The sequence below is a fragment of the Sphingobacterium spiritivorum genome (assembly GCF_016724845.1).
Classification (GTDB): Bacteria; Bacteroidota; Bacteroidia; order Sphingobacteriales; family Sphingobacteriaceae; genus Sphingobacterium; species Sphingobacterium spiritivorum_A.
In genome coordinates this window covers 403,700-461,370 of the sequence record NZ_CP068082.1, presented here as the reverse complement: position 1 = coordinate 461,370, position 57,671 = coordinate 403,700, and the positions used below count along the sequence as shown (strand labels likewise).

28 protein-coding genes (2 of these 28 running past the window's edge) are annotated in these 57,671 nt (G+C 42.8%); 17 read left to right on the top strand and 11 right to left on the bottom strand.

Annotated features, from left to right (window positions below; all coding sequences use genetic code 11):
* The 4 genes in view from I6J03_RS01900 to I6J03_RS01885 are tightly spaced (at most 14 nt apart) and all read left to right on the top strand, a layout consistent with a single transcriptional unit that may run on beyond the window.
* Positions 1–2,464, top strand: partial view of a TonB-dependent receptor gene (locus tag I6J03_RS01900; protein WP_003010898.1) — the 3' portion only. It extends 806 nt beyond the left edge of the window; 2,464 of the gene's 3,270 nt are visible here — the last part of the coding sequence; the start codon falls outside the window, past its left edge; its stop codon occupies positions 2,462–2,464.
* A gap of 14 nt (positions 2,465–2,478) precedes the next feature.
* Entirely contained in the window at positions 2,479–4,071 is a 1,593-nt protein-coding gene (locus I6J03_RS01895) for a RagB/SusD family nutrient uptake outer membrane protein (RefSeq protein WP_003010899.1), read from the top strand.
* A 1-nt stretch (position 4,072) separates the two neighbouring features.
* The gene (locus I6J03_RS01890) at positions 4,073–4,942 is read left to right on the top strand and encodes an endonuclease/exonuclease/phosphatase family protein (protein ID WP_003010900.1); all 870 of its coding nucleotides are present in this window, start codon (positions 4,073–4,075) and stop codon (positions 4,940–4,942) included.
* A gap of 2 nt (positions 4,943–4,944) precedes the next feature.
* The gene (locus tag I6J03_RS01885; protein WP_003010901.1) at positions 4,945–5,754 is read left to right on the top strand and encodes an endonuclease/exonuclease/phosphatase family protein; all 810 of its coding nucleotides are present in this window, start codon (positions 4,945–4,947) and stop codon (positions 5,752–5,754) included.
* 94 nt (positions 5,755–5,848) lie between these two features.
* Here I6J03_RS01885 and I6J03_RS01880 read toward each other — a convergent pair whose 3' ends face one another.
* The 4 genes from I6J03_RS01880 to I6J03_RS01865 all read right to left on the bottom strand — a co-directional run bounded on the left by I6J03_RS01880 (position 5,849) and on the right by I6J03_RS01865 (position 11,097).
* The gene (locus I6J03_RS01880; RefSeq protein WP_003010902.1) at positions 5,849–6,394 is read right to left on the bottom strand and encodes a DinB family protein; all 546 of its coding nucleotides are present in this window, start codon (positions 6,392–6,394) and stop codon (positions 5,849–5,851) included.
* Positions 6,395–6,442: 48 nt separating this feature from the next.
* Positions 6,443–6,976, bottom strand: coding sequence for a Crp/Fnr family transcriptional regulator (locus I6J03_RS01875; RefSeq protein WP_003010903.1), 534 nt, complete (start codon positions 6,974–6,976; stop codon positions 6,443–6,445).
* Between the two features lie 645 nt (positions 6,977–7,621).
* The gene (locus tag I6J03_RS01870) at positions 7,622–8,803 is read right to left on the bottom strand and encodes a PepSY-associated TM helix domain-containing protein (RefSeq protein WP_003010904.1); all 1,182 of its coding nucleotides are present in this window, start codon (positions 8,801–8,803) and stop codon (positions 7,622–7,624) included.
* Positions 8,804–8,805: 2 nt separating this feature from the next.
* Complete coding sequence (locus I6J03_RS01865; RefSeq protein WP_232279818.1) at positions 8,806–11,097, bottom strand: TonB-dependent receptor; 2,292 nt, start codon at positions 11,095–11,097, stop codon at positions 8,806–8,808.
* A 730-nt stretch (positions 11,098–11,827) separates the two neighbouring features.
* Between I6J03_RS01865 and I6J03_RS01860 the strand changes: the two genes are divergently transcribed.
* The 7 genes from I6J03_RS01860 to I6J03_RS01830 are packed head-to-tail and all read left to right on the top strand — an operon-like array spanning position 11,828 to position 22,440.
* Positions 11,828–14,893 carry a SusC/RagA family TonB-linked outer membrane protein gene (locus I6J03_RS01860; RefSeq protein WP_232279819.1) on the top strand — a complete coding sequence of 1,022 codons (3,066 nt, stop codon included), beginning with the start codon at positions 11,828–11,830 and terminating at the stop codon, positions 14,891–14,893.
* 41 nt (positions 14,894–14,934) lie between these two features.
* Entirely contained in the window at positions 14,935–16,299 is a 1,365-nt protein-coding gene (locus I6J03_RS01855; protein ID WP_003010907.1) for a RagB/SusD family nutrient uptake outer membrane protein, read from the top strand.
* An 11-nt stretch (positions 16,300–16,310) separates the two neighbouring features.
* Positions 16,311–17,642, top strand: coding sequence for a hypothetical protein (locus I6J03_RS01850; protein ID WP_003010908.1), 1,332 nt, complete (start codon positions 16,311–16,313; stop codon positions 17,640–17,642).
* A 5-nt stretch (positions 17,643–17,647) separates the two neighbouring features.
* A complete protein-coding gene (locus I6J03_RS01845; RefSeq protein ID WP_003010909.1) occupies positions 17,648–19,126 on the top strand; it encodes a hypothetical protein in 1,479 nt (492 codons plus the stop codon).
* Complete coding sequence (locus tag I6J03_RS01840) at positions 19,107–19,550, top strand: rhodanese-like domain-containing protein (protein ID WP_003010910.1); 444 nt, start codon at positions 19,107–19,109, stop codon at positions 19,548–19,550. Before I6J03_RS01845 ends, I6J03_RS01840 begins: the two co-directional genes overlap by 20 nt.
* Positions 19,481–20,989, top strand: a complete 1,509-nt coding sequence (locus I6J03_RS01835) for an MBL fold metallo-hydrolase (RefSeq protein WP_232279820.1) — start codon at positions 19,481–19,483, stop codon at positions 20,987–20,989. Before I6J03_RS01840 ends, I6J03_RS01835 begins: the two co-directional genes overlap by 70 nt.
* 8 nt (positions 20,990–20,997) lie before the next feature.
* Positions 20,998–22,440 (top strand): phytoene desaturase family protein, encoded by a 1,443-nt coding sequence (locus tag I6J03_RS01830; protein WP_003010914.1) that lies wholly within the window; start codon positions 20,998–21,000, stop codon positions 22,438–22,440.
* Positions 22,441–22,521: 81 nt separating this feature from the next.
* Here the strand turns inward: I6J03_RS01830 and I6J03_RS01825 are convergent, their stop codons facing one another.
* From I6J03_RS01825 to I6J03_RS01795, 7 genes are all read right to left on the bottom strand, one after another.
* Positions 22,522–23,475 carry a metallophosphoesterase family protein gene (locus tag I6J03_RS01825; RefSeq protein ID WP_003010916.1) on the bottom strand — a complete coding sequence of 318 codons (954 nt, stop codon included), beginning with the start codon at positions 23,473–23,475 and terminating at the stop codon, positions 22,522–22,524.
* 24 nt (positions 23,476–23,499) lie between these two features.
* Entirely contained in the window at positions 23,500–24,990 is a 1,491-nt protein-coding gene (locus I6J03_RS01820; protein WP_157600571.1) for a SusD/RagB family nutrient-binding outer membrane lipoprotein, read from the bottom strand.
* A 29-nt stretch (positions 24,991–25,019) separates the two neighbouring features.
* On the bottom strand, positions 25,020–28,187 hold the full coding sequence (locus tag I6J03_RS01815; protein WP_003010919.1) for a SusC/RagA family TonB-linked outer membrane protein: 3,168 nt from the start codon (positions 28,185–28,187) through the stop codon (positions 25,020–25,022).
* Between the two features lie 326 nt (positions 28,188–28,513).
* Positions 28,514–30,799, bottom strand: coding sequence for a family 20 glycosylhydrolase (locus I6J03_RS01810; RefSeq protein WP_003010921.1), 2,286 nt, complete (start codon positions 30,797–30,799; stop codon positions 28,514–28,516).
* A 222-nt stretch (positions 30,800–31,021) separates the two neighbouring features.
* A complete protein-coding gene (locus tag I6J03_RS01805; protein WP_003010923.1) occupies positions 31,022–32,494 on the bottom strand; it encodes an efflux transporter outer membrane subunit in 1,473 nt (490 codons plus the stop codon).
* A 1-nt stretch (position 32,495) separates the two neighbouring features.
* Positions 32,496–35,648, bottom strand: coding sequence for an efflux RND transporter permease subunit (locus tag I6J03_RS01800; RefSeq protein WP_003010924.1), 3,153 nt, complete (start codon positions 35,646–35,648; stop codon positions 32,496–32,498).
* Between the two features lie 81 nt (positions 35,649–35,729).
* Positions 35,730–36,905 carry an efflux RND transporter periplasmic adaptor subunit gene (locus I6J03_RS01795; RefSeq protein ID WP_003010926.1) on the bottom strand — a complete coding sequence of 392 codons (1,176 nt, stop codon included), beginning with the start codon at positions 36,903–36,905 and terminating at the stop codon, positions 35,730–35,732.
* A gap of 705 nt (positions 36,906–37,610) precedes the next feature.
* Here I6J03_RS01795 and I6J03_RS01790 point away from each other — a divergent pair.
* The 6 genes from I6J03_RS01790 to I6J03_RS01765 form a co-directional block, all read left to right on the top strand.
* On the top strand, positions 37,611–51,479 hold the full coding sequence (locus I6J03_RS01790; protein ID WP_201694107.1) for an Ig-like domain-containing protein: 13,869 nt from the start codon (positions 37,611–37,613) through the stop codon (positions 51,477–51,479).
* 47 nt (positions 51,480–51,526) lie between these two features.
* Entirely contained in the window at positions 51,527–52,540 is a 1,014-nt protein-coding gene (locus tag I6J03_RS01785; protein WP_003010932.1) for a PorP/SprF family type IX secretion system membrane protein, read from the top strand.
* Positions 52,541–52,553: 13 nt separating this feature from the next.
* On the top strand, positions 52,554–54,506 hold the full coding sequence (locus I6J03_RS01780; RefSeq protein ID WP_003010934.1) for an OmpA family protein: 1,953 nt from the start codon (positions 52,554–52,556) through the stop codon (positions 54,504–54,506).
* Positions 54,507–54,689: 183 nt separating this feature from the next.
* On the top strand, positions 54,690–55,283 hold the full coding sequence (kefF, locus tag I6J03_RS01775; protein ID WP_003010935.1) for a glutathione-regulated potassium-efflux system oxidoreductase KefF: 594 nt from the start codon (positions 54,690–54,692) through the stop codon (positions 55,281–55,283).
* Complete coding sequence (locus I6J03_RS01770) at positions 55,283–57,166, top strand: monovalent cation:proton antiporter-2 (CPA2) family protein (RefSeq protein WP_003010940.1); 1,884 nt, start codon at positions 55,283–55,285, stop codon at positions 57,164–57,166. Before kefF ends, I6J03_RS01770 begins: the two co-directional genes overlap by 1 nt.
* Positions 57,167–57,546: 380 nt before the next feature.
* On the top strand, positions 57,547–57,671 hold the start of the coding sequence (locus I6J03_RS01765; RefSeq protein ID WP_003010943.1) for a helix-turn-helix domain-containing protein. The gene runs 862 nt beyond the window's last position; only the first 125 of its 987 coding nucleotides appear in the window; its start codon is at positions 57,547–57,549; its stop codon lies beyond the right edge, outside the window.

The window sequence follows — 57,671 nt, the reverse complement described above, 5'->3', positions numbered from 1 at the left end:
CGGTCTTCCGGGAGGAGATGCGGCCAGTATAAAGATCAGAGGGATCTCTACTTTAAATAACTCCGATCCGCTGGTGTTGGTCGATGGGGTACCTATGGATATGAACCATATCGATCCGGTGACTATTGAAAGTGTAACTATTCTGAAAGATGCAGCAGCTGCGGCTATATATGGAGCGAGAGCAGCGAATGGTGTGATTCTGGTGACCACCAAACGGGGTAAAGCCGGTCAGATCAATATTTTATATGACGGATATCTGGGCATGCAGACACCAACGATACTGCCTGAATTCGTAGATGCCCCGACTTATATGCGTATGTATAACTATGCACAGGTGGCTTCAGGCGGACAGGTATTTTATTCGGACGATCAGATTGCGAAGACAGAAGCCGGAGATGATCCGGTCAATTATCCGAATACCAACTGGACAAAGGAACTGATCGATGAGTACTCTCCTTTGACATCACATTCGCTATCGGTTAGCGGAGGGAATGATGTGGCGCGATTTGCAGTAACGGGTAATTATATGAATCAGCAGGGAATGATCCCGCAGAACAAGATGGACCGCTTTAATATACGTGCCAATACCTCGGTATCCTTGTCCAAAAGATTTTTAATTAATCTGGATGTATTGGGGATCCGCCGGAATACGATGTATCCTAACCGACCCATTTCGAACGGGGGCAGCCGTTTGCTGGATGATCTGTACAGGCTTCCGCCTACGGTATTGCCTAAATATCCTCAGGAAGAAGGCTGGCCGACTATTTACGGACGCTATGCAGATATTGTCAATCCGATAGCGTATTCTGAAGTAGGGGGAAGTATAGGATACCAGTATGATCAGGCTACGATCAATCTTCAGCCCAAATGGTCTATTACTAATGATTTGAATATCAGGGGACAATTCAGTTACCGGCTCAACAGTGATGTATATAAGCAAAACAGGGATAATTATTATTTCTTTGATTACTATACCAAGCAACTTGTACAGACCTGGGCTGTTCAGCGTGATGCGTATTCTGAAGTACGGGATACCTATTACTACCTCAGTGGTGCTGTAGATTACAGTAAGAATTTTGGTAAACACAATCTTTTTGCGATGGGTGGTTTTTCAATGGAAAAATTCAACAACGGATACTGGAATTCTTCAGCTCTGGTATCTTCTTATGCAAAGGTCAACTATGCTTATGCAGATCGCTATCTGCTGGAAGCCTCTTTCCGTGCAGACGGCTCATCCAAATTCGGCCCTAATAATAAATACGGATATTTTCCCTCTGTTGCATTTGGCTGGAATGTGCACAATGAATCTTTCTTTAATGTAGAGGCAATAAGCAATTTTAAGATCAGAGCTTCGTATGGTCAGCTTGGAAATGAGAATATAGGATTGTACCGCTATCAGAATCTGATCAATACCAGTAATGGCACAGAGAGTGTATGGGGTAATCCGGATATTTCGTGGGAAAAAGTGAATATTCTGGATATCGGTTTGGATATGGCTTTGTTTCAGAATAAACTAAGCCTGACTTTTGATTACTACGATAAGAAGACTTCAGATGTTATTCTGTATCCTTCCGTAGCTCCTTCAGGCGCCATAGGTTCTGCTCCGTTAAATGCCGGTGAGGTGACCAACAAAGGGGTGGAACTTTCATTGAATTATAATGGTAAACTGAGCCAGGATTTTGACTTTTCAGTCCGCCCCGGTATTACGTATAATAAAAATAAGATCACTGATCTGCTTGGCGGACCTTATATCAGCGGTATAGAGATCAACGAAAAAGGTTCCAGTATCAAAAGTTATTACGGGTATGCTTCCAACGGAATTCTGCAGTATTCGGATTTTGAAGCAGACAAGACGACAGCCAAAGTACCTGTTGTAGCCGGGCAGGGGCCCGGAGATATCAAGTATATCGATCTTAACGGAGACGGTATCATCGATGAGAATGATCAGCAGATCATAGGTGATCCGACACCGCGTATCAATTATTTTGCAAATTTTAATTTCCGGTATAAAAATGTGGATCTGGAATTTCTGCTTCAGGGTACCGGTGATCATGATTATTCGGGCAATCTCGGAGGTAAATCTGCAGGATACTTATGGCACCCACTTAACATGAGTGCTTCCGGAGGAGTGCCTACAACCTACAGAGCAGCCAATACCTGGCGTGAAAATAATCAGGATGCAATCTTTCCACGCTTACTGGCGAATCCGGCTACAAATGTGTTGCGGAGTGATTTCTGGTTGTTCAATGCACGGTATATGCGTGTCAAATTTATTCAATTAGGCTACAGGCTCAATCCTGCTTTTATGAATAAGTATGGTATCAAATCCAGCCGTATCTATATGAACGTGCAGAACCCGTTTATTTTTACGGGTGTGAAAATGGCGGATCCCGAATCTCAGGGCGGTTCTTATACCTATGCTATTATGAAAACATTTTCTCTGGGTCTAACTGTTAATTTTTAATCTGAAAACCTGAAATGAAAAATAATATTAAATATTTAGTTTACAGTATGTTGTCTCTGTCTTTGCTGCAGACTTCATGCGAAAGTTTTCTGACCATTGATAGCCCCACAGGTGTGACGGATGAGCAGTGGTGGAATACGGAAACGGATGCTTACAATGCGATAGCTTCTGTATATGTCGGTATCCCGGGAGGTTCGTCCGGGCGTAATATTATGTACTATGCCGGCCTGACAGATGAAGCGGTGCACCGTGGAGATTTTAAAGGAGACTACGATAGTTTTACCCGTGGACTGGCAACCAGCAGATGGGGAGTTGCCAATTCCATTTGGCAGGATGATTACATCTGTGTGAGAAGAGCAAACCGATTTCTTGAAAATGTAGACCGTGTATATATGGATGCCACACTCAAGGATAGAATGAAACTGGAAGCAAGAGCGCTGAGAGCTTATTATCATATGGAACTGATGCTGCTATTCGGGGATATTCCGTTACTGGAGCGTTCGCTCACTCCCGAAGAAAATACACAACCCCGTACAGCGGAACAAAAGGTCTATGAATTTGTTGTCAGTGAACTGAAATACTGTGCCGAAAACTTACCTTCCTCTTATGTCAATGCGGATCGCTGGCGTATGACGAGTGGTGTCTGCTGGTCGCTGTTATCCCGATTGGGACTGATCAAAAAAGATTTTGAACTCGCTAAGACAGCATCCAAAAAAGTAATAGAGTCTGGTGTCTACAAACTGTGGGTCAATAATACAAACCGATCTGCGAGCTATAGCGAATTGTTTAGCTATGTGGGCGAACTGAATGATGAGCGTATATTCTTTAAGGAGAACGGATGCAGCAATGCATGGACTACATTTGCGCCTTTTGGTATAGGCGGTGAGACCTATCTGTCACCTACCAATAAAGTGATAGATAACTACGAAACCAGACAAGGAAAGACTATTCAGGAATTAGGTCGTGATTCTATGCTAGTCTATCAGAAGAATCCGAATTTCAATAATAACAGAGATCCGAGGTTGCGTGCTTCGGTATTTGTACCGTATGAAAGTTTTCAGGGACAGTATACGTTAGATCCGTTTTATAATCCCAGTGATAAGATAGGGGAGACCAAGTCTACCGCTACAGGGTACTGGATTAAGAAATATGTAGATGCACGCGATAGACAGTCTAAGAGTGGCAGTCTGGATTTTATGATCATTCGCTATGCTGAAATTTTATTGAATTACTCCGAAGCGCTTATTGAATCCGGTGAATGGAATCATGCTGATGTTACCAGATACATCAATGAGGTGCGGTCCAGAGCAGCTATGCCTGCGATCAATACCGGGCTTTATAATTCGCAGGCTAAGATGAGAGAACTTATCCGAAGAGAAAGACAGGCAGAGCTTGCATTTGAAGGAGGTCGTTATTTTGATATCCGCAGATGGGGCATTGATACTGAAGTGTTGAACGGTGAGGTGTACGGAGCGACCAATCCTACAACCGGAGAACTGGTAAAAGTCCAGACTCGCAAGTATAGCCGATCCCGCGAAGGACTGTGGCCGATCCCGGAAAATGAAATTATTGCTAATCCTAATATAGTTCAAAATCCAAATTATTAATATGAAAAGCAACACGATATTATATGGCTTACTTAGCCTTTTTATATTAGTTTCTCTTTCTTCCTGCCGTAAGTCTTACAGTGCAGGAGACTGGGATATTCTGCCGGAAAAAGAAACCCCTAATCCTATAGATTCGGGAAGTAATGCTCCGACAAAAACGTTAAAAGTGATGTCTGTCAATATGCGTCTCAGTACGATTCCTGACTTTGCAACCATGATCACCTATATCAAAGAGTATAGTCCCGATCTGTTGTTTCTGAGACAGATAGATAGTGCAACGACACGGGTAGAGAAAGTCAACAGACCTCAGGTGATGGCAGATTCATTGGGTATGGAAGTATTTTTCAAAAAGAACTTTGATTACCAGACCGGAGGGTTCGGAAATGCAGTTCTTTCCAAATTTCCGATCAAAGAAAAAGTTGCACAAATCCTGAGACGTGAAGATGGAAATACGGCAGAACTGCGGAGTGCCGTGATGATTCGTGTGGAAGTAGAGAAAGATCATGATGTGTATTTTGCAGGAACAGAGCTGGATCCTTCTGTCGTGAACAACAGAAATCTGCAGGTGGTAGATCTCCTGAATATGACAGAAAAGATTACTGAACCTGTGATCCTGGTGGGTAATTTTAATGAGCAGGAGAGTGCGAACGGGCAAGTGCTCAGCTACTTAAAAGGCTCATTCACTTTTGCCTGTCTGGGTGCAGGATGTCCGATGAATTCACCGAAAGCCAGTCCTACAGGTATATATGATTATATCACTTTCAAAGGTGCGGGCGGGAAACTGGCTCTGTCCAATTATCTGGCCTTTCCGAAATCTGCAAATACTTTTCTGCCGATGACAGCTTCTTTTAAACTTAAAATCGAACAATAATTATGAATAAACTTAAAATTTTGATGCTTACCTGCTTTGTCAGTATTGCATCACTGGCCTGTTCCAGCGATAAGAAGGAAATCCCGGAGCCGAAAACAGAAAAAAGTAAACTGACGGTTATCACGTATAATATCCATCATGGAGCACCGGAAAACTCGGAGGTGGTCAATCTGGAAAATATTGCAAACACAATCAAACAGAAAAATCCGGATCTCGTTGCATTGCAGGAGGTGGATGTCAATGTGCCTCGTTCAGGTAAAGTAGACCAGGCAAAGAAATTAGCCGAGCTATTGAATATGAACTATTATTTTTCTAAATCATTAGATTATAACGGAGGAGAATATGGGGTCGCCATATTGAGTAAATTTCCGATCTCGAACACCAGGAGACTGGAACTTCCTATGCCTGTTGCCGGAGAGAAAAGAACTGTGGCATTGGCAACAATAGATCTGGGAAATGGAAAGATGCTGGAGTTTGCGTCTACTCATCTGGATCTGAATGTTCCTAATCGTACGGCACAGGCTACTTTTCTCAATGAACTGAGTGTGCAGCTCAATAAACCGATTATGATTGGCGGAGATTATAACGCTGAAAGTAATTCGGTAGAATTGACCGAATTGCGTAAACAATATACCTTGTCCTGTGTCAATGGTTGTCCCAATTCTTTTCCTGTACGTAATCCGACAAAGGCAATAGATTTTGTTGCGTCTAACAAACTGGCTGTTCAGCAGTATAGTTTGTTATCAGCAGTCGCACTTACAGGGAGTTATGCTTCAGATCACCTTCCTGTAGTGGCGATATACAATTACTAGTAAAAGGGTAAAGATTATTCCTTATTATACTAAAAACGGCAGAGTCTGTTGAAGAACAGACTCTGTTTTATTTTGCCTGATCATAGAGTTCTCTTCACAATATCCCTATTCTTTTTATCTGTTGCATATGTCTTTCATTATGGTAGATCAGTACGCAGAAAGTGTCTCCCAGTCTGATCTTAATCCATCGGGAAATGCTGATGCTTGTTTTTATTTTTTGAAGATCCGCTTCTCTGGCGGTGTTCAGAATGTGGATGAGATGCTGCTGTTGCAGGATAAAGGTACGGATCACATCTGCAGTGAGCTGACTACCGATAGGATCCATTTGTTTAAAAGTCTTCATCTTATTGAGTTTACTTTTGGGCAGCATCATATTGGCAAAGTAATTTCCAAGCAGACCACTTTGAAAAATTTTTCGGGAAGGGGCAGAGTTTGATTTTATGCGTTGTTCAATTTCCGGAAGGTAAAAGTCTGCATACCTGTTGAGGTGTTCTATGCATTCCAGTGTACTCCAGGATCCCTCATAGGGTCGTTTGTTGAGTTCGTCCGGAGAGTAATGTTGTAGCTGTTGCGCCAATGCTATATGGTGAGTGGTCAGCTCAATCAGTTCATTAATCAATGTAGAGGATTCTATTTTCATATCTTGTTCAAAGCTCCTCTTTTCGGATTAAATAAATCTTGACTGAAATCAAGATTTTTGAAGTCTGGATAATGTTTCCGGACTCATGCGCAGGTAGTTGGCGATGTACTTATTCGGAATCTCCTGAAATACACGCGGACTCCTTTTCAGTATGCGTTCGTATCGCTCTCGCGGCGAACTGATCAGAATATCCTTTTCCCGTTCCACCTGTTGTAATATCAGATCTTCCAGTATCTGATTCCACAGAGTGAGGTTATCCGGAGCGGATTGTATAAACTGTTGTAAAGAAGATTTGTTCGCTATTCTGACTGTGGTTTTTCGGATTGCCTGAATATAGAAATCAGTCGGTTTGCCCGATAAAAATGAATCTAAAGAAACAATTAAATTATCGGAATATCCAAATCTGATATTTCGTTGCTCTTCGCCATCCATCATAAAAATCCGCAGGCTGCCACTGTCGATCCAGTATATGTGCTGATCAATTGTGTTCTTCGTGCAGAGAAATTCGTGACGCCGGAGAATAACAGTCTTATCAAACAGATTAGCAATCTTAAATTTATTTGCTATGTTATCGACTTTCATGTGCCAAAGTGATGGAAATAGTAAGTATTTATAGTGTAAAAGTATTGAATTAGATTAAAAGATGAGATTTTGATTTATTTTTTGTGGTAAGTGGGTTTATGTTGCGTATTTTCTGTTTATTTTTTAATTTTTTTTATGTTTTTAAATCTGAATCAGTTGCTTTTGTGTAAAAATAAAAAGGTTTTCAAACGGGGGAGAATGAAAACCTTTTAATAACCAATTATAAATTGTAATATGAGGAGCTGTAAAGGTAGTAATTATATTTTTAAATGCAAATTTTGCATCAAAAAAATAATAATATTTGTATTTTTTTATTTTTATTAATGAATTTTTCAGATTTTTTTAGGATTAATTGGAGTTGTTTTGGTTTTTTATGTTTGATTTTTGTGATTTTAGTCTATTTTTATGGGTGTTTTTTAATTTTTGATCTTTTATTTTGATTCTATTCCTTTAATTTTTGAATTTTTTAGATTTATGACCAATAATTTTGGTTATAATCCTCCTTACTCAAAAATTCTGTTGCTGAAAGTATGATCTCTTACTGTCTGAATATCCTAAATTATTCCAAGGGGCTTCCAAGACCTTAATTGGTCAATATCTGGGCATATCACGAGAGCTACTGAGCCAGGAGTATCTGGTCTAACGTCAGGCAGGTTGTCTGTGCCTTGTTTTTCTGCGGTTGGATTTTTTATTGGATTTGGAAGATTTTTGCCACCACAGAATATATCCTGTAACAGGTAAAGAGGCGCAGAACAGAGAAATAAAGAAAGCCAGAATTTTAGTTGGCAAACCACCTATACTTCCTACATGAAGATCATAATTCATAGAGCGCAGTTTCTCTCCTCCCGAGAGATTGTCATCACTCTTTATATTGACGATCTGTGCTGTCACAGCATCAAAATAATACCATTTGAACCGGCTTGTTTTATCTTTTTGTAAGCGAATCTGTATGTCCACAGGTTTGTCAGCCTCATTACGAAGGCGCAAAGACATCATGTCCGCCGTTGGATAGTTTTTGATTGCAAAGTAAAGGGCTTTATCCATTGCTGAGGCTTCCGTTCCGGATACAAATGGATAATTGGGTTTGTCCTGTTTAATTTCACTTGCCCCCAGGTGGTTGAAAAAGTTTACATAGGATTTTTCAAACGCTGGAAATGCAAATACCAATCCTGTTATACCTATTAAGAGTCCGATAAAAAGACTGTAAAATCCAAGTACATTGTGCAGATCATAGTTGAGTCTTTTCCATTTGGCCTTCCGGTCTATCCATATGCTGCGTTTTAATGTTTTTCCTTTCCATCTTTTCGGCCACCACAGGATGAGTCCGCTGATCAGCAACAGCACAAATACTGCAGTAGCATAGCCAACTATCGGGTGTCCATACTTTTTTCCGAGTAAGAGATTCATGTGCATTTGGAGAACCAACTGAAAGAATTCATTCTTTGAATCTTCTACTGCTGTGACTGCTCCGGTATAGGGATTTACAAAGACACGGTCATAGTAACTGTAATAATTCCAGTGCCCGAATGCATTTTCATTTGTTTTGGATGCTCTGAATATCCATGTGCGGGACGGATCGGGATAGAGGTCTGCACGCGTGATACGGTGTGATGGCGGTATAGCCGCCTGAGCATGGGCAATAAGCGTACTCAGCGGCATAGGTGCATCATTGTGTTTCTTTTCTAAGAAATATTTTTGCGGATAGAAGAGCAGTTTCAATTCTTCCTGAAAAACATAAAGGCATCCCGTAATACCCAGCGAGAGTACAACTATACCACTGAGGATTCCCATCCACTTATGTATCCATAAAACTGCTGAACGCAACATATTTAAAACTTATAATGGATATTAATATTTGCCTGCATGCCATTACCTCTGGCATATTCGGCATCTATGGCGCGATACTGGCTGACTGTAGGATAGTACGTCTTGTTGAAAAGATTTTCTACACCCAGACCCAGGCTCCATTTGGTATTGATCGTGTATGCTGCGGACAGATTAAATAAGTCCACAGGTTTGATCGGACCCTCACTGTTGTTGTATTTTCCTTTGTCATTGAGTGGAAAACGATCCCTTGAGCCGGTATGTACCCAGAAGAGTTGAAGATTCCAATGGGAAGCCGGTCTGTAATACACATAGGCTGTGGCTTTGGGCGGAGTTATACGTGATCCGTTGAGATATACTTTGCGTCCGTCGTCAAATTTGGCTTTTCCTTCTACAAAAGCATAGTTTGCGCCCAGCGTCCATTGTGGCGAAAGTCTTGCTTCAGCAGCCAGTTCATATCCTTTTACATTTTCAGGTTCACGTTGTGCCATCAGGAAACCACCCACATCTACCAGATTGACTCCAAGCTTGGATGTGCTGATGTAGTAGGCCGCTGATAGATGAAGCCAGTTATACTGACTCGAAAATCCTACCTCATAGTTATTCGTGATAATAGGGTCTGTCTCCAGCTGATCTAATGTATTTGCTTTTGCACGACGGAGTATACGCCCGAGTTCATTGATAGCAAAACCCTGAGAGAAACTAACAAAAGGATTAAAGATGTCATATTTCGTATAGCGGAGGCCGGCATTAAACATAGTCGCTTTGTAGGGAATCTTTCCTCCTGATACAGCTATGCTTCCCTGACCATCAGGTCCGGTTGCAATGGTGTTAAAATCTTTTACCTTGACGGTCGCATTTTCATAGCGTACTCCTCCTTTAAAAATAAGGTTTTCCAGTACATCCATTTTCAATTGCGCGTATGGTGCAAAGTTAACCATATTCATATCCGGAATATAAATTCTGCCATCTGTCAGGTTTTGATTTGTGACATCATTCAGTAAATCCAATCCATATGTTACTTCTGTCGGGATATTTCCGATACGGAAAGGCGTGTTGAGGTTAATTCGGACTCCTTTTTTCTCGGAGTTGATCTTTGTTTGTCCCGGTCCGTACCATGCTGTTCCCGAAGGTACATATCTGTTCATGGAACTGAATGAATTGTAATATCCGCTGAGATCCAGTTGCGTCTGTCCGAAAAGATTACGCTTTGTCAGGTTCATCATAATATTATGGTTGTATGGAGTGCCGGCATTTTCACCGGGTTCTTCTCCACGTACACCGATGGCAGGAGATTCTCCGTATACACCAGCTTGATTGATATAGCGTGTATGTTGTGTACTGTTGTAAAGATTGTAGAATGCACTTATGGAAGTGTTACTGTCCAGGTCGTATCCCAGTTTGATAAAAGCATTGTACTGATAAGAATTGGACATACCATCCTGCTGTCCGATAGGAAGGCCTTTTCCATCCCTTTGCAGGCCTGTATAATCTGCAGATCCGCTTACCGTATAACTGAATTTGTTGCTCCTGCCTGAAAACATTTGTGCAAAGCGATAGCCCATCGTCTGACCCGGATGTACCGGATTGAAGGACGTTCCTGCAAATGTCTGTCCGGAGAGAGGTACATTGTCTGTGTTCTTTTTGGTGATGTAATTGATAATACCTCCACCGGATCCGTTGCCATATATAGAGGTTGCTCCCTTGATTACTTCAATGCGCTCGATTACACCTGGATCTATAGTGCGAAGATCGCGACTGCCATTCATCAATGGAGTAGACTGAGGGATTCCATCAATCAGCACCAATACCGCGCGTCCCCGCAGAGTCTGTCCCGAATTAGTGGATTTGTTGTTGGATGTTCCCAATCCCGGTATCGTATTGCCAAGTATAGAGGCTAAATTGGAGGTGATATTGATCTGTGCCTCTATTTCCTTACGTGTCAGAATAGATACAGAAGATGGTATTTCATCTATGCTTTCTGCTTTTCTACCCGCAGTGACAACTACCTCATCCAGAGATCTGCTGTCTTTTAGCGTGATAATAAAGGGATTTGAAAGTGTGTCTGTGCGTAATATGCCTGTATAAGTTTGATATCCGAGAGAAGAGACGGTCAGCTGAAATGTATTGGAAGATTGCTGAGGGATGTTGAATGAGCCGCCCCGGCTGGTAGACCCTGTAGCTTTTTTGTTGAGGTAAACTGTCGCGTGCGGAAGTGGACGATTACTTTCATCCCGGACAAGAAGTTGTATGGATTGTGCTTGTGCAATAGTATGATTTACTAAAAGAATCAGCATGCAAAGCAGACTGTATCTGAAAAATCTGACTTGTAGTTTGGGTAAGGGAAGAGACATTTAATATGTGTTCTTATTTGGACTTAATTTAAATAAAGCTGTAAAAGTATGATATAAAGGAGTATGTTGCAACATTAATTTTGAAATAATCAGGGTGGAGGTGAGGATTTAATCTAAAAAATGTTTAATCGGCGATTTTTATTCTTGAGAGATAGCTGTCAGATGCAGCGTATTCTTGTGAGATTTAAGGCTGCCTGAAGGCTTTTAAAAACCTGTTCAGAAAGGAAAATTAAAAATAATTAATAAAGTCTATTGATTTAGTAGATTTTATTGTATGTTTGTACTTGTATTATGACTATTTAATATTGATCAGTGTTTCTGAGCTCCTGAAGATCAACTCTTCAGCGTTCAGTAACATTTCAAAACACAGTAAAATGAATTAAAATTTACCTTTATCCAAGAACATGAAAACACAAACCTTTACCTCACTCTCTATGTTATCCCTTAACACTGTATTGCGAATGTGCAGCCCGATGTGCATGTGTTGATACAATAACTCTTTCAATCGTTTAGTGGCAATGATCTAAGGTGTCTTCAGGGGCATCATTGGATAGCTATATTCAAAAAAACAGGGAAGTATAAACTACCTCCCTGATGGGCTCATATCAACAACAAGTGTTCAATTGGCGTTGTGGCTTGTTATTGAAATTTTATATTAAAACCAATCAAAAATATGAAAAATAATACTAGAAACCGTGTTTTTAGTACACTTCTTTGCATGGTTTTCCTTTGTGGAATACATGTAACGGCATACGGTCAATCCACTCCGCTGATCAATGCCTCTATCGCCGGAAAGGTGATTGACTCGCTGACGCGTAATCCTATAGCAGGAGCGACTGTACAACTTGAGGCTGTAACGCATCAGGTACAGACGGACGAACTTGGAAATTTTAAACTGGTCACGGGCCAGAAACTTCCTGCAACAGTGATTGTAAGCGTGGTCGGGTATACCAAACGTAAAGTGGTGATACGCTCTTCTCCTGCAGTTATTGTCTTATCTCAAAATCAGGATCAACTGGATGAGGTCGTTGTTGTGGGATATGCGCAAAAGCGTCGTTCTTCCGAAACAGGCGCTATTACCGAGGTTAAAGGCAAGGCGCTGGAATTTCAGGGAGGCGTCAGTCTAAGTGAGAAGATTCAGGGCCTGGCTCCGGGTTTGCAGATTGCTTCGGCTTCCGGTGTCGAGGGCGGTTCCGCATTAGTAAGGCTGCGCGGAGCAACTTCCATCAATGCAAATAATGATCCGCTGTACATTATTGACGGTGTATTTATCAATAGCAGATCCCTGCAGAATGTAAATGCCGGAGGACAGAATATCAATCCGCTGGCCGATATCAATCCTGCGGATATTGAATCTATCGAAGTTTTCAAAGATGCAAATGCTACGGCTATGTATGGCTCCCGTGGTGCAAACGGAGTTATTATAGTCACTACTAAAAGAGGAAAACGCAATGCAGCTACCCGCATCAATCTTAACTCTGTAATCGGTAAGGCTACTACGCCCAAGGTATGGAGTCTTGTAACAGGGCCGGAGCATGCTTCCATTCTGAATCAGCAGTGGATCAATGATGGTAAGAGTTATGAAACACGACCTTACCGTCCGCTAAGTGAAGGTGGAGCCGGCAATCCGGAAGATCAGGGAACCTACGACAGATTGAGTCTTATTTTCCGGGATCCGGTACAGACCACACACAACCTTTCTGTTGCCGGAGGAGGAGAGAAGACTTCTTTCTTCCTGAGTGGAGAATATACCAAACAACCATCTATCCTCAAATTACAGGATTTTAACCGACTCTCCTTCCGTACCAATCTGGACCATCAGATTAGTTCGGCTCTTTCCATCGGGACAAGCATAGCTTACAGCAGTACCGAACGGGAGACCGTACCGACAGGGGATACCGGAGGTATTACCAATACCGGATTACACACGCCGACATTGACTCCTTTGTTTAATGCGGACGGAACCTACAACAGAGGCGAGCGCTTCAATAATCCGTATGTATTGCTGGAAAATAGCAATAGCCATGCGTATGGCAAACACCTGATCGGTAATGTATTTGCAAAATGGAATATATTGAAAAACCTGAGTTTTAAATCGTCTTTCAGTCTGGATGATAATTCTTACAATGAAGTGATCTATTACAATGCCAATCTTAATCAGGGTCTGGCTACAAACGGAAGCGGACGTGATGTACTTTCTACTGAAACAACATGGGTCGCTGAACAGTTGCTGAATTATATTCCGTTATCCGATAAGGAACACTTTCTTTCTGTTTTCCTTGGCAATACATTGCAACGCGGTTTTATAAGCCGTGCCTCGCTGACAGGTACCAATTATCCAAGTACGCAGTTTACAACGATCTCTTCAGCAGCGGTCACTACAGCCTCAGCTACCGGCAGGTTATATAATGGACTGATCTCCTATTTCGGTGGTGTCAACTATACGTTTAAAGATCGGTATAGCTTAGATGCGAATGTACGTACAGATGCATCTTCACGGTTCGGAGCGAACAATCGCTGGGCGACATTTCCTTCTGTAGGTGCAGCATGGAATATAGCGAAAGAGGATTTTTTGCGTCAGAATCTTTCATTTATCAATACTTTACAGCTGAAAGGTAGTATCGGATGGACCGGGAATCAGGGGATTCCGGACTTCTCCTCTCAACTGCTCTGGACCGGCGGTAACAACTATCTGGATAAACCGGGGGTAGCGCCTACACAGCTTGGTAATGAAAATCTGAAATGGGAAACCACCCGGCAGTGGAATGTAGGACTGGAAACCTCGTTGTTCGACAGACGTGTAAGTCTGAATGTGGATCTTTATAATAAGTATACCAAAGATCTGCTGTTGGAAGTGCCGACTCCGGCGAAGACCGGATTCAGTTCTTCTTATCAGAATTTTGGAGAAATCAGTAATAAGGGATTTGAAATCGAACTGAAGACATTGAATATTACCAATGATCATTTTCAGTGGAATACGACATTCAATATCTCTCATAACAAGAATAAGGTTGAAAAATTATCCAAATCCTTTACCCAATATAACAGAGACTGGGTACGGATAGAAGAGGGATATCCCTTGTATTCTTTCTGGCTGTATAAACAATTGTATGTAGATACACAGACCGGAAATGCGGTATACGATGATTCCCGTACCGGAGACGGAAAGATCACGGTAGATGACCGTCAGATCGTAGGCGATGCATGGCCAGCCATTTACGGAAGCCTGACCAATCAGTTGAGCTACAAGAATTTTTCATTTGCATTTAACTTCTACTTTTCTCAGGGAAATAAGGTGTTTAACATGAACCGTTATTTTCAGGAACACGCAGGGAGCAGAGGGACTTCCTGGTCCATGTTATCCAGCATGCTTCGCAGCTGGCAGGAACCGGGGGATGTGACGGATATTCCGCGTATCACAACTTTGCAAAATCCGGACGGAAGTTACAATCACAATTATGAAAGCAGCCGATTTCTGGAAGATGCTTCCTTTATCCGTCTGAAATATATCAATATAGGCTATACCTTTCCGACAGCATTGCTTGGAAAGCAAACTGTTATCAAAAAACTGGGAGTATATTTCAATGCGACGAATCTGCTGACTTTTACAGGTTACAGCGGGCCCGATCCGGAAGTCAATGTAGCGCAAAGTCAGGCCGGAGCGACTGTACAGGGGCTGGATTTCTCTATGCCTCCACATGCCCGTGTCTATCAGTTTGGTGTCAACCTTACTTTATAATCAACGGTTTTTCTTACGATTTGATCATCAATATATTTAAAATGAAAACACAATATCAATATATAATATACCTGCTTCTGGGAACGACTTTATTATCCGGACTTAGTAGTTGCTCGGATTATTTTCTGAATGTTGATCCCACACAATCTATTTCAGGCAATGCCATTGTGGTAGATCAAAATACGGCAGAAACGGCTGTTTTAGGAGTTTACAGTGCGCTGCAGTCACGTCTGTATTATGGAGGTGACGGTTACGCTGCGATGGCTTATCTGTCCGGTGGTGACCACATCTGGGTCGGTACACTCAATTATTACAATGCCTTTCCCGTACACGAATACCGTCCGGATAATACCTTGATCAATAATGTATGGTACGATATCTATAAGGTCGTGAATGGCGCCAATAATGTGATTGAGAAAGTAGCTGCGCTGAGTAGTGAATCTATTACCGCAGATGCAAGAAATAAATTCACAGGAGAGGCACATTTCCTGCGCGCGTTAGCCTTCTTTGATCTGGCAAAAGCATGGGGTAATATCCCGGTCGTATTGCAGGCGACCAAATCTCCGTCTGATTTCAGCGGTGTGAAGCAAAGCGATCAAAAAACGGTCTATGCACAGGTATTGAAAGATCTGGATCAGGCAGAAACTCTTTTGCCTGCCACTGTAGACCGGAATCGCGTCACTAAGAATACTGTATATGCGCTGAAAGCAAAGGTATATCTCTATCAGGAAAACTGGGATAAGGCAATTGAGTATGCAACAAAGGTAATTGGAAATACAAATTACGAACTGGTGCCCTGGTCAACTATTCTGGGCGGACTTAATACAAAGGAATCCGTCTTTGAACTGGCCTTTTCAGCTGCTGATCAAAGTGCACATTTTGGCTCCTGGTCGAGTCTCAGTTACCGCAACCAGTACGGTCCGGGACCTGAGGTGTATCAGTTTTTGCAACAGGCAAATGTAGGAGGGGACCGCAAAGCACTGATTACGGACAATTCTACAGCCACCATACGCAATTACTTCATTCAGAAGTTGTATTGGCGCTCTTCCGGAGACAATCCGACGTATATTCTTCGACTGGCGGAACAATATCTGATCCGCGCAGAAGCACGTGCAAAAAGCACTGCCCCTGATCTGCAAGGAGCCCTTTCGGACTTGAATGCGGTACGCCGGCGTGCAAATGTCAGTGTCAGGGTTCTTTCTAACAAGGAAACACTGCTGAGTGATATCGAGCAGGAGCGGAGAGCAGAGTTTGTACTCGAACCTCACCGCTGGTTTGATCTGGTGCGTACAGGTCGTGCATCAACGGTACTGGGTGTCACGGACCAGCGGAAGTGGATATTTCCTATTCCATACAACGATGTGGAAGTCGATGCAGATCTTGTACAGAATCCCGGATATGAATAGTCGTTATCAGGATGAATAAATCACTACACGATTCGTGGAGCAAAGGCCAGGTCTTTGCTCTGTTGGCGGCCTTCATATTTTTTGGTCTGTTGAGTATTCCTGTCAATCCGGTATTGTTTGAAGATATAAGCCGTAAGTTACTGAGCATTGAAAGTTTTTATCAACTCGCAACATATCATACTTCGTTCTTCTCGGAAGATCAGCATGTCGGACTTCAACTGGAAGGCTATCTTAACTGGATAATTGCACTTGTTGTTGCGCTGGCAGGTGCGGTATTATTGCAGATTCTGTATAAGCGGGAAGTGGCTGCCGACCGCTTGTATTATATATTAAGGGTCCTTTTACGATACCGGTTAGCGATAGCTTTATTGGCTACGGGTATTGTCAAGTTGTTTCCGGTCTTGTTGCCATTGCCAACGCTTAGCGACCTGCATACAGATTATGGTGACTTTTTACCCTGGAAAGTCTATTTTCTGAGTACGTCTGTCAGTTCTGCAGGATATGTACCTGCGCTCGGTCTGGTGGAAATTGCTGCGGCAGTTTTGCTGTTGTTTCGTAAAACAACTGCTATAGGTGCGGCCATAGCACTATGTCTGTTGCTCAATATCGTATTGGCCAATTATGCATATGGAATAGGGGAGCAGGTCTATAGCTCTTTTTTACTGTTGCTGTCCTTTGCTATTTTATGGTATGATCTTCCCAGACTTTACAGCCTGCTTTTTCTGGAAAAATATACTGTTGCAGATACTTTTGAACCTCTATACAGTACCCGCGGTCAGCAATACAGAAAGGGGCTGAAAATAGCTGTACTTGTGTTTACGCTGGTATTAACAGGAGGTATTTACCGGATATGGTCTTATGAGCGCTATCCTTACCCCGAGCAGGCCGGGCTGGAAGATGCTGCAGGCTATTATAATGTTAGCCATTTTGTTCTGAACGGAGATACAACAGCCTATTCTTTAGAGGATGATAAGCGATGGAGAAATGTGGTATTTGAAAACTGGAATACATTGAGCGTGCGGAATAATAATCCGGGAGTTATAGATAGTCTGCGTCCCAAGATTGTGTATCAGCCTGATAGTTTGCGCAATTTCGAGCAATTGGGTAACGGAGGTCGTCATTTCTACCGATACGAAATCAGAGATGGAGGACGCCGTATTGAATTACAGAATAAGATTGTGGAAGATGATCGCTATGTCTTTCAGGTGGAGCGACACGGTAAGGATCAGCTTATCCTCACCGGTGTGTCTGCCTCTCAGGATTCCCTGAAAATCACACTGCAGCGTACTCCAAAAGAATATTTACTCTATAAGGGTCGTCGTCATCCTATAAAAATCTATTAACAGCTATGACACAAAGCACTATTATCGAACCGGGATATGTGAAAACGTCCATAGACCGATGGGATTCGGGTAGAAATATTATCTTCCGATTCTTCTTTATATTTATTCTGCTCTTTATTATTCCTGTAAAATATGAATGGTATGCCCACTTGTTCAAAAGCAAATCTTTCTATGAAGTATTGTCATCTGTAGCCGGATTTCGTCCGGGTCTGATCGAGATATCAGGAGAGAGCGGCAAATGGGGGCTACTCTCTTTTACCTCGTGGGGACTTACGGCTTTGATCGCAATTGCGGGTGCCTATCTTTGGGCCTGGTTAACCCGCAAGTCTGCCCCTTTTCCTGTTTCGAAAGGATACTACTGGTTGCGTGTGCTGGCCCGTTACCGGATTGCGATCGGAATTATAGCTTTTGGATATCTGAAATTATATCCGATGCAGATGCCCTTTCCTTCGGAAGCAAATCTGCATACTGCATTTGGAGATTATGCTCCATTCAAACTATACTGGCAGGCAGTAGGACTTTCGCTGTGGTATCAGATTTTTCTGGGCTTTCTGGAGATCGGAGCCGGAGTATTAATGTTTTTCAGAAGAACGACGGCATTGGGGGCTGTTATCAATGCCGGTGTGCTGTATAATATAGCACATGCAAATCTGGCGTATGATGGAGCTGTGCATCTGTACAGCGGATATTTTGTTGTTCTTTCCCTGTTTGTATTGTTGCAATATATCCCGGGTATATGGCAGGTGTTTATCAAAAAGCAGGATTTTCAACCCAGTTACTATACACCTCAATGGGACACTGCCGGACGCAGGTTATTTTATAAGGGTAGTAAGTATCTGTTTATTCTGCTGTTTCTTTTTTACTACGGATATAAGCGTTATGAAATGCATTATAATGAAGGCAAACTAAAGGAACCTATAGTGCCGGGACTGGCAGGTGCTGCAGGATATTATCATATTTCCGCTTTCGATCTTAATGGTAAAACACTTCCTTATAATCCGTTGGATTCTGTCCGCTGGCATGATGCTGTTTTCGAACGGTATTCTACTTTGGTCTATACTGTCAATAAGGCATATCCTATTAATCTGGATAACGGCACACCTAAAGCTACAGATCTCTTTAAAGATTATGAATTTACCGGCAGGGCAGGTGGTAAGCGGTATCTCTATTATGAAATAGACAGCACTGCTAATTACTTGTATCTGGTAGACAAAAACCAAAAGTTTGCAAAAGAACTGGTGCGTGAGCGCAGTGATATATGTATGGATCTGAAACAAAAATATCAGACAGCCTGGCGGGACAGTCTGCATATTCTGCGCTGGCAGTACGACAGACTACCAAACGGAAGTATCAGATTAGCAGGTAAGATTAATGATAAAGATTCTATACAGGTGGTTCTGAACAAACAAGAAGAACAGCATCCTATCGGAAAAGGATGGTATACCCGTAATAATATTTACAGCTATGGACAAAATAATAATTAGACAAATATATACTAACGGGCTGGTCTTTCTCTGGCTGCTCCTCCCGTATGCAGTACATGCCCAACAAAATGGAAACCGGGATGCGGAGCATTTTAGGACTGCTCTGCTTACGGATAGTACGATACAACTCATTGATGTACGTACTCCTGGAGAATATGCAGAAGGTGCTATTGTGGGATCAATTTTGCTGAACTGGAAGGATAGCACCGCTTTTGAGCAGGGTATACAAAAGCTGGCGAAAAACCGGCCTGTATACCTGTACTGCAGAAGTGGCAACAGAAGCCGTCAGGCTGCTGATCGTTTGATCAGTCTGGGATTTAAGGAAGTCATCAATCTCAGCGGAGGAATAAAGGCATGGGAAGAGAAGGGATATCTCCTGAAGAAGGATACACAGGACAGTACGAAGGAGAAAGGAGATCACTGATGCATAGAAGACGTTTTGTGAAAGAAGGTATTCTTGGAATAGGACTGTTCTGCTTATCGGCAAAAAGCATAGCTTGGGGAATACGTAATGAAAATAAGAACTACCATGTTCATCAGTTTACGGATGAAGGACTGGCGCAATTTTCCTATGCAGTCTATGATGATACATCTATTTTGCTGATCGATCCGGCAAGAGATATACAACCATATCTGGATTTTGCAGAAGCAAATAAGCTGCATATCATTGCTGTTATAGAAACACATCCGCATGCAGATTTCGTGAGTGGACATGCAGAATTGCAGCGCCGCCTGCGGATTCCGGTCTATGTAGGAAACAGGTATCAGGCAAAGTTTGCGCATAAGCCTTTGCATGAAGGTGATCGTATCGTTTTAAACAGCCAGGTATATCTTCGTGTGCTGGATACTCCCGGACATTCTCCTGAGAGTATCTCTTTGATTCTGGTTGACCAAACAAGAGATACTGCGCTGTTCTCCGGTGATACGTTGCTTTTCGGAAATGTGGGGCGGCCGGATTTACGCGATACAGACGGAGATCCGCATAGTGCCCGGGAGCAACTTGCGCGGGACATGTATCATACCGTTCAAAACAAACTGATCCCTTTAGATGATCAGCTTGATCTGTATCCGGCACACGGTGCCGGATCGTTGTGCGCATCGGGCATCAGTGATGCGACGTCCGGTACAATCGGTCATGAACGTCTTCACAATCCTGCTTTTAAAATTCGTAACGAAGAAGAATTTGTCTCCTGGATATTGGCAGATCTTGGTTTTGTTCCGGCATACTTTACATTTGATGTACAGCTCAATCTGCAGGGAGCTGCGAATCTGGAGGAACGTTTGTCTGCTATAAAAGTACTGCCTGCTAATGCTGCTCTTCCGGAGGATACGCTGATTCTGGATACAAGGCCTCAGAAATATACGGCCTCATCTTATGTTAAAAATGCTGTGCTGATGCCAGGAGAAGGTAAGTTTGAAACCTGGTTGGGTACGGTTATCCTGCCTGGTGAAAAGTTCTATCTGCTGGCTGAAAGTGATGTTCACCTGCAGCAAAGACTCCGGCAGATCGCCAAGATCGGGTATGAGGGACAGGTGTCGGGGGCATTGCTATATAATCGTCATAAGGAAGGACCTCCGCAAATCGTGGTAAACGATGTGACCACACATCCTGAGAATTATTACATTATTGATGTGCGAAATGAAAATGAAGTCCGTAAAAACCGTATTTTTAAGAATGCGATCAATATCCCTTTGCCTGATTTGCGGAGACGTATCGCTGAAATAAAAACAGATAAACCTATCGTGGTTCATTGTGCTTCCGGATACCGGTCGGCTATAGGTACAAGTTTGCTGCGGAAGGCACAGCAAGATGCTGTTATTTATGATTTCGGGCCGGCTATTAAAAATACAAAACCTCAATAACTGTTGAAATGAAGAAAACCCAGTATGATGCTGTAATAGTAGGAGCAGGACCTAATGGTCTCGCTGCAGCCATTACGCTTCAGCAACAAGGCCTCTCTGTATTATTGATAGAAGGTAAACAAACGGTAGGGGGTGGAATGCGCACATTGGAGTTAACGTTGCCGGGATATGCGCATGATGTATGTTCGGCTATTCATCCGATGGCTTTGGGTTCTCCGTTTTTTGCAACTTTACCTTTGGCAGATTTCGGTCTTGAATTTATTCATGCACCTTTTGCTGCTGCGCATCCTTTTGATGATGGCAGTGCAGCCTTTTTATCCCGGTCACTTACTGATACAGCAGAAGCGCTAGGTAATGACGCTGAACGTTACCGTTCTCTGATCGGACCTTTTGCCGATCATTGGGAAGCACTGGCCAGTGATAGTATGGGACCCTTGCGTTTTCCGAAGAATCCCTTGCTGATGGCTAAGTTCGGACGCTATGCATTACAACCGGCAGATGTTCTCGTTAGCAGATTTCAGAATCCCAGGACCCGTGCTCTGTGGGCCGGAATGGCAGCTCATGCGATCCAGCCTTTACATAATTTGGCATCTTCTGCTGTAGGATTAATGTTGTTAGCTGTCGGACACCGTAAAGGCTGGCCTATACCAAAGGGAGGATCGCAGGCTATAGCTGATGCACTGGCTACGTATTTTGTTTCTCTTGGGGGTGAAATCCGGACAGGCGTATGGATAGAAGATCTGGATGATTTACCTCCTCATAAAGTGGCTTTATTTGATGTTACTCCACGTCAACTGGACAAGATAGCCGGGAACAGGTTTAAAAAATCGTATAGCAATCAATTGAAAAAATACCGGTACGGTATGGGAGTATTCAAAATTGACTGGGCTCTGGATGGTCCTGTTCCTTTTCGGTCTGCAGATGCCCGATCTGCCGGTACTGTACATCTGGGAAATACATTTGAGGAAATCGCTGAAGGAGAATGGAAAACATCCAAAGGACAACATGTCGAAACTCCTTTTGTACTGCTTGCTCAACAGAGCCTGTTCGATACAGGGCGTGTGCCGGAAGGAAAGCAGGCGGTATGGGCATACTGTCATGTACCTAATGGGTCGACACAGGATATGAGCAGACAAATCGAGAATCAGATCGAGCGCTTTGCTCCCGGATTTAAAGACCGGATATTAGCCAGAAATACGATGGATACTCAGGCTATGGAAACGTACAATCCAAATTATATAGGAGGGGACATCAACGGAGGTATCATTGATATCCGTCAGCTGTATACCCGTCCTGTCTTAAGCCTTTCTCCTTACAGAACTTCTCTAAAACAGGTGTATATCTGTTCTTCTTCCACACCTCCGGGCGGAGGAGTTCACGGAATGTGCGGCTACCATGCTGCCCGACTTGCGCTGCAGGATATTTTTGGTATCCGGATTCCCCGTTTGTAAGTTCAGGAAGATAAAGGATCATTTGAAAATAAATAGAACAGCTGAATAAATCCTCAGGAAATCCAGCTGTTCTGTTTTTGATTAATAATAAATGGTTTCGTAGTGGCTGCTTCCGTCTTCATACAGATCAAGTATGGAATATGCCGGAGCAAAATCGTCCAGTACACCGTTCCACCAGTTACCCGAAACAGCACCTCCGCAATAGTAATTTACGCCAAGATAGGCGACATGATCTACATAGTGTACGTGACCACTCAAGGCGACACGTACATTAGGATGTTGTTTCAGGATAGACTTTACGGCCATTACATCTACATGCTGATCTCCTCCAGGAAAACCCATTTTGAGAATAGGGGTACGCTGTGCTGCATACAGCAAAGGTGTGACCGAAATAATCGGAACATGAGAGAATAGTACTACCGGAGTCTTGCCGGAGGTCTGCGCTAACTCTTCTGTAAGCCAATCCAATTGTTCCTGACCAAATGTATATCCGCCCTTTTCCGAATTGTAATTTATGCTGTCCAGTGCAATAAATTTCCAGCCCTTCTGTTCAAAAGAATAATACGCTTGCGGCAATCCTAATTTAGTCATCGCCCATTTTTTACCATACAGAGGGTCTTTTGAAGATTGCTCATATGCCGCATGCTCCTTTGGTAAATACCAGACATCGTGATTACCCAGGCAGCTTTTTACAGCAAAAGAATGTGTAGCTGCTGCATGATCCCAGGCTTTCCATAATGTGTCTATCCGTTCTTTGGTCTGGTTATTCATGTCCATAAGGCTATCTCCTGTGTTGATAATAAAATCAGGTTTATCCTTCATGGATTGCAGCTGTGTGTAGATGCCGGCAACAGCTTTACTGACTTCCGGTTTATCCAGTATATGAATATCTGTGAGGTGGGCTATACGTAACGACCGTTTGATATTCAGCTTCTGCTTCTCATGAGCGTAAGCGGTCAGCTGTGAAAATGCGAGAACGGAGGATGCAGACAGAATGCCTGCTCCTTTTAAAAAATTTCTTCTTGGAATATCCATTTTTTTTCTTTGAAAAGCTAGTTATTATTTGATGATCCACATGATGTCATTCTGTGTATCCGATCCTTTGAACTGACGTTGTAACGATTCTTTGAGATTCGCTTCGTTTGTGCTGTATTCTGTGGTCGGATAGGCCCAGCGTTTTGGGATTTCATTATTGTTGGCATTCGCAGGTCCTACACTGAATACCGGAATTCCTGTACGACGCTGTTCGAAATAGGCTTGTTTGCCGGAATTCTCAAAAAATGCAACGTATTTCTGTGTCAGGATCTGATCAAGCCCTGCAGCTGTATTTCCGGCATAGGGATTTGCTTTTAAGAATGATTCTGTCTTATCTGAAGTAACCCCATAAAAGGACATAGATGTGCGGATGCCGGACTGAAAATGTGCTGCGGCATCGCCCGTTGCCCAACCTCTGTTGATACCTTCTGCTAAAGCAAAGTGAACCTCTGCTGCACCCAGCTGTACAGACGGGATGCCGGATGGCGAACTCAACCAGTAATCAAAATTTATCATGGAAAGTTTACCGTCACCTGCCTGTCTGAGAAGCGTACTCTGCAGATCACCGGTCGATCCGCCCTGATATACACTGAATGGATTTGCCGGATCTGCCGTGATACCGGATGCTGGTAATGCCTGAATCATTAATCTCGGATCTTTCGAATTCCGGAGAATATTGACGTAGGTTGCACCTAACGTATTCCGGATATCACGTTTTATAATAATACCATCTGCGGGCCATAGCGGATACGGATTGATACTGTTATACAGCAACTGAAAATTATCATCGTTGGTCAGAATAAGCGGGTATTTTGCAGGGTTGTTCAACAGTTCTGCAAAGCGCTCCTTTACCCGCAATGCCGGAGCATCATTGACGCGTTTGCTCAGACTTACCAGGACACGCAATTTGAAGGAGTTTACCGTTTTTTGCCATTTATTCAGATTGCCGTTAAAGAAGAAATCGCCTTCTAAACTGTTTCCGCCTGATGGGTTGCCTGCCAGCTCCGTATTGGCTTCATCCAGCCATGTCAGTATCTGAGCAAAGATTTCTTCCTGAGTATTATATTTCGGAGAGAAATTATTGTTGCTCTCTCCCTGCATCGCCTCACTCATGGGGATTTCTCCAAACATAGATGTCGCACGGTAATAAAAGTATGCCTTGAAGAATTTGGCCATAGTCAGATATATTCCTCCCCGGTCTCCGGTCTGTATAGCTTCCTTTTCCATACGATAGACGTCACGAAGAATATTATAGTGATTGTCATAAGAGCCCGTTGTCCATCCGTAGGTTTGTCCGCTGTAGTAGGCTTCGTTTTGGGTCATATACTGGTTGTGACGATGATCTTCACTCCAGGGTGCATCATGTGCACGCATCAGGATGGAGGTCATAATGAGTTTTGATGCAGGAGTGTATACTGCTGCAGGATCTTTCTGCAAATCCTCAAATTTCTGGCAGGAATTAAGTGACAGGCATCCCAGAACAAGAAAAAATGTATATATGGCGTATGTTTTCATAACAAAAAATATCTTAATCATTTATTCAGTTAAAATGTAGCATTGATGTTTAGACCAAAACTTTTGACAGAAGGTGTCTGATAATCCGAACTTGCACTGGTGAATTGATCCAGATCCATATTCTTCGTGCCTTTTCCTGTAAAATAAAGCAGGTTACGCCCCACAAGAGATACAGAAGCCGATCGGAAAAATTTACTTCTTTGGAGGAACGATGCCGGCAGATTGTAACTCAGCACGACTTCACGTAATTTGACAAAGGTTCTGTCCTTGGCTGCAACAGGTCCGGACTGGTAGTAGTTCGTTGCCCAGCTTTGCCACAATACCGGGATATCATTGGGTGCAAATGTACGGCTGTCCGAAATCACATTACCATCCTGATCGGTACTTAACTGTCCACTGACTATCTTTTGTCCGTTGGTCATGACGCTGCCTTTGTAGTTGTCTACATCTCTGTTTTGCCAGTCTTTATAGCGGTATTCGTTTGCAGACTCCGGATGGGTTCCGGATCCCCATTGTTTGGCATCCTGGACATTGTTTATCAATCCTCCAAAGCGCCCGTCTACCAGAAAACTAAGTCCAATGGTTTTGTATCGGAAGCTGTTGTTGAGACTGAGTGCAAAGTTATTGTCGCTGTAGCCGATTTTACTGAGGTATGGGTTGTAAGCCGGGAGGCCATTGGTGCCGACAATCAGATTTCCCTGATTATCTTTCTGAAAATCGCGAACATAATAGCTGTCCCAGCGTTCGCCTACACGTATGTTGCCATAGCGGGTTTGTACGCCATCTATATTGTTTAACCAGGCATGATTGGTCGATGCATTCAGGACAAGATCCCAGGAGAAATGTTCCTTTTTGACAGGAGTTCCGGTGATGCTTACTTCCAGACCTTTGCGAAGCAGGGTAAGACCATTGGTCTGACGGGCACGGACACCACTGCTGATGGAAGTAGAAAGTTCAATGATGCGCGGGCCTTCCAGATTGCGGAATACAGCAGCATCCAGGCCCAGGCGACCATTGAAAAAGCGGGCTTCCAGACCTAACTCAAATGTGCGTACACGCTCAGCAACCAAATCCGGATTGGGGAGAACATCCGTATAGGTTACACCCGTATACGAATTGGCCCAACGTCCGTAGTTACTGTAAAAAGGGAGAAGCTTATAGATGTTATATTGATCAGTTTCATTGACAAAATCACTTGCCACGTCAGCATATGCACCTCTTGCTTTTAATGAAGAAAACACTGCTGGCAAATCAACCATTTCTGATACTATAGCACTCAGGGATGCGGACGGATAAAAATAAGTATTGTTTTTAAGCGGCATAGTCGAAGACTTATCTACTCGCCCCGTAAGACTCAGGTAAAGCATATTTCTGTAATCAATATCCGCAAATCCATATACACTGGCTACCTGTCTGGAGGCTCTGTCATTCTTTGCGATGGTAGGCATAACCGAATTGCTTAGATCGTATACACCCGGTACTGTCAGACCTCTGTCTGTCCTTGAAAATAAGGATTTTACACCGACAGTACGCAGATTTCCCAATACAGAAGCATTGAATCCTATATCCTCATGAAGGCGATCCTGATATTTGAGGGACACTTCAGTATTATTCTCCCAGAAGGTGTCATATGTCTCATGATATCCGCCAACACGGCTACCTCCGATATCATAACCGTATAAGTTTGCTGAAATAGGAATTTTGATGGTTCGGTTCCTGTTCCAGGTACTCACGCTAGTGCGGGCACCGGCAGACAGCTTGTTGCTTAGTTTGTAGTTCATGGTCAGATGCCCATAGATGTCGTCTTTGTCGTAGGTACGCAGATTTTCATAAGCTGTCATCCATGGATTATCATAGATCGTATACTCTCTGTTGTACTGTTGCACCTGCTCTTTGCCGGGTTGCCAGTAGTTTTTGAGATCATTGATGTCGTAATCGGCACCTCCCCATAGGGTAAGGATATAAATGGGATTATGCGGGCCGTAGCTTAGATTGGGATAATTTGGAGAATACTGTTTGTTGTAGTTGATACTGGCATCAAAACGTAATTTTTCACCGGCATTTATCCCTCCCGTAATGCTGACATTAGTTCCCCCAAGTTTGGTGTTTGGCGTGGTTCCCTTCTGATACATCTGTGAAATAGAAATCCGGATATCTCCATTCTCGCCTTTGGTCGAAAGAGCAAGATTATTTGTACTTAAGATACCATTCTGAAGAAAATTTTTGAGATTGTTTTTTCCTCTGGCTGTCCATGGAAGTGGGATCAGTTCACCCGTCACCGGATCTACCGGACTGTTATACTGCGTGATCGGCTGCCCTTCAAAACGCGGACCCCAGATATTGTAATCATTATCATTCACACCGCCTCCGCGACCATCTTTAAAAGCGTATTCGTAATTACTTCCCGGTCCGTATTCTGTCTGTATTTTGGGAATAGCATTATACCCTGTCTGTACCTGTGTACTGGAATTAAATTCTACCTGAAAACCTTTATCATTTGACTTCGCTCTTTTGGTGGTAATGACAATGGCCCCGTTCTGACCTCTGCTACCGTAAAGTGCGGCTGCATTTGCGCCTTTTAGTACAGAGTAGGATTCAATATCGTCGGGACTCAGGTTCCAGGAGTCTGTATTTACAGGCATACCATCTACTACAATAAGCACATTGCTCCGGCCCCGAAGTGTGATTCCCGGATCTCCGAACAGATTGGTGCTGGCTGTGATGGTCAGTCCGGACACCCGGCCGGCAAGATTTGCAATGGCATTTGGTTCACGCGCTTTGACCATATCCTGGCCTTTGACTTCCTGTACAGAATAACCGATAGCCTGCTTTTCCTTTTTTATACCCAAGGCAGTCACGACTACTTCGCCAAGGGATTCCTGATTAGCAGATAGATTTACCAGAAGTTCTTCCTGAGATAAAGCTTCTACTTTTGTGCTGAGATATCCTATAAAAGCTATCTGAAGGGTGTCATTTCCGGTAGTCGGAATACTGAAACTCCCATTTGAACCGGATGATGTGATCCTGCCGCTGCTGAGGTTGCGGATGCTTGCTCCCACTATTGCTTCCTGTGTGCTGGAGTCTACAATTTTTCCTTTTGTTACTTTTGTCTGCCCGAAACTTTTTATAGAAATTACACACATGACGCAAAGGAGCCAGAGTGATTTCTTTAAAGCGGAATTAGGTCTTAATTTCATAATACTTCGTTTAGTATGATTAAATATATCGACAGCAATATTAAACTTTGTATATTAATACTAAACAAATTTCATATTAAGTTTTTGTGAGTTGATTGCTTTTAAGATGTTGTATTTGGTTAATTATAAGTGTCTAATAAATTTTATTAGTCCTGTGAATTGAGCAATTCTGTAGTGAAGCGAATATTTACAATGTATAGCAGAGGTATACCAGTAAGGGAGTACTTGGATATTTTTGTAAAACAGATACGGCTTAAATACCAAACAGCCTCTCCTGAATTACAGGAGAGGCTGTTTGGTACGCTATAATGTAAAAGTACTAGGCGTTAATGGTAGAACCATTCATCCGGTACGGGTTTTACTTCTCCGCCATCTTCACTGTAATCCAGCTTTAGTGTAAATCCGCCTCCGGCTTCAATAAAATCTATTGCAAAAGCATGAAAGCCTTCTTTTAAAGCCATCTGACCGCTTTTGACAACCGCAGAGTGCTGTCCATCGTTATCGATGACAAGTTGATTGTTGATTTTTAATATTCCACCATCATCGCAAGTCAGATAGAAGTTATAAATAGCCTGCTTTGGTACGCGGATATATCCGCGGATTTTTGTTCCGAAGGAAGCCATTTTTACGGTATCACTAATATGTACATTTGCCAATACTTCGCTACGTACGATGTTGCCTGTCATTTTCTGAGAATTAGGGAATGTACCTGCAAAGAAATCAGCCGTTAATCCTTGTTTCAGCGTCTCTGGTTTCACTTCAGCAGCTTGTTTCCAATCATCCTCTTTAAAATTGACAGTATAGATTTCACTTTTTGCTCCGTTAGCAGCTATTGTTGCAAACCTGACTTTCCCTGCCATATTTACCTTCAATTCTTTATTCAGTACAGGACTGTCTTTTGCAGGGACAGCTCCGTCCAAAGTATAATGTACCTGAGCTCCCGGCAATGGATTGTCTACACGTAAGACAGAGGTACCGTCAACGATTACCTGTTCTTCTGAAAATCCTGTCAGATCAGGTAATCTGTAATTCAACTGCATACCGTTCCATATACCATAGTGATTGATCAGTCTTTTTTCATAGCTCTCAAATAGGGTCGTGTCCGACCATACTCGTTCGGCCAGAGCGCTCAGTCGTGGCAGGATCATAAATTCCAAACGATCTGTTGACGGAATAATTTCTGTCCATATATTAGCCTGAGCCCCCTGGATAAAGGATCTTTTATCTGCGGGAATATCTGCCGGGACTACATTCAGCTTGTAAACACTTTCTAAAGAGCTTTTATTAGGCAGATAATCAAAGTAGAGCGGATTGGTCGGTGTCATGATAACAGGATGATTTCGTTCAATTGCCTTGTTGGGTGCATCCTTGACCCAGCCACGCCAGTACATCACGGTCATGCTCGGATCGGATTTACCTTCCAGTATCTCATCCCAGCCAATAGCTACTTTATTATTCTTTCGGATAAATGTATTGATCCGGCCTACAAAATAACTTTGTAAATCTTCGAGGTGCGCTATACCTTCTTCTTTCATAAGTTGCTGACACAGCGGAGACGCTTTCCAACTGGTTTTTTCTACTTCATCAGCTCCGATATGGATGTATTTGCTGGGAAATAAATCTATTACTTCCTTAAGTACATTTTGTGTAAACGTATATGCACTCTCTTTACAAGGGCATATCGGTACGGAGAACTGTGTCCCCCAACCGGAAGATGCTCCATCCAGTAAGAGTTCCGGATAAGCTTTGGTAGCGATCATCATGTGGCCCGGCATATCGATTTCAGGAATAATCTCTACACTACGTGTCGCTGCATATTTTATGATTTCGCGCAGATCCTCTTGTGTATAATACCCTCCGTATTCCTCTTTTCCGTTTCGTATACGTATATGTTCTTCAGGCAGATTAAAATCCGGGTTGTCTTTGGCTTTTACAAAACATACAGAATCCTGATTGTTATACGTGCGCCACGCACCTTCTTCGATCAGCTTGGGATAGCGCTTGATTTCTATCCGCCAGCCCTGATCATCGGTCAAATGAAGGTGTAGCTTATTGAATTTGTACAGTGCCAGAAGATCTATAAATTTAAAAAGATAGGCTTTAGAAAAAAAGTGACGTGCCACATCCAGTTCTACGCCCCTCCACTGATATGCAGGTGTATCTTTGATCTTTACATAAGGAAACATCTTGTTATTGTCGTTTCCGGATAGTGAAGACATTTGTTTTAAGGTTTGTAAAGCATAAAATGCTCCGGCCTGTGTAGATGCTTTTATCAGAATTCCCTTATCATCTATATTCAGATGATATCCTTCCGAAGCAATATTTTTATCCCGTATCAACTGTATGTTGGCATTCTTCTGACTGGATTTGCTCCATTGACTTCCTGTAAAAATATGTTGCTTTAAATATTGCTCAGCGTCTCCGAACAGCTTGCTGTCTGTAGTGTAATAGGACAGCTTCTGCACATTAAATGCTGTGGAACTTTGCCGGACATCTATTTGTGTAGGATAGGGGATAAGGTCTAGTTGACGGGATGAGGATTGCCCGATAGCGGTGTTGCCGCTATATAAGAAAAATAGTAAACCTAATAAGGACGGAATAGCCTTTTTCATAAATTTTAAAATTGTTTTGCACAGCAAGATAACTAACTTTTATGATAAATCAATTTAGCATGCTGTCTGAAGACGAATTTCAAACTTTGTAAGCGATCCAGGTTAAGGATGAGATATGCACTATTCCGTTCCTTTATAGAGCCTTCGGGCTTGAATAGTTTGTCTGTCATCTTCAGACGGACAAACTATTGTATCTTATATTTTACAGGTAGCATAAGATGACTATTCTTTCCATCCTCCACCTAAAGAGCGATACAGATCCACATAAGACTCAAGATGTTTTTGCCTTAATTCTACAAGATCCAGTTCACTTGTAAGGGCGTTGCTTTGAGCGGTGATCACCTCCAGATAGGTGGCATAACCACTCCGGAACAGTAGTCCCGCATTTCGAACAGCCAGTTCTGAATTAGATACTCTCTTTTTTGCAAACTCCAGTTGCTCCCGTTGTTTTTCTACGGTGATGATGGAGTTGGAAACTTCACTTACAGCCTCCACTACTGTTTGCTGCAGTACTAATTCTGCCTTTTCACGTTCCAGTTTTGCCACTTCATAATTTGTCTTTAGCGTCCTGTTCTTAAAGATAGGAGCTGTGAGATCTCCGCTTATACCGCCAAGCAAGGCACCGGGTATATTGAACCAGTTTTTTGGTAGCATTGAATTTACACCCAATGATCCGCCAATGGATAATGCCGGGTATCGCATGGCCTGTTGTACATTGGTATGTGCATTGGCAGAGATCAGTTGAAATTCTGCACTCCGTATATCCGGTCGGTTCCGAACAATTTCCAATGGTGATCCCAGAGATATTTCCTGATTTTCAGCAATCAGATGTTCAAAACTCTGACCTCTCTGAATCCGGTCAGGCATCTGCCCTGTGAGGGTACGCAAGGCGTTTTCCTGAACAGCGATTTCTTTTTCCAGTTCAGGCACCAGTGATGCGGCCACCAACCGTTGGGATTCTGTCTGTTGTATCGCTAAAGCGGTGATCTCTCCGGCTTCGTATTGCAATCTGATCATACGTAGCGTACTGTCATTGAGCTGTACATTACGTTTGGCAACTCTGATCTTATCATCCAGCATCAACAGGTTGAAATAACCTTTGGCTATGCTGGAAATCAGATTGGTCTGTATGGCATTTTTAGCTTCATAAGTGTCCAGATATTGAGCCAGCAGCTGATCTTGCTGACTGGATATTTTTCCCCAGATATCAAGTTCCCAGCTGAATCGTACTTCTGTACCAAACTGAGATAAATAAACAAACATGTCATCCGGTGCATCTTTTTGCTTCTTGTCGTACCATCGGGAGGAGGGACCACTTCCAAAATCAGAAGAGCGCCATTGCCTGTTTGCATTTGCAAGAGTGGCTTCTACCGAAGGCAAATAATTCGCCTTGTTCTGAATCATTTGACGGTTAGCAATACGGGTATTGATCAGTGCGGTTTTCATGTCAAAATTATTGATCAGTGCGCTGTCAATCAGGGCTAGTAAAGTCGAATCATGGAAAAATTCCCTCCACGGAATACGGCTTATGGTCGTCGTATCGCCAAAATAATCTAAGGTGTCACTGCGGTATTGTTCCGGCAGATTCAAGTCCGGCCGCGTATATTTTTCTCCTATTTTACAGCTTTGTACAACAAATAAAGTTGTGAATAGCAACAGGATCAACGTAAAGCTATATCTGTTTTTATTTATCATATCAGTCTTGAGATTTTAATTTATTGCGGACTTTTTCATCCAGTGTTTTGAACACAATAAAGAGTACGGGGATTATAAAAATGCCGAGTAACACACCGAAAAGCATACCGCCGGCTGCACTGAAGCTGATGGAGTGGTTACCTATCGCAGAAGGACCTACCGTCCACATCAGCGGAACGAGACCGGCAATGAAGGCTAGTGAAGTCATCAGGATAGGGCGAAGTCTCATCTGCGCCCCGGTCAGTGCCGCTTCTACTATACTCAATCCTCTGTCCCGTTGCTGTACCGCAAATTCGATAATCAGGATGGCATTCTTGGCCAGCAATCCGATCAGCATAATGAGACCTACCTGTACATAGATATTATTTTCAAGTCCCACCATCATAATCGTTCCGTATACACCCACAAGTCCGACAGGGACAGACAGCAGTACAGCCCACGGAAGGATATAGCTTTCGTATTGAGCAGCCAGTAGAAAATAGACAAAAAGTATGCTCAGTGCAAAGATCAGTATGGTCTGCGAGCCGGATTGACTCTCTTCAAAACTCATACCCGTCCACTCAAATCCATAGTTGACCGGCAGTTTGTCATCAGCCAGTTTCTGTATTGCTTTCATCGCATCACCTGTACTGTATCCCTTGGCTGGAGTAGCATTTACTGCGATCGCATTGTAAAGATTATATCGGGTAATGGTTTCCGGACCGACTACTTTTTCCAGGGTAAGAATGGTGCTTACAGGTACCATCTCTCCGTTTTTATTGCGGACAAAGATGGAATTGAACGATTCCGGATCTTTACGATAATCCATATCTGCCTGTACATATACCCGGTATTGTCTTCCGAACCGACTGAAATCTCCGGCTTGTACCCGTGCAAAATAGGCGCGGATTGTCGTCATGAGTTGCTTGATGTCCACACCCAGAGTTTTGGCTTTCACCGCATCAATATTCACTTCATACTGTGGAAAATTGGCTTTGAAAGCCGTATAGGCATTTTCAATTTCGGGAAGTTCATTGATCTCGTTGATAAAGGTATCGGCAATTGTATTGAAGTCGCGGATATCCCCTCCCAGACGATCCTGAAGAACTAATTCTATACCTGCAAAATCACCGAAGCCCTGTACAGTCGGACGTGGAAAGACAGTGAATTTAGCTTCGTTGATCTGAGATAAATCCTTCCGTATCGTGTCCATAAATGCTTCGATATTATGTATCTTTTTACGTTCGGCGTGAGGTAGCATATTGATATATCCCGCTGCAAATGCAGGACTTGAACTTCCGTCCAGCACATTAAAACCTGATACGGTGGTCATCCCTTTGATGTCCTCTCTTTTTTTGAGAATACTGTCAGCCTGACGCAATACTTCAGTCGTACGGGTGAGTGAAGCTCCGGGAGGCATAGCCAAAGAATAAGTAATAAAACTATCGTCTTCTGTCGGGATGAAACTTTTCGGAGCACGAACCATTAAAAATATTCCTGCAGCAGTGATGAGTATTAATCCTCCCCATGCCAGTGGTTTGTGTTTTATCAGTTTTTTTACTCCCGAGATATATCGGTCTGTCAACCGTTCAAAAGACGTGTTGAAGGCGTGGAAAAAACGTTTTTTATATTTTGTGAATTTGCTGTCTCCGTCCTTGATACCGGTTTCTACAGCAGAGTGTTTGAGCAGTAAAGCACATAGGGCAGGGCTGAGTGTCAGGGCATTGAGCGCTGAAATCAGAATCGCTGTAGCCAGGGTGTAAGCAAACTGCCGGTAAAATATTCCGGCAGGACCTTCCATAAAACCTACAGGTAGAAATACGGCTGCCATCACCATGGTAATTGATAAAATCGCGCCGGTGATCTCCGACATAGTTGATAGAGTCGCTTCCCGGGCTTTGAGTCCTGTAGCATGCATCTTCTGGTGGATAGCTTCCACGACTACAATGGCATCATCGACCACAATACCGATTGCCAGTACCAGTGCAAACATCGTCAGTACATTGAGCGAAAAGCCGAAAAGCTGAAGAAAAAAGAAGGTACCTACCAAGGATACCGGTATCGCAATAGCCGGAATCAAAGTGGATCTGAAATCCTGTAAAAAGATAAAAACGATAATGAAAACCAGAATAAATGCTTCAAACAAGGTGTGCTTCACCTGACTGATCGATTCATCAATCTGGTCTCTTACGGCATAGGTAATTTCATATTTGATACCTTCAGGAAAGGATCTGGCCATTCCTTCCAGTGTCTTGCGTACAGCTATATCAATGTCATGTGCATTGGACCCGCTGGTCTGGGTCAGATTCAGTGTCAGTCCCGGATGACCGTTTACCTTGTTGTCACTTCCGAGATTAGTCGCTCCGAATTCTATGCGGGCTACATCCTTCAGGTAGAGAACAGATCCATCTTTGTTTGTTTTGATAACGATATTCTCAAATTCTTCGGGCTGCGTAAGCCGTCCTTTGTGACGGATTACTGTTTCGAATGCCTCGTCCGAAGTCTCTCCGAATTTGCCGGGAGCAATTTCAAAATTCTGGTCTTTAATAGCATCCATGACATCCTGCGGGACAAGCGTGTAGAGTGCCAGTTTCTCGGGATTAAGCCAGAGGCGCATGGAATAATCCCGTGCACCGACTCTGGATACCTGTGCTACACCATCCACACGCAACAGAGGACGCATCATATTGATCTGTGCATACGCCTGCAGAAATGTTTCATCATATACACTATCCTGATGATCCGAATAGAGGTTGATGGTCATAATGACTCCACTCTGTCGGGGCATAACGGTAATCCCTGCCTCGTTGACTTCAGCAGGGATAGAACTGATGGCCTTGGAAATCCGTGTTTGGACATTCACGGATGCTACATCGGGATTAGTGCCGGTCTTGAAAAATACCTGTACGGATCCCGAACCGGAATTAGAAGCTGAGGACTTGATGTAAGTCATATCTTCCACACCATTGATAGCTTCTTCAATGGGAAGCAATACACTCTTGGCGACAGTCTCTGAGTTGGCACCGGGATAACTCAGCGATACCACCACACTGGGTGGAGCAATCTCCGGAAAACGGGATACAGGTAATAGTTTCAATCCAACTAATCCCAGAATGACCAGCAAAATGGAAACCACTGTAGCGAGTACGGGCCTGTTGACAAATGTTTTCAGCATAAATTATATAGGGTATGGCAAATAATGTCCGATCCCCTGATACAAAGTATCGGGAGACGCGGGCATATGATAAAAAAATATTTAGTTATGTTGCGGTATTGGCATAATGGCAGAACCATCTGTGATCTTGTCAAATCCACTTAAAATCACACGGTCACCTTCTTCAAGACCATCAGATACGATGTAGTTGTCTTTACTTTTGCCTGCAATTTTGATGGTTTTTCTTTGCGCTTTATTTTGTTTGTCTATGACGTATACAAAAGTTTTGTCCTGTAATTCCTGTGTAGCGACCTGCGGGATCTGCAGTACATTTTTCTTTATTTCCGATATTTTGAGTGTACCCGTACTTCCTGTACGGAGAATATTATCCTGATTGGAGAAGGTCGCACGCAGGGAAATCGCTCCGGTAGTACGGTCTACCTGACCATTGACAGCATCTACTTTTCCTTTTTTAGGATAGGCTTCACCATCTGCAAGTACAAGGGTTACATCCGGAAATGTCAACCGATTATTGTTGTTGTATTTAACACCCGCAATACTATCCTCCCGGGCTTTGGCTTTGGAGAAATACAGAAAATCAGATTCGCTCATGGCAAAGTAAACATATACTTCCTGCACATCCGAAAGAACAGTGAGCGGATCGCTGTCTCCCTTAGAAACAAGATTTCCTATACGTTTTGGAATACGGCCGATATAGCCGCTTACAGGTGCTTCTATAATAGTGAAATTTTTACTGATCTGCGCGCTTCGTACTGCTGCAGAAGCCTGATCCAACGATGCTTTGGCTACATCATAGTCAGATTTTGCAGCATGTAACCTTACATCTGAAATAACATCATTCTGTACAAGAGGGCGGAGACGGTCAATTTCCAGCTGGGCATTTTCCAGTTTTGCCTTAGCTACATTAGCTGTAGCGATCATATTATTGAGTTGTTCCTGGTAAGTGGAGGCATCGATTTTGAAAAGTTTCTGACCTTTCTGAACAAAAGACCCTTCATCTGCGTAAATTTCCTGAAGGAGGCCTTCTACCTGGGGGCGGATTTCGACATTCACTTTTCCTTCAATGGTACCAAGATAATCTTTTACTGTACTTGCATTGCTTCTTATCACTTTGTAGACAGGAAGAGCCGTAGGCTTGTTTTTGTTCTCTTTTTCTTCTGATTTGCCTGATGTACAGTGTGTTAAAATGGAGGCTAATGCGAGTAAACCTAAACTAAATGTGGTAAATTTTAAATTAAACTTTCTTGATTTCTTCATTAATACTTTCGCTCTTATTTACGTAACTTTTCTATTACGGCATTGCTTTATGAACGCTAGAATGGAGCTTTTGATTTGCATTTAACAAAAATTAACATTTTAACTACTAAAGGATACAGGAAAATAAAACGATAGAATAGTTTATATATTGTGAAATAGTTAATAAAAAAGCAAAAAAGCCTTTTAGCGCCCGTTTAAATTCGCATATACAGCACAGAATTGTCCGGATATGTATCTAAAACCGGAAAAATCAGTTTTTTCAGGAATGCCGTTCAATTTCTACTACACATGAGCAGGGGAGAGAAACAGACTAATGGCGCAATGAGTCTAAAATATGCTTCTGTGATTTTGAGCATAAGATTTGTGAAAATTTAATTCTACCTGCTCTTGAAACAAGGGCGTCTTATCGACTTCTGGCTTAGTGTATATTTTACTAATCAAAAAGTATTATCCAAAAAGTTAAATTAACCGTATGTTTTTCAGCTGTTTGTTTTAAGTAACTAAAAGGTAAAATATTATTTTTTAAAAAATATTTACGTTTAATTATTTTATTAGATAACTTTGTGAGGAACAAAAAATGATATATATCACTTTTTTAGCTGAATCTTATCAATTTTTGTTTAATTGCTGATATCTATTTAAAACATTTATTACCTAAGAGTTTACAGCTTTCGACTGCTGTTTTAAATGAAAAGGAAATTGCTTATGAAACCGCAAACTAATTCTTTAGCCTTGCCAAAGAGGATTTGGCACCTTTGTATTCTATTGGCTTTGATTCTGATAAACGTTCCCGGTACGGGATCCGCTCAGACCCGGCAATATGCTACTGTCACTCCCTCTTCAGGAAAGAATGAGGCAACAATCTTATTAGGTGCAATAAGTGGGGGGTACTCACCAAGCAATTCAATAGTGGCTAGTGTAACAGATCCTGGGCTGGCGGCTGATGGAAATACAGGTACTCATTCAGTCTTGACAGCTTCGAATTTGACTATTCTTCTCGCTAGCTTTTCAGGCGAAGCCTGGTTGCAGATGAAATTTCCTTCACCCCTGGCAGCAGGTACAACTACCTATGTCAAAATAGATAAACCTACACCCGGAGGAGGTCTCAATCTGGATCTGGTAACAGGACTTGGAGGACTTCTCGGTCTTCTTCAGCAAAACGTAATTATTCCTGAGGTATATAGCGGAGCTACAAGTTCCAGCGACGGCACTATCATCAATAGTGCTTCTGTGGTTTCATCAATAGTACAGGATGCTGCCGGAAATATCTACATAGCTGTAAAATCTGCACAATCATACAATTCGGTCCGTGTCAAGTTAAGAAGTCAGAGTGCACTGTTGGGACTTTCCCTCGGCGCTTCACTCTCGCTGAATGTCTATGATGCATTTGCAGTGCCTTCGGCTACAGCCTGTGATCCTGCAACCTATACGGATGAAGGAAAAGTAACAGGAATAAATGTTCAGTTAGCGAATACAGTAAAAAATCCTACATATGCAATCGATGCAAATACTTCAAACTACTCAGAAATCAGTCTGGGAACATTGGCAGTAGGTGGATCAGCATCTCAGTCTGTTTATTTTCCTACTTTATCAGAGTCCAATTCCCGACTTAAAGTACGGATGCAGATAAATCCTACAGCATTAAATGTCAATCTGATTGGTGCCTATGGAGTACGTGCATACAACGGTAATACGCAGGTATTTGAGCAAGTAATCGGCAGCGGTTTGATCGGAGGCCTAGATGTATTGGGTCTGCTGAACAGTGGCGGAATTGTGACGGTCCCTTTTGATATTGCAGCGCAATATGACAGGGTAGAGCTGGTGCTGTTCTCGACGGTCAATCTAACCACCGGATCAGGAGTACGGCTATATGGTGTGTCGCGCACAAGTGCTGCATGTCCGGAGCCTCCTCCGACTGCAAGCCCTCTTTTTCAACCTGTATGTGCGAATACATCAATAGTTTCGATGTCCAATGTGGATGATGCACAAAATGCGGTAGACGCCAATTTTGATAGTTATGCAACCATTCGCTCTGATGCCGGTATCCTTGTAGGTTTAGGAAGCAGACAGGGACAACTGGAAGTAAGTTTTCCTTCTGCCGTACCTGTAGGAAAGACGGCTTATGTCCGTATAGACTATGATCAGGATGTATTGAAGTCGTTGCTGGCAGGTAGTATCGGAGAGCTGGTTGGCGGATTAGTAAACGGACTGGTTTTAGGTAATCATTATTTTGAAGTACAACTCAACAATGGCGGAGGAGCTCCGTTATTGTCTGCTTCCAGTGCCAATAGTTTCAGTGCAGCAGCCGGGAAAATCCGGATTGTTCAGGACAAAGCCGGAAGATATTACATCGCTATAAAATCAGATGTTCCTTACACCAATATTAAATTAATTGATCATACGGCTTCAGCATTAGGAGTTCTTGCTCCAAACAAATACCTGAATGTATACAGCGTATGCTATGATAACAGTTCTGCGATTTGCGACCCTGCATTTTCTACTTCTTACGAAGGAACAGGTATCACTTTAGGATTATTACAAATCGGAAATACCGGAGTGTTAGCTCCTGAATATGCTATCGATGATGATGTCAATACTTCTTCAAAAATTAATCTTGGGGCACTTGCGGTAGCAGGTTCTATGTCTCAGTATATCAATTTTAATTCATTAAGTGACCCCAACTCCGTATTCAAAATTAAACTGGCAATCAAAGCCAGTCAGACACTAAATGTGGATCTGCTGGGTGCTTATGAAGTCATTGCTTACAATGGGAGCATGGAAGTATACCGCAGATCATTAGGTGGCGGATTGCTGAACGGTACAAATGTATTGGGTATTCTTGGCGGCGGCCAGCCGGGTACATTGACCTTTGCTCCGGGCAAGGCCTTTGATCGCATTGAGATCCGGGTAAACAGTGTGGTAAATGTGAGCGCATTCCAGTCTTCATTAGAAGTCTATGATGTGAAACGATTTGGCCCTGCAGGTTCTGCCTGTCCGGACCCTGACTTCACATTGCCTGCTGCAACGGCTACGCCTTTTGAGATTCCGGCTTGTGATGCTGCTGTGGTCGCATGGGAACATGCAGACTATCCGAATCTGGCTGCGGATGGAAATAACGAATCATTCGCAACATTGACTGCAAGTAACGGACAGTTACTGGGAATAGGTGCTTATAACGGTTTCCTTGAATATGAATTCCCTACCGCTCTTCCTGCAAATAAGACTACATATGTCCGTATCGATATGGATGGTGATCTGCTGGGTCGTTTGCTGAGCGGAACATTAGGAACACTTGTCAATAATGTGGGCGGATTGCTGCTTGGACAACACTATTTTTCTATAGATGCCAAAACTGCTCAAACTGGAGGTACAACAGTACTGACAGGTTCCAGCCAGGCGGGATTCACGGATGTAAATGGTGGAGATCTCCGCATTGTACAGGATAATGCCGGTCGTTATTACATTGCCATTACCCCAAATGCAGCTTATAAAAATATCCGTATTACGGAGCATTTCCCTGCATTAGCCGGACTGACACAAAATGTCGCTTCGATGAAAATCTTTGAAGCATGTCATGAAATCGGTGTGAATAACTGTCTTCCCGCTCAATTTACATCATTTGACCAGTCCGGACTTTCATTAGGATTGCTGAATGGTGCTGGAGTCAATAATGCAGACCATGCTATCAGTCCAAGTTCATCTGATTATTCTGAAATCTCAACAGGAACTGCTGCTGTAGCTGCACAGGTAGCACAGCGTATATATTTCAATAAGTTATCTACTGCAGGTGATAGCCTGAAAGTTCGGTTACAACTTGATCCTTCAAGTCTGGCATCAGTAGATTTGTTGGGCAGATATCAGATCCGTACGTATAACGGAAGTGCCGTTGCAGAGACATTTACACTGCAACAGGGACTGATCAATAACCTGAACTTATTAAATCTGTTCCGTTCAGGAGGTATACAGACACTTATATACAGAACAACATTACCATATGACAGGGTAGATATCATCGTGGGATCTACACTCAATGTAGCATTGACTCCTTCTGTACGACTTTATGAAGTAAAACGTATCGGTCAGGGATGCCCGACCACGACTACTCCTTCACCATTTGAAAATCCGGTATGTATATCTTCTGTAATCGATGCCGGCAATGCAGATGACATCAACAATTTATTTGATAATGACTTTGACAGCTATGCTACCCTGAAATCCGGGGCAGGTCTGTTATTAGGTCTGGGTAATAAATATGAAGGTTTTGTTGAATTAGGTTTCGGTCAGAAAATTGCAGCCAATAAAACGGCATATATACGTATTGACTTTGATCAGGCTTTACTGAATAATCTACTGGGAGGAAGTATTGGCGGAACACTGGCCAGTGTGGTGAATAATCTGGTATTAGGAAACCACTACTTCTCTGTACAGGTCAAGGATGGTGCTTCAGTAATTCTTCAGGGAGGAAGTAATAATAATTTCAATAATAACAACGACCGGATCCGGATTGTACAGGATAAATTAGGCCGCTATTATATCGCTGTCACACCATCTGCACAATACGATGCTATCCGTATCACAGATCATACCAACTCTGCATTAGGTTTATTGGCACAACCGAATTCAATGAATGTATATGGTGCATGTGTCGATAATCCATTAACAGATTGTCAGCCTGTGTTTACCACCTCTTATGATGCAAGAGGACTGGCATTGACAGCTCTTGGTCTGGCCGGATCCGGCGTGACAAATCCTGACCATGCAATCAATATCAATACAACCGATTATTCAGAAGTAAGTCTGGGCAATGTTGCTGTCGGTACTTCTGTGAAACAATACTTTGATTTCCGTAAGCTGGCCTTACCAAGTGAAGTTATTAATCTGACTTTGCAATATGGAAGCGGTGCATTAGATGCAAATCTTATAGGAGGTATAGAAATTATCGCTTACAATGGAGTAACTCCGGTTGCGACATTAGATGTACAAAGTCAGCTGATCAACGGACTGAATGTACTGGGTATTTTAAATAACGGAGCTAAAGGTGTTATTCCTTTTGCGCCGGGAGTCGCTTACGACAGAATCAGTGTCGGTCTGAGAGGAGTATTGAACGTAAGTGCACTGCCAGCTCTCAGAGTGTATGCAGTAGAGAAAGACTGTAATACACCAATGTTCAAAACATGGAAATCATTTAAAGTCAGTAATGATCCAGCTATTACAACAGTAAAAGGCGGAGAAGAAGTTGAATATACCATACATGTCCGCAATACAGGAAATGTAGCACTTAATGATTACATCGTTACGGATGCTATCCCTGCAAATACGGTTTATGTCGCCGGATCTGCCGACGCTTCCGGTGGTTCACTTGCTTCCGGTGTAGTGACATTCAGCAATGTGGATATTGCTGCAGGCGCTACTGCTACCCTCACTTTCAAAGTAACGGTAAATGCAGATCTGACAGGTGTGGCAGCTATTAACAATGTCGCATTAGTGAAGAAAGATGCTGCTGATCCGGGTAAGGAGACCTTCCCTCCGGCAGCAGGTAATCCGAATGAACCGGATGAAACAGCCGGTACAGGAACAAAAATACCTGTTACACCAATAGCATCTGCTGTATCCTGGAAAGCATACAAAGTCAATACAGATGCAAGTATCACGGCAGTCAAAGGCGGAGAGCAGGTAGAGTATGCTATCTATGTCCGAAATAATGGTAATCAGGTACTGAATAATGTTCAGATCAGTGATGTATTGCCTGCCGGAGTCACTTATGTGTCGGGAGGTTCACAGGCAAGCGGTACAGTTTCATTTGTGATTCCTACATTAGCAGTAGGAGCGACCAACGGGCCGTTGACATTTACCGTATCAGTCAATCAAAACCTGAGCGGTATCAGTAAAATAACCAATATCGCTACAGTAAAAAGTAATGAAAATAATGTACCGGCAGAGAGCTTCCCTCCGGTAAATAATGCTAACCCGACTGAGCCGAATACCGGTGCAGGACCAGGAACTTCTCTGGATGTAACTCCTGTGAACAATCTTGTGTCTTGGAAAGCATATAAAGTAAATAATGATGCAACGTTCACCAGTGTAAAAGGTGGTGAAGATGTACAGTACACCATCTATGTACGCAATGACGGAAACCAGAATGCAACAGGTGTTCTTGTCAGTGATGTATTGCCTGCAGGATTGACACATAAAAACGGGGGTACGTTTACAGGTGGTACCGTCAACTTCGCGCCATTAGATATTCCGGTAGGGCAGGTACGGTCTGTATCCTTTATAGCTACTGTCATTAAAGATCTGACTAACATCGCACAGATTAACAATATTGCGTTAGCAAAACTCAACCCTGCTGACCCGGGTGTACAATCACATCCACCAATCAATAATAGTGATCCGTTGACCGGAGGTCCGGACATCACGCAGACAGGAACCGTGATTGCGGTGACTCCTGCAAATGATGTTGATTTTGCATTGCTGGGCTTGAGTAATAACACGACCAGTACAAGTAAAGCTGTCGAAGGCGACGTAATTACTTATACATTAACGGTAAAAAATACAGGAAATGCAGCCCTCACAAATGTGACGATTACAGCTCCTATTCCTACACATACTACATATGAAACCGGAACAATAACCGGTGGAGGTACAGTAGCTGGAAATGAAGCAACTTTTGTGATTCCTTCATTAGCCGTAGATCAAACACTGACCTTTAGCTATAAAGTGTTGGTAGGCGCAATTCCTCCGGGAGTAGATAAGATCACAAATACTTCGGTCGTGAGCTTTGCAAATGAAATTTCCGGACAACCAAATAAAACTAAACAAGCATTGTCTGAACTACAGACAAACTGTACACCTGTAGTTGCAGCTGATATCACACTGGCTCCGACTTCAGGAACAATATGTCTGGGTGATGAAGTGGAAATAACGGCATCAACAGCGTTAAATATTCCAAATGCAGTATATCTGTGGTACACCAATCCTGCATTGACAGGTACACCACTTGTAGGGCCTGTTCAGAGATTAAGCCCTGCTGTGACAACTACTTATTATGTAGTAGTGTCAGGAGATGGATTCTGTTTCAATACTCCGGCAAAAGAAATTGAGATTTCGGTATTGAATCTTCCTCCTATTCCTACGATCAGCATCACTGGTTCTGCCGCAATATGTGAAGGTACAGGTTCGACTGTGTTGACAGCAACATCTGCCGGAGCATCTTCATACCAATGGTATAAAGACGGAACATTATTGCAGACTACCAATACCAATACATTAACGGTTAATGCAGGTGGACTTTACACAGTAAAAGCATTCAATGATGTCAATGCTACAGGTTGTAGCAGTGAAGTCTCCGCTGCTGTAGAGGTGACTGTCACTCCGAGACCGGCACAGCCTACTATCACTGCGCCTACTGCGCCGGCATGTGAAGGATCTATTATTGAATTGACTTCAAGTGCAACTACGGGTAATCAGTGGTACAAAGACGGTGTATTGCTGACAGAAAATAATAACGGAACTACTGTTCCGGTAACAGGACAGAAAATCTTTGTATCTACCGGTGGATTATATACCGTTAAAGTGACAGATCAGCTGACCGGATGTGAAAGTCTGGAATCTGCTCCTGTTACTATTGTAATAAACCCACTTCCGGTAATTACATTAACCGGAGAAACCAGAATCACGACAGCAGTCAATGTAGCGGTAACCCTTCCGACGGTTACAACTTCACCTGCTACAGGAGTGACTGTAAAATGGTATGATCAGGCAGGTGTGGAAACCACTAATCTGAATCCGTCATTTGCTGCGCCGGGTGTATATACCTACACAGTAGTCGCACAGAATGATGCAACAGGATGTACCTCATCACAATCTGTTCTTATACAGGTGTATGATGCAGACAGCTGTCCTCCTCAACTGGTACGTGTGTATGCAAATGCACAGTCTTCCGGAAGTATTATTACAGGAGGAGTGAGCGATGGTGCCAATGCTGTAGACGGAAATCCTAAAACATACTCAACGATCACTACCGGATTAGGATTGTTAGGAATTGGTACAACATGGCAAAATGTAAACTTTGATCAGGTCGTACCTGCAGGTACTCCTGTTACTATTAAATTAGGTAAAGAGTACAGCTTACTATCTGTTGCAAGCGGTCTGTCTGTTGTCGGACTGGATGCAAACGGTAATGATATCGGAACACTTAAATCCGTACAGGGAGGACTTCTGGATTTGCTTGTTGCAGACAATGTTGTAGAGTATACATTTGTACCTGCAAGTGGATCAGGGCCGAAAGCTTACAAAGGCGTACGTATTGTGCAGGGAGCATTGCTGAGTCTGGCGCAGAATGCAAAAATATATCATGCATATTATACAAAAACCGGTGCTGTAGATTGTGCTCCGATCGATAACCAGACAAACAGCAATATTTTAGATGTGCTTTATGGCGTGCAGGATATAGGTCTGGGTGTAGCAAGTGCAACAGCAAGTGTGATAGACCCATGGCTAGCTGTGGATAATGATCTGAATACTGCTGCGCAAATCAACAGAGGTGCTGCGGTATTGAATGTGGCAAGTCTGACTCCTGTATTCAAGTCACAGACGATGCCTACAGATTCATTGCGTATTATTATTGAAGATTCGGGCAACGCACTTCTTAATCTGAGCTTACTTTCAGGTTTTGAGATCCAGCGTTACTTGGGCACTGCGAAAGTCGGTCCTACCTTGGATAACAATGCTGATATTCTGAAACTGAAATTATTGAGCTTCTCCGCTAATAAGAAAAAGTTAATGATGGCACCATTCGATCAACCATTTGATCGTGTGCAGATCTCTTATGGAGATGTCGTAAATGTGAACCTGGGTAATCAGATCAAGGTATATGATGTCAGTATCATACCTACGATAGATTACGGAAATACGCCTGGCACTACATTGGAAATATGTCAGGGAGATAATCTGACGATCAAGAAACAGGATGATTGTACAGTCTATGCTGTGTACGATGTAAATGGCAATCTGCTGACTACTTCAGATCAGCTGAACTTTACAATTCCTGCTACGACAACTGCAGGCGTGCATAAATATTTTATACAGGCTGTAAGACAAGGTTGTGAAATAGGTCCAAGACAAGAGATTGAAGTCCTGATCAACCCGCTGCCGGTCGTGCAGACACTTAACATCAACGGACAGGCTCGTTCGGGTAATGAAATCAGTCTGTCTCCAGGTAAAACTGCAACATTTGAATTGACTGTAGATGATGCGACAGCAACATTCCAGTGGCAGGAGTTAATCGGAGGAACATGGACTGCTATAGCAGGTCAGGCGACTTCTACATTAGTGAGAACAGTTCCTTTGGTAGCAGCAGGTACACGCTATGAGTTCCGTGCATTAATTAGCAGCACAAAAGGTTGTGATATTATATCTCCTGTGGCAGCTCTTGTCGTAGCTCCTCAGCAAGTAGATTATACAAAATCAAAATTAGAAATAGTTAAAAACAACGCTATAGCAAACGGCACAGATGTAAATACACTTCGTGCAACTATAGTAGATGAATTTGATAACCCGATTGCAGCTACAGCAGTAGACTTTAGTTATACAAGTCTGGTCACAGGCAGTATAGTAACTACTCAACTGAATACAGATGCATCAGGTATCGCATTACTGGATATTACCAGTACGAAAATTGGTGATGTAGCTGTTGCAGCGACTGTTGCCGCTACAGCCATCAGTGCTAGTCCGCAGACAGTTACATTCGTAGCCGGACCTGTAGATTATGGTAAATCTAAACTGATTATTATCAAAGACGGCGCTATTGCCAATGGTGTAGATAAGAATATTCTGGAAGCTACTATCGTGGATGCATTTGATAATCCGATTGCAGCAGCTACAGTAGACTTTGGATATACAGATCTGGTAGACGGTCAGGTGAAAGCGGTGAATATCGTGACTGATGCTTTAGGCAAATCTGTACTGGAACTGACCAGCACGAAAATCGGTGCTATCGATGTGAGTGCTTTAGTGGCCGGTACAGCAATCAGTGGCAGTCCGCAGACCGTTACCTTCGTAGCCGGACCTGTAGATTATGGTAAATCGAAATTAGTTATTATTAAGGATGGCGCTACAGCCAATGGCGTAGATAAGAATATTCTGGAAGCTACGATCGTGGATGCATTTGAGAATCCGATTGCAGGAGCTACAGTAGACTTCGGATATACAGATCTGACAGATGGTTTAGCGAAGACAGTCAATATAGCAACAGCTGCTAACGGCAAATCCGTTCTGGAACTGACCAGTACGAAGATTGGCGCAGTGACTGTCAGTGCAGGTGTAGCCGGCACAGCGATCAGTGGCAGTCCGCAGACGGTTACATTCGTAGCCGGACCTGTTGACTATGGTAAATCGAAACTGGTTATTATCAAAGACGGCGCTACCGCCAATGGCGTAGATAAGAATATCCTGGAAGCTACTATCGTAGATGCATTTGATAACCCGATTTCAGGAGCTACAGTAGACTTCGGATATACAGATCTGACAGACGGTTTAGCGAAGACTGCGAATATCGTAACAGATGCTTCAGGTAAATCAATTCTGGAACTGACCAGTACGAAGATTGGTGCTGTGACTGTCAGTGCAGGTGTAGCCGGCACAGCAATCAGTGGCAGTCCGCAGACCGTTACTTTCGTAGCCGGACCTGTAGATTATGGTAAATCGAAATTAGTTATTATTAAGGATGGCGCTACAGCCAATGGCGTAGATAAGAATATTCTGGAAGCTACGATCGTGGATGCATTTGAGAATCCGATTGCAGGAGCTACAGTAGACTTCGGATATACAGATCTGACAGATGGTTTAGCGAAGACAGTCAATATAGCAACAGCTGCTAACGGCAAATCCGTTCTGGAACTGACCAGTACGAAGATTGGCGCAGTGACTGTCAGTGCAGGTGTAGCCGGCACAGCGATCAGTGGCAGTCCGCAGACGGTTACATTCGTAGCCGGACCTGTTGACTATGGTAAATCGAAACTGGTTATTATCAAAGACGGCGCTACCGCCAATGGCGTAGATAAGAATATCCTGGAAGCTACTATCGTAGATGCATTTGATAACCCGATTTCAGGAGCTACAGTAGACTTCGGATATACAGATCTGACAGACGGTTTAGCGAAGACTGCGAATATCGTAACAGATGCTTCAGGTAAATCAATTCTGGAACTGACCAGTACGAAGATTGGTGCTGTGACTGTCAGTGCAGGTGTAGCCGGCACAGCAATCAGCGGAAGTCCGCAGACGGTTACCTTCGTAGCCGGACCGGTAGACTATGACAAATCTAATCTGGCGGTGACCAAAGATGGTGCGATTGCAAATGGTATAGATTACAACGAATTCACAGCAACTATCGTAGATGCATTCGTCAATCCTATCGCAAATACAAGTGTAGTATTCAGCATCACTAACCCTGATGGTACTACAGCAACACAAACGATTACTACAGATGCAAATGGCAAGTCCGTTGTTCAGTTGACATCTACCAAAGCAGGAACCGTAGCGGTGGATGCTCAGGTAGCGAACCGTTCAATTGCAAACAGTCCGGCTAATGCTCAATTTGTAGCAGGGCCTGTTGACTATGGTAAATCGAAACTGGTTATTATTAAAGACGGAGCTACAGCCAATGGCGTAGATAAGAATATCCTGGAAGCTACTATCGTAGATGCATTTGATAACCCGATTGCAGGAGCTACAGTAGACTTCGGATATACAGATCTGACAGACGGTTTAGCGAAGACTGCGAATATCGTAACAGATGCTTCAGGTAAATCAATTCTGGAACTGACCAGTACGAAGATTGGTGCTGTAACTGTCGGTGCAGGTGTAGCCGGCACAGCAATCAGCGGAAGTCCACAGACGGTTACCTTCGTAGCCGGACCGGTAGACTATGACAAATCTACTCTGACTGTAACCAAAGACGGTGCGATAGCAAATGGTACGGATTACAACGAATTCACCGCAACAATCGTAGATGCATTCGTCAATCCTATCGCAAATACAAGTGTAGTATTCAGCATCACTAACCCTGATGGTACTACAGCAATACAAACGATTACTACGGATGCAAATGGCAAGTCCGTTGTTCAGGTAACATCTACCAAAGCAGGAACCGTAACGGTGGATGCTCAGGTAGCTAACCGTTCTATAGCGAACAGCCCTGCCAGAGCAACCTTCGTAGCTGGTCCGGTAGACTATGACAAATCTAATCTGGCGGTAACCAAAGATGGAGCTATTGCAAATGGTACGGATTACAACGAATTCACTGCAACAATAGTGGATGCATTCGTCAATCCTATAGCAAATACAACAGTAGTATTCAGCGTCATTAACCCTGATGGAACTACAGCAACACAGACGATTACTACAGATGCAAACGGCAAATCCGTAGCCAGAGTGACGTCTACTAAAACAGGAACTGTAACGGTGGATGCACAGGTGGCTAACCGTTCTATTGCGAATAGCCCTGCAAGTGCTCAATTCGTAGCCGGTCCGGTAGATTACAGTAAATCTAATCTGGCTGTAACGAAAGACAATGCTATCGCTAATGGTACGGATTACAACGAATTCACCGCGACAATCGTGGATGCATTCAGCAATCCTATAACTAATATTGCAGTAGCATTCGGCATCACCAATCCCGATGGAACTACAGCGACACAGACGATTACTACAGATGCAAACGGTAAATCCGTAGCTAGAGTAACATCTACTAAAGCAGGAACCGTAACTGTAGATGCGCAGGTGGCTAACCGCTCTATAGCAAACAGCCCAGCCAGAGCAACATTTGTCATTGCTAATCATATCAGTGTTACTAAAGTTGCAGATCAGGCAAGAGTGAAAGCCGGTACAAGCACCAGCTTTACAATCACCCTGACAAACGATGGTCCTGAGACCTTAGCCGCTGGCAAAGTGATCAGTCTGACAGAACGTCCAGGCGCAGGAGTAACTATTACAGGTTATGCAGTGGCCAGCGGTAATGCAACAGTGACCGGAACAGGTAATACGGCTAAAGTAACCGCAAACGGAACGATAGCAGTAGGAGGAACAATTGTCGTAAAAGTAACTGCGAATATTGCAGCAGATGCACCGGCTACTGTTACAAATGGTATCACCGTATGGGGACCTGACAAGGATCCGGGTACAGACCCTGAGGATGATAAAGATGATACAGATCCGATTCCTGTAGACCATGAATACAAATTGAGTATTACTAAAGTTGCGGATCAGGCAAGAGTGAAAGCAGGTACAAGTACAAGCTTTACACTTACCATTACAAACAATGGTCCGGCAATTATCAGCACAGGAAAAGTGCTCAGTCTGACTGAGCGTCCAGGTGCAGGACTAACCATCACCGGTTACAGTGTGGCGAGTGGTTCTGCAACAATAGCAGGTACAGCTAATACCGCGAAACTGACTACGACTGCAAATATTGCGGTAGGTGCTACAATAGTAGTTAAAGTAACCGCAAATGTAGCTGCAGATGCTCCGGCAACTATCACCAACGGAATCACCGTCTGGGGTCCTGATAAAGATCCTGGAACGGATCCGGAAGATGATAAGGATGATACAGATCCGATTCCTGTAGATCGTGAAACTAAGCTTTCAATCACGAAGGTAACCGATGAAGCAAGAGTGAAAGCAGGAGAAGCGACGAGCTTTACACTAACGATCACTAATGATGGTCCTTCAGTAATGGAGACAGGAAAAGTGATCAGTCTGAGAGAGCGTCCGGGAGCAGGTGTGACAGTGACAGGTTACAGCATTATCAGCGGAACAGCAACTGTCAGCGGAACAGCCAACAGTGCAGCCGTAACAACGACAGCAGCAATACCGGTAGGAGGTAAGATCCTGGTTAAAGTTGCAGCAACAGTTTCTGATGATGCAGCCGCAACAATCACAAATGGTATTACCGTATGGGCTCCGGGTAAAAATCCGGATACCGATCCGGAAGATGATAAGGACGATACGGATCCGATCCCTGTAGACTTCCAGACCATCCAGGCGGTAGACGATGAAGCTGAAACAAAAGCTGCAAATGAAGTGAAAATAGAAGTACTGGCTAACGATCAGGTGACCAAGTGGGCAATTGATCCGGCAACAGTAGAAATCGTAACAACAGCAGCAGAAGGTACTACATCAGTGAATATAGACGGAACAGTCACTTATTTACCAAACAAAGTATTCGTAGGCGTGGATCAGTTTAGTTATCGTGTGAAAGATGTGAAAGGAAGATGGAGTAATGAGGCAGTGGTCAAAATCAATGTATTGTCAAATCCATTGATCGTACCAAATGTCATTACGCCGAATGGAGATAATATCAATGATAAGTTTGTTCTGAAAGGTATTGAAACCTACGATCGTGTAAGCCTGACAATCATCAACAGATGGGGTAATGAGGTCTATCGCAATGCAAACTATGACAACAATTGGGAAGGTCTTAATCTGAATGCAGGAACATACTTCTACATCATTGAGACGACCAAGAACGGTGTTAAAGAAGTAGTTAAAGGAGACGTATTAATTAAGAGAAACTAGAATCAGTAATAGACTAAATTGTATTATTTACTAAAAATAATAACAACATGAAATACGGAAAATATGCAGTGATAATAGTAGCAGGATTGCTGGGACTGACCAAGGTCAGTGCCCAGCAGAGTATCCAGTTTACGCAGTACATGTTCAATTCGATGAGTGTCAATCCTGCCTATGCAGGTTATAAGGAGGAGTGGTTTGCTCAGGTAGGTCTTCGTAGTCAGTGGACTGGTTGGAGCGGAGCGCCTAAGACGGGAACCGTTTCTATAGACGGAGTTCTGGATCCTTATTCAAAACGTCACGGTGTCGGATTCAATGTTACTGCTGATAAACTAGGCGCGCAGGCCGCTACATCTGCGTATGCCAATTATGCGTTTCGTCTCCAGTTGGATGATGAGGATACACAAAGACTGAGTCTTGGAGTGGCCGGGGGTGTAACACAATATAGCCTAGATGGAAATAAACTGGATGCAAACGATCCTAATGATCCCATTATCCCGGACGGCAAAATTTCAGACTGGGTACCGGATATCCGTTTAGGTGTTTATTATTATAATCCGAAATGGTATGCAGGCTTGTCTGTACAGGATCTTTTTAATGGCACGAATTCGGGTACAGATTATAGATTTAACCAGAATACATCTGAAAGCCTTTACCGTACTATCAGCGGATATTTTATTGCTGGAGCATTACTGGAATTGAGCAGGGGAGTGCATTTAAGACCCAGTATTTTGGTCAAGGAAGACTTTAAAGGACCGACCTCTCTGGATGTCAATGCCATGTTTGTATTCAATGGTAAATTTTGGATAGGAGCAGGATACCGCACACGAGCCCGTTTATTTAACAGACAGTATCAGGACAGATCGGTTGATAAGTTGAGTTCGATGAATGCCATTACAGGTATAGCACAGTTTTATGCCACAGACAGACTTCGTATCGGCTATTCTTATGATGCCATGATCAACAAATTGAGCGGAGTACAGAATGGCTCACATGAGATCACGCTTGGGATTACATTCGGACGCCGCGGGGCTACACAATACTTGAATCCTAGGTTCTTCTAAGCTAAATGATATTATGATGAAAGCATTTGGAAAATTAATAGTTACAGCAGCATTAGGCGCTCTACTGATAAATAGTGAGCAGGTGCTGGCGCAGGAACAGCCGTCACTGAGAGACAGAGCTTATCAGTTCTATCTTGCGGGAGATTATGCAAAGTCCGCTCAGATCTATAACAGGATTGAAGAGAAGAAGGAATTGTCCGTTAAGGAAGTTTATGCTGTTGCAGACTCCTACTATCAGATCAACGAATATACATTGGCAAAGCAGTGGCTCAAACGTGCCACAGATCTGGACAGCAAAAACAAAGATGCTTTCTGGAAATATGCGCAGATACTGAAGATAAATGGTCAATATGCGGAATCAAAAAAGCAATTTGTAGATTATAAGCAACGGTTTCCGGATGGAAAAAATATTCAGATAGAAATCGATGGTTGTGATTCTGCTCTGCTTTGGACTGCTAAGCCGACCACTCATGTGCTTAAGAATGAAAAAGAAGTAAATACAAGTTTCTCCGAGTTTGGAGTTTTACCATTGAGTAATGGAGTACTTTATAGTGGAGAACCTTCTGTGGCCACAGTTGATAAAAGTGACATGACAGGCAATGCTTACCTGAGGATCTTTTCAGCAGGAAGAGATGAAGACGGGATTACATTAAAATATCCGGTTTTGTCAGACGGCGTTTATAACGACGCTAAGTATTATGTTGGACCTGTGACCACCAATCAGGATCAGGATGTATTGTTTGTGACCCGAACATATGCCGGAAGTAGTGCCGAGAAGGTAAAGAGAGATGGTATGCGTTTCAAAAAACATAATCTTGAGCTTATTCTGTATAAGAAAAACGGAGAATCCTGGATACCGGAAGCTTTTCCATATAATAATGTAGAAAAATATTCTGTGGGACATGCCAGTCTGAGTTCTGATGGAAAAGTATTGTACTTTGCTTCCGATATGCCAGGAGGAAAAGGAGGGGTAGATATCTGGTACAGTCAGGCAAATGCAGATGGTACCTGGGGCACACCCGCCAATGCCGGGAACGAAATCAATTCTCCCGGAGATGAGATGTTTCCATCCACATTTGGAGATACATTATACTTTTCCAGTAATGGTTATGCCGGCATGGGAGGGTTGGATGTATTCAAAGCTGTAGGTAGCAAAAGCAGTTTTAGAGGGAGAGAAAACCTGAAATCTCCTGTTAACTCTTCAACAGATGATTTTGCATATGTGGTATCAGCAGATGATGAAGAACGCCAGTATGGTTATTTTTCCTCCAACCGGATAGGGGGAGCAGGTGGAGATGATATCTATTCATTTGTATACACTAAGCCAAAAATAACAATCCGTCTTCAGGGAAAAGTCTTTGATAAGGAAAGTACTGATCCGCTGGGGCAGACTCAGGTCCGTATATTTGATGATAAAGGGAAATTACTGTCTACTTTCTTTGCGAGTAGTCCGACTTTCGATACCGAACTTCAGAGTAAGCTGGCACAAAAGATAGTCGTCTCCAAAGATGGATTTATGTCAGATTCATTATTTGTACCTGCTATCAGAGCAACAAAAGATACCACCCTGTTTGCAAGCTTTAAATTACAACCTGTAAATAAAGAGGGAATTGTTTTTGTGCTGGATAACATATATTATGATTTCAACAAATCAGATATCAGACCGGATGCAGCAAAAGTGTTGGATCAACTGGTAAATACCATGACTGAAAATCCGACCCTTCAGATCGAACTGTCCAGCCATACGGATAGCCGAGGATCAGATAGTTACAATATGAAACTATCAGACCGAAGAGCAAAATCTGCAGTAGAATATATCATTAGTAAAGGAATTGCTAAGGAACGCCTTGTCTCCAAAGGTTATGGGGAGTCCAAACTGGTAAATGAATGTGCTAATGGCGTGAAATGTACAGAAGAACAGCATCAGGCCAACCGACGTACAGAAGTGAAAGTACTTAAATACTAGGAAAAACAAACAAAAAAAGGGCAGTTCTCTTCGGAGAGCTGCCCTTTTTTTGTGGGTATAGCTGATCTGCTTTCTTAATGACAGTCATAATGAAAAAACAAAAAAATATAATAAATTTAACATAGATCAAGAGTTGCTAATTTAAATTTGATCAATTTTACACCGACTTTTAACTGAATCAACATGCTGAAGATACTCGTGCTGTTTGCACATCCTACACTAGAACAATCTGTTGTAAATAAAAAATTAATCAGACGCATGCGGTCATTACCGAATATTTCGGTAAGAGATCTGTATGAGTTATATCCTGATTTTGATATTCCGGTACGGGTAGAACAGGCTGCTTTGGAGCGGCATGATATCATTATATGGATGCATCCTATTTATTGGTATTCGGCTCCGCCTCTAATCAAACAATGGATCGATCTGGTCTTACTGCATGACTGGGCTTACGGAACCAAGGGAACTGCACTCAAAGACAAATGGATCTTCAATGCCGTTACTACCGGAGCCACTATGGAAGCTTATCAGGAGGGAGGACATCATGGTTATCCGCTTAAAGACTTTTTGTTGCCGTATAAACAGACTGCTGCTCTTTGTCATATGCATTATTTGCCCCCATATGTGATAGACGGGACATTTAGTAAACAACCCAAAGAGATTGAGCAGGATATTGAACAATTTATATCCGACTTACAGTTACTGCAGTCGGGAACATTTGAGGTCACTGCTTTACAGCAATTTTCGTATTTAAATCAACTAAAAGATCAAGCATAATGGATTCATCATTTTTATTTCAGATCATTGCCTATCTGGGTTCGGCTGTGATTTTTGTGCCTATTGCCAAAAAACTCGGTCTTGGGTCTGTGCTTGGTTATCTTATTGCCGGAGTTATTATTGGTCCTTCTGTCTTGCAATGGGTAGGTAGCGGAACACAGGACGTTATGCATGTTGCCGAGTTTGGGGTCGTGATGATGCTTTTCCTTATTGGTTTGGAGTTAGATCCGGGCACCTTGTGGAAATTGAGAGGTCCCATATTAGGCATGGGGGGACTGCAGGTTATTCTTTCAGCGCTGTTGATTGCCACCATTTGTTCGTTAATGGGATTCTCATGGAAAGAAGGACTTGTTCTCGGACTTACACTGGCTTTATCTTCTACCGCAATAGTGATGCAGTCACTCGGTGAAAAGGGCTGGCTAGATACAGTGGCCGGTAAAAGTTCTTTTGCGGTATTATTGTTTCAGGATATTGCTGTCATCCCTATATTAGCCCTTTTGCCTTTGCTCGCAGATAATGCTTCTGCTGTAACTACAGAAGGAGACACCTGGCTGACAGATATCAGTGGTCCGGCAAAAGCCGTATCTCTTCTGGCAGCTGTTGCTATCGTGGTGCTCATCGGTAAATATATAGTAGGGCCGATCCTTCGCGTCATCACACGTACAGGTATGCGCGAACTGTTTCTTGTCGGGGCTTTATTACTCATTGTTCTTATAGCTTTTATAATGCAAAAAGTAGGATTGAGTCCTGCTTTAGGCGCCTTTTTAGCTGGTGTGGTCCTTGCAAACAGCGAATTTAAGCACGAACTTGAAAGCGACCTTGAGCCTTTCAAAGGCCTTCTGCTAGGCGTATTTTTTATAGCTGTAGGTGCATCTATCAATATCTTTTTCGTATGGCAGGAAGCCAGTACCATTTCCATGTGGGTAGGGCTTTTTATGCTTGTCAAGATTATAGTGTTGTATGTGCTGGCAGTTGTATTTAAGTTGAAAATTGATCAACGGATTATTCTGGCCGTCTCTCTGGCACAAATGGGAGAGTTTGCTTTTGTATTATTCAGCATCATAGGTCAGCTACGGTTACTGAGTGCGGATACCATCAATATTATGGTCGCTGTAGTAGCTGTCAGTATGGCATTGTCACCTATTCTGCTACTCGTAGCAGACAAGCTGATCCTTCCCCGGCTGAATAGTCTGGCAAATCCTCCGGAATCTGAAGAAAAAGAATTTGATGAAGTAAACGAAAATAAAAAAGTGATCATCGCCGGATTTGGGCAGGTTGGTACGATTGTGGCCCGTTTTTTACATCTCAATAAGGTAGAAACAACGATTCTGGATTATAATGGCGATCGTGTGGAAATGCTGCGTAAATATGGGTTTAAGGTATATTTTGGAGACCCAACCCGATATGACCTTCTGAAGTCTGCCGGAGCATCCAAAGCCAGTATTATTGTCAGCGCATTTGACAATGACGAAGACCACATGAAATTAGTCCATATGGTCAAAAAACATTTTAGTCATCTCAAAATAGTAGCCATAGCCAATACCCGAAATCTGGCGTATGATCTGATAGAAAATGATGTGGATCGTGTATATCGGGTGGGGACAGATATTGCATTGCGTATGGGAGTGGATGTCATGACCGAACTCGGATACAGACGCTATACCGTATACCGGGCTTCTCAGAAATTCTCAAAACTGGAGGAAAAATCTCTATATAAACTTGCCCGTATCAGAGACAAGGGATCCGAATACATACAAATGGTTCAGGAGACAATCCGCGAACTGGAAAATGAATTATTAGATGATATGTCTGCAGATGATAATTCTTCCGTAAAAAATGCCTGGAGCGATACAGAACGTAAAAAAGGAGAAGACGAAAACTAAAAAATAAGTCTTTTGAGCCCTAAATTTCAAAAATCAACTCTGTGAATACATAGGTTGAACTCTCTAAGGATATAATTTGTTGAGGTATAGGTAGTTTTCTTACTATTTTTTGTCTTATCGTGAATTAAAAAAGTGATCAATGTTATTTTTTTTATACGTTAATATATGTACCTTATAAATAAAATAACATTAGGGTTTAATGTTTTAATTGTAGGTAGTTATTTGAAATTTATTTTGTCTAAAGAAGATCGGTGTCGATATATTTGTTTTTCAATTTGAATACCTAAACCTTTTCCAGTATTCTTTTTGATTCCTTTTTAATAGCTTTCTTAAGATATTATCAAGCAGTTTACATCTTATTTCAATGTTTAAATAAAGTAATGCAAATTGATAGAATTTTACCCGATCGTATATTTAATGCTCTGACTTTACTGATCGGCTTATTAACGCTATTACATCTTGCAGCATTATTTTTAAATATAGGTATTCCATTTTCGCTGTTATA

Bases quoted from the DNA above. Each gene is read 5' to 3' on its own strand.
- I6J03_RS01895 (WP_003010899.1), top strand. From the start codon at position 2,479: ATGAAAAATAATATTAAATATTTAGTTTACAGTATGTTGTCTCTGTCT.
- I6J03_RS01890 (WP_003010900.1), top strand. From the start codon at position 4,073: ATGAAAAGCAACACGATATTATATGGCTTACTTAGCCTTTTTATATTA.
- I6J03_RS01885 (WP_003010901.1), top strand. From the start codon at position 4,945: ATGAATAAACTTAAAATTTTGATGCTTACCTGCTTTGTCAGTATTGCA.
- I6J03_RS01880 (WP_003010902.1), bottom strand. From the start codon at position 6,394: ATGAAAATAGAATCCTCTACATTGATTAATGAACTGATTGAGCTGACC.
- I6J03_RS01875 (WP_003010903.1), bottom strand. From the start codon at position 6,976: ATGAAAGTCGATAACATAGCAAATAAATTTAAGATTGCTAATCTGTTT.
- I6J03_RS01870 (WP_003010904.1), bottom strand. From the start codon at position 8,803: ATGTTGCGTTCAGCAGTTTTATGGATACATAAGTGGATGGGAATCCTC.
- I6J03_RS01865 (WP_232279818.1), bottom strand. From the start codon at position 11,097: ATGCTGATTCTTTTAGTAAATCATACTATTGCACAAGCACAATCCATA.
- I6J03_RS01860 (WP_232279819.1), top strand. From the start codon at position 11,828: ATGAAAAATAATACTAGAAACCGTGTTTTTAGTACACTTCTTTGCATG.
- I6J03_RS01855 (WP_003010907.1), top strand. From the start codon at position 14,935: ATGAAAACACAATATCAATATATAATATACCTGCTTCTGGGAACGACT.
- I6J03_RS01850 (WP_003010908.1), top strand. From the start codon at position 16,311: ATGAATAAATCACTACACGATTCGTGGAGCAAAGGCCAGGTCTTTGCT.
- I6J03_RS01845 (WP_003010909.1), top strand. From the start codon at position 17,648: ATGACACAAAGCACTATTATCGAACCGGGATATGTGAAAACGTCCATA.
- I6J03_RS01840 (WP_003010910.1), top strand. From the start codon at position 19,107: ATGGACAAAATAATAATTAGACAAATATATACTAACGGGCTGGTCTTT.
- I6J03_RS01835 (WP_232279820.1), top strand. From the start codon at position 19,481: ATGGGAAGAGAAGGGATATCTCCTGAAGAAGGATACACAGGACAGTAC.
- I6J03_RS01830 (WP_003010914.1), top strand. From the start codon at position 20,998: ATGAAGAAAACCCAGTATGATGCTGTAATAGTAGGAGCAGGACCTAAT.
- I6J03_RS01825 (WP_003010916.1), bottom strand. From the start codon at position 23,475: ATGGATATTCCAAGAAGAAATTTTTTAAAAGGAGCAGGCATTCTGTCT.
- I6J03_RS01820 (WP_157600571.1), bottom strand. From the start codon at position 24,990: ATGAAAACATACGCCATATATACATTTTTTCTTGTTCTGGGATGCCTG.
- I6J03_RS01815 (WP_003010919.1), bottom strand. From the start codon at position 28,187: ATGAAATTAAGACCTAATTCCGCTTTAAAGAAATCACTCTGGCTCCTT.
- I6J03_RS01810 (WP_003010921.1), bottom strand. From the start codon at position 30,799: ATGAAAAAGGCTATTCCGTCCTTATTAGGTTTACTATTTTTCTTATAT.
- I6J03_RS01805 (WP_003010923.1), bottom strand. From the start codon at position 32,494: ATGATAAATAAAAACAGATATAGCTTTACGTTGATCCTGTTGCTATTC.
- I6J03_RS01800 (WP_003010924.1), bottom strand. From the start codon at position 35,648: ATGCTGAAAACATTTGTCAACAGGCCCGTACTCGCTACAGTGGTTTCC.
- I6J03_RS01795 (WP_003010926.1), bottom strand. From the start codon at position 36,905: ATGAAGAAATCAAGAAAGTTTAATTTAAAATTTACCACATTTAGTTTA.
- I6J03_RS01790 (WP_201694107.1), top strand. From the start codon at position 37,611: ATGAAACCGCAAACTAATTCTTTAGCCTTGCCAAAGAGGATTTGGCAC.
- I6J03_RS01785 (WP_003010932.1), top strand. From the start codon at position 51,527: ATGAAATACGGAAAATATGCAGTGATAATAGTAGCAGGATTGCTGGGA.
- I6J03_RS01780 (WP_003010934.1), top strand. From the start codon at position 52,554: ATGATGAAAGCATTTGGAAAATTAATAGTTACAGCAGCATTAGGCGCT.
- kefF (WP_003010935.1), top strand. From the start codon at position 54,690: ATGCTGAAGATACTCGTGCTGTTTGCACATCCTACACTAGAACAATCT.
- I6J03_RS01770 (WP_003010940.1), top strand. From the start codon at position 55,283: ATGGATTCATCATTTTTATTTCAGATCATTGCCTATCTGGGTTCGGCT.